We start from the raw sequence: 57,671 nt of genomic DNA, 5'->3' as shown, positions 1-57,671 counted from the left end.
CCCCGGGCGCCGCGCTGACCACGGAGTTCCTCCAGGCTTCGGACGAGGCCGGGGACGGCTGGCTGATCACCGCCACCTGTGTCGACCCCACCGAACTGCCCGCGGCCGCCGACTTCACCGCAGCCCATCGCAAACGGTTCGGCAGCGCCCCCGCCTACTTCGCGGCGGAGGCCTACGACGTCGTCAACCTGATCGCGGACGGCCTGCGCAAGGCCGGGAAGCGGCCCACGCGCGCCGAGCTGATCAAGTCGCTGCGCGCGACCGCCTATCAGGGCGTGACGAAGGCCTTCGCCTTCACCCCCGACACCGGGTCCTTCGTCACCCCCGCGAGCGGCGCGGTCTTCGGCTACCGGGTCGACGGCGGCAGGTTCCGTTTCCTGGGCCCGGCCTCCGTACCCTCCGCGTCGTCCTAGGGCTGCCGCACCGTGCCCGTCGCCGCCCTGCGCCCCGGGGACCCGCCCGTCATCGGCGGCCACCGGCTGCTGGGCCGGCTCGGCGCGGGCGGCATGGGCGTGGTGTACCTGGCCCGGACGCCGGGCGGGGCACTGGTCGCGCTCAAGGTGATCCGCGCCGAGTACGCCGCCGACCCCGCCTTCCGGGTGCGTTTCCGGCGCGAGGTGGAGGCGGTGGCCCGACTCGGCGACCGAAGCGAGACGGGGGTCCCCGCGGCCGAAGGCCGGGGGGAGGTCGCGGGGCGGCCCCGCGGACGCTGGCTGGTCCCGGTGACCACCGCCGACCCGGAGGCCCGCGAGCCCTGGCTGGCCACCGCGTACGTCCCCGGGCCGCCGCTCATCGACGCGGTCGCCCGGTACGGGCCGCTGCCGCCGGAGAGCGTACGGGTGCTCGGCGCCCGGCTGGCCGAGGCGCTGGCGGAGGTGCACGCGGCCGGACTGACCCACCGGGACGTCAAGCCCGGCAACGTCCTGCTGGCCCTCGACGGACCGCGCCTCATCGACTTCGGCATCGCCCGCTCGGCGGACGCGACCGCGCTCACCGCGAGCGATGTGGTGATCGGCTCCCCGGGCTATCTCTCGCCCGAGCAGGCCCAGGCGGGCGGTCGGGAGCGGGTCGGCCCGCCGAGCGACGTCTTCTCGCTGGCCTGTGTCCTTGCCTTCGCCGCCACCGGCCGCCGCCCCTTCGGCACCGGCACCCCGGCCGCCGTCATCTACCGCACGGTCCACGACACCCCCGACCTCGCCGGCGTACCGGACCCGCTGCTGCCGCTGCTGACCGCCTGCCTCGCGAAGGAACCCGGCGCCCGGCCGTCGGCGCGGGAGGTGCACGAGGCCCTCGACCCCGGCGGTACGGCCGAGGAGGGTTGGCTGCCCGTTCCCCTCCCGGGGCTGATCGCCGAACGGGCCGCGCGGGTACTGGAGTTGCCGGCTCGGCACCCGCCCGACCCGGACGACACCCAGGTGGACACCCGGCCCGCACGGAGGCGCCTCGTGATCCTCGGGGCGGCCCTGGGGGTGCTCGGCGCGGGCGGCGGCGTGGCCGCGTGGGTGTCCCGCGGCAGAGCCGGTGGGCCCACCGGCCGGGCGGGGGTCCCGCTCCCCCGGTACACGATCGGGCTGCACGCCGATCTGAGCGGCGGGCAGAAGAGCCTCGGGCAGGCCCAGGAGCGGGGCGCGCGGCTCGCCGTGGAGCACCACAACGCCCGTACGGACCGGGACTTCGACCTCGTGCTGCGGGTCAGGGACGACGGCGGGAAGCCGGACCGGGCGGTGCGGACCGCCGCCGCCTTCGTGGCCGACGACGCGGTGTACGCGGTGATCGGCCCCACGACCGACGCGACCGCCGTGGCCGCCAAGGAGACGTACGAGAAGGCCCTGCAGCCCGCGCTGATCGTGTCCGTCGGGGACGAGGAGCTGTCCGACAGCGCAGCCGAGGCGATCTACCAGCTCAGGCCCAGCGACAGCACCCTGACGGCACCGGTGCTGTGGTACCTCACCCACGTCGAACCCGTCCACCGGACCGCCGTCGTCGACGACCGGGCCGCCGGAGAGAGCGGCTGGAGGAAGGCCAGGTCGGTGAGCGAGTTCCCACCCTCCAACGGCACCACCACCCTCCATGCCGTCGCCGCCGACAGCGAGGACTTCCGCCCGGCCGTGGACGCGGCCCGCGCCGCCGGCGCCGAGGCCCTCGTCTACACCGGAGCCTCCGCCCACCGGGCCGCCCTGTGCGCCCGCGCGGTGCGTGAGGCGGGTTTCGTCGGGCCGTGCGCGGCCCTGGAGCCGGTGCTGGGGCCGGCCTTCCTGGCGGAGGCGGCCAAGGACGCCGAGGGTTGGGTGTTCGCCGCCGCCTATGTGGATCCGTCGGCTCTGACGACGGCGAAGGCCTTCGCGGCGGCCTACCGCAAGCGCTACGGCGTCGCCGAGGTGGGCGCCTACGCCGCCGAGGCCTACGACGCGCTCGGCCTGGCCGCAGAGGGGCTGCGGCTGCTCGGCCCGGACGGGGTCGAGCGGGGCGGCATGACCCGCAGGCTGCGCACGCTCACCTACCGGGGCGTGAGCAAGGAGCTGTCGTTCAACAGGACGACGCTGCAGATCCTTTCGGGACCCGCGCTCTTTCTGTACCGGGTGGAGGAGGGACGTGCCCGCTTCCTGGGTCGGTACGAGACGGTGAAGTGAACGCCCGGGGAGCGCCGGAGCGCTCCACGGGCTCAGCGCATGCGTCGTCGGTGGAGCCGGGGCAGACTGAAGTGGTGACTGGCATGTACACCAAGCGCCAGGCGGGAAGCACGTCCGCAGGGGGTGGTGCGCCTTCGCAGTCGGTGGCGCTCGCGGCCATGATGTTCGCGGTGGCGATGACGTTCATCGACCAGACCATCGTGGCGATCGCGACGCCGGACATCGTCGACGAACTCGGCCTCTCCGCCTCCGGCATGCAGTGGGTCGTCAACGCCTATCTGCTGGCGCTGGCCGCGTTCTTCGCCCTCGGCGGACGGCTGGCCGACCTCCTCGGTCCTCGGCGGATCGTGGTGACGGGCACCCTGGTGTTCGTGGTCTCGTCGGTCCTGTGCGGCTGCGTCCCCCGCGGCGACGCCGCCCTGACCTGGCTCATCGTCTTCCGGACCACTCAAGGGCTGGGCGCCGCGCTGCTCTTCCCCGCGGCGCTGGCGGTCGTCGTGGCGGTCTTCCCGGTGGAACGACGCGGACGCGCGCTGGCGCTGTTCTTCGGCGTCACCGGGGCGCTGACGGCCCTCGGGCCGCTGCTCGGCGGCTGGCTCACCGACTGGACCTGGCGGGCGATCTTCTGGGTCAACGTGCCTGTGGCGATCGTCGCGTTGATCCTGACGGCCATGGCGCATGTGTCCGATCGCCGCCGCGACGAGCCCTTGGACGTGCCGGGCGCCGCGCTGATCGCGGTCGGCATGGGCGTGAGCGTGCTCGGCTTCCAGCAGGCGTCGGCGTGGGGTTGGGACAGCGCGATCACGTGGGTGTGCATCGTCGGCGGCCTCGGGGTGCTGTACGTGTTCTGCCGCTACGAGCTGCGCACGGCCCATCCGTTGGTCAAGCTCGCGGTCTTCCGGGACCGTGCGTTCGTCGTCGACTCCTTCGTGCTGTTCTTCGCCATGCTGGCGTTCGTCCCGCTGTTCTACTTCGCCTCCGTCTACGCGCAGGTGTCCCTGAGCGCCTCGCCCAACCAGGCGGCCCTGTACCTGCTGTACTTCTTCGCGGGCTTCGCGCTCGCCTCCCAGTGGGGCGGGCGGATCCTGGACCAACGAGGCGCGCGGCCGGCCATGAAGCTCGGCTGCGCGGTCGGCGCGATCGGCTTCGCACTCTGGGCGGGCAAGCTGACCGATCTGTCGATGCACGACCAGTGGCCCTACGCGGCCCTCGCGGGGGCCGGAATCGGCTTCATCCTCGCGCCCGCCTCGACGGACGCCGTCAACCGGGCGATCGACGCCTCGTACGGCGAGGTCACCGGTGTCACCCAGACGATCCGCAACTACGCCGCCAGCGTCGGTCTGGCGCTCTTCGGCACGCTGTTGACCCACTCCATGACCGACAAGGTCACGGACACGCTCGAGTCGCGCGGGGTGCCGTCCGAAGCGGCGGGCGACGCGGCCAGGGGCGTCGCGGAGGCGGTCACCGGCAACGCCGACGACCAGCGGTTCAGCGGTGGCGGCGCGGTCGCGGACACCGTGCGGGAGTCGATGTCCGCGATCCGCATGGACTTCGCCGAGGCCAACCAGCGGGTGTTCTACGGCATGGCCGTCGCCCTGGGCATCGGTTTCCTGGGAGCGCTCCGGCATCCCGGCGGCACACAGCGGTCCGAGGAGACATCGGACGACTCGCGTGCCCGTCGTTGAGCCGGGGAAGCCGGACGGCCGCCCCGGCTCCCGTGCCTCAGCGGCTGCGCAGCGCGCTGGTGGTGAAGAATCCCATGGCTGCGGCGCTGACCAGGGCGCAGACGGCGAGGAGAGCGGTACGTCGCATCGAAGGGCCTTTCCGGTGATGAAGGATGGGTTCTGCAGGTTGGTTCTGAAAGTTGTTCTGCAGTTTGTTCTGCAGGTTGCTCTGCAGGTTCTGTTCAACGTCCGTCGGCCCCGCCCCGCTTCGCCCATGGACCGAACCCACCCGTACGGCTGCGGGCGTTCACCTGCCTGCCGGTACCGGCCGCCGCAGCAGATAGGCGGCCGCGGTCGAGACGAGGACGGCCATGCACGCGATGAACACCAGCCCGGCGCCCTCCAGACCCATGGGCTCCGCCAGTACGCCCACCCCGATCACCGGCACCGAGATGCCCGTGTAGGCCACCACGAAGAGCGTCGAGATCACCGCCGCGCGCCGGTCCGGCGGAGACGCCCCGGCCACCGCGGCGAGCGCCGCGCGAAACGCCAGCCCCTGCCCGGCCCCGCCGACGATCGCGCTGAGCACCACCAGCGTCAGCGAGTCCCAGCGCAGCGCGCCCGCGAGCAGCGCCAGCCCGGCCAGCAGCGCGGCGCAGCCCAGCGGCAGCGAACGCGCGACCCCGACCCGGCCGACGGCCAGTTGTCCGGCTGTCGAGGAGAAGAAGGCCAGCGCGACGACCAGACCGCTGACGGCGTGGTTGTGCACGTCCAGGGACTGGGCGAGGAACGCGGGGCTGACCGAGGTGAACACGCCGAACAACGCGAACCCCACGAACGAGGCGATCGCCGCCGGCCCGAACACCGGGCGCACCTGTGCGGGCAGGCCGGGTCGCTGCGGCCGGACCGTGCTCAGCGGTCTGAGGTCGTGCACGGTCTCCGGCAGCCGCAGCACGACGACGACCGAGCAGGCGACCAGGGCGAGATGCACGACGAACGGCAGATACAGCGGCCAGGGGGCGTACTGGGCGAGCACACCGGCGAGCAGCGGACCGCAGCCCAGCCCGCCCATGTTGGCGGCCGTCGCCACGAACGTGGCCCGCGAGGCGCCGCCGGGCGGGGCCAGGTCCATCACGTACGCCGTGGCGGCGCCGGTGAACAGACCGGCGGAGAGCCCCGACAGCAGCCGCCCCGCGTACAGCCAGCCCAGCCCGGTGGCGCACAGGAAGCAGACGGCGCTCGCCGCCGCGCAGCCCAGGCCCCACAGCAGCACGGAACGTCGGCCCACGGTGTCCGAGGCGTTGCCCGCCAGCAGCAGTACGCCGATGACCCCGAAGGCGTACACGGCGTACACGACGGTGACCGTCAGCTCGGAGAAGCCGAACTTCTCCTGATAGAGGCCGTAGAGGGGGGTCGGCAGCGTGGTGCCGACCATGCACACGGCGAACACGGCGCCGGCCAGCAGACAGGGCAGCCACCCTCGGCGATCACGGTCCATGCCGGCGACAGTAACGCCGTGCGCAGCCCTGGCCAGGTGCCCGTCCACCCGGCGAGTCGGGCCGCTTCCGCTCAGCCGGCGAAGACACGGTTTTTTGAATCACCCATCCATGCAAATGTTGACTTTCGGCTTGATGAGCCAGAGGATTCCGGAGGTGACGCACTCCGCCTCCGGGCCCGTCGGCCCGGCACTCCCCGCGGCCCTCGACGAGGCGGCCCACCGCTGCCTCGTCGCCGGCTTCGACGGCACGACGACCGTCCCCGACCCCCTGAAACGGCTCATCGACCGTGGACTGGGCGGGGTCATCCTGTTCACCCGCAACATCCGCGACGCCGACCAGGTCCGCGAACTCACCGGCACCCTGCGGACGTTGCGCCCGGACCTGCTCATCGCCATCGACAACGAGGGCGGCGGCATCGGTCACCTGGTGGCCGCGGGCGCCCCCGAGGTGCCCGGCTCCTGGGCGCTCGGCGTCGCCGACGATCCGGCGCTCACCGCCGCCTGCGCCGACGCCCTGGCCGGCCATCTCCTCTCGCTCGGCATCACCGCGTCCTACGCGCCGGTGGCCGACGTCCAGAGCCGGCCCGAGAACCCGATCGTGCGCACCCGCGCCTTCGGCGCCGACCCCGAGCTGGTCTCCCGGCATCTGCGGGCCTGGATCGCGGCCACCGAGGCGCGCGGGGTGGCCTCCTGCGCCAAGCACTTCCCCGGCCACGGCGGAACCGTCACCGACAGCCACCACGAGCTCGCGGTCGACCCACGGCCCTACGACCGGCTCGACCTCGCGCCGTTCCGGGCGGCCGTCGAGGCGGGCGTGCCGATGCTGATGAGCGCCCACGTCGTCTTCCCCGCCCTCGACCCGGACCGGCCCGCCACCCTCAGTCCGCGGATCCTCTCCGAGCTGCTGCGCGGCGAACTGGGCTTCGACGGCGTCCTGGTGAGCGACGCGCTGGAGATGAAGGCCATCGCCGACCGCTACGGCGAGGCGGCAGGCGCGCGGCTCGCGCTCGCGGCGGGAGCGGACCAGGTCATCGTCGCCGTACCGGACCTGGAGGTCACCCTCGCCTGCCGGGACGCCGTGCTCGACGCCCTGCGGTCCGGCGAGCTGGCCCCCGAGCGGGTGACCGAGGCCGCGGCGCGGGTACGGCGGCTCGCGCTGCGCTACGCGGTGCTGCCGTACCGCCCGGACGACGTGGCCGCGTGGGACGAGGAGGCCGGGCTGACGGCGGCGAGAGCGGCCGTGCGCAGCGCGGGATCCCGGCCCGAGCCGGTGCACGGCGCCCATGTCGTCGACTGCTTCCCGCCCCCGCACCCCGCCCTCAACTGGGGCGGCGAGGACCTCCTGACCGCACTGCGCGCCCTCGACCCGACGGCCACGGGGACGGCCGTCGCCGGGGAACCGGAGGACGCCGAGGACCTCGTACGGGAGGCGCTGCGGGTGGCGCAGGGGCGGCCGTTGGTCGTCGCCGTGTGCGACGCGGAGCTGCATCCGTGGCAGCGGCGGATGCGGGACGCGCTGCTGGCCGCACGGCCGGACACGGTGCTCGTCTCCACCGGGTTGCCCGAGCCGGGCGGCCGCGCGCTGTGCGCGTACGGGAGGGGGCGGGTGAACCTGCGGGCGCTCGCGGAGGTCCTGACCGGCACCGCGAGCTAGACCTTGAGCAGCTCCGTGATGCCCCGGGCCGCCAGGTGGGACGGGTCCTGTGCGCGTTCCGCCAGGACCACCGCCGGGCGGACGCCCTCCTGGCGCAGCCGCATCCAGGCCTCGAAGAACGCGCCGCCCGGACCGGAGACCGAGCGCGTGGACGGGGTGCAGTCCAGGACCAGGGCCGTGGTGCGCGGCGGCGCAGGGACGGGCGCGGCGCGAAGCTCGGCCACCGTGGCGGACAGGGCGTCCGCGATCGGCTTGGGGCGGCCCGTGGAGTCGAACAGGCCCAGCGTGTACTCCAGCTCCGGGAAGTCGGCCAGGGCGCGGTCGACGTCGTGCGAGCACCACCAGGTGACGCCCCACAGCCGCGCGCAGCCGGCCGCGTTGCGCAGCGTCGCGCGGGCGAAGTCGGGGGCGTCGGCCGCCGGGATGTGCGGCTCGGGCGCGCCCGTCTCCTGGACCCAGACCGGGCGCGCCGGATCGGTGGCGTAGGCGGCCGCCAGTTCCGTGCCGTACTCCGCGAGGTGGTGCACCTGCGGCGAGCGCGGGCCGTAGCGGCGGGCGCAGTCGGCGGAGAACACCCAGGGGTGGACGGTGGTCAGATCGCCCTTGCGGGCCGAGGCCTCCGGGGTGAACGGGTGGTCGTCGCCGTACCAGGCGGCGTCGTACGCGGAGTGCGTGACCAGGCCCGCGTCCGCGCCCAGCCCGTCCCGTGCGGCGGCCAGCAGGGTGTCCAGGTAGTGGTCCACCTCGGCCGGCGACACCGGGTTGTGCTCGACCAGGTTGTTGAGCTCGTTGCCGAGCTGAAGACCGATGAGGCGAGGATGGCCGGACAGGGCCCGGCCCAGCGTGCGCAGCAGCAGCGCCTGCGCCTCGACGGCCTCGGGGTCGGTGAACACGTTGCGGTGGTGCCAGCTGCGCGTCCACTCCGGGTAGAAGTCGAAGCTCGACAGATGGCCCTGGACGCCGTCCACGAGGACGTCGAGCCCGCATTCGCCCGCCAGGTCCACCAGGCGGACGAGCTGGTCCACGGCCGAGGCGCGCACCAGCGTGCGGTTGGGCTGGAGCAGCGGCCACAGGTGGAAGACCCGGACGTGGTCCAGGCCCAGCCCGGCGATCTGTGCCAGGTCCTCGCGCGCGAGCCCGGGGTCGAAGTCGTGCCAGGCGTGGAACCAGCCCCGGCGTGGGGTGTAGTTGACACCGAAGCGGAGCGCGGATGCGGGCGGGGGTGTGTCGATGGGGTCCTCCTCGCGAGACGGACTCTGACGGGCCCTTGCCGGCGGGCCTTGTCTGAGGCGAATGTATCAACCACCATGGGGAGCAATGAATAGTGATTTGAACCAGGCTTTGGTGGTCGGCCTCGACGCCGGCGGCACCCGTACCCGTGCCGTCCTGGCGGACCTGGGCGACGGCCGCGCGCTGGGCGAGGGCACGGCCGGACCCGGCAACGCGCTCACCGTGCCCGGCCCGGAGCTCGCCGACCACCTCACCGAGGCGCTCGCGGCCGCCGTGCCCGCACCCCTGCGCGGCCGGGTGGCGGCGGTGGCGGGCGGTTTCGCCGGCGCCGGCCATCAGGGCCAGGGCGCGGACGAGCCCGGCCGGGTGCGCGCCCACATCGCCCTGGCCACCGCACTCGCCCGGCTGGGCATCGCCGCCGGGGCCGAGGTCCACAGCGACATCGAGATCGCCTTCGCCGCCGCCCCGGGGCACCCCGCCGACGGGCTGCTGCTGGTGGCCGGCACCGGCGCGGTCGCGGCCCGGATGGTCACCCGGGCCCCGGCCGCGACCTCCGGCGGCGACGGCTGGCTCCTGGGCGACGACGGCAGCGGCTTCTGGATCGGCCGCAGGGCCGTGCGCTCGGCCCTGCGGGCGGCCGACGGCCGGGGCGCGCCCACCGTCCTCGTCCGCGCGGTGGGCCGGGAACTCGGGCTGCCGCCGGGAGTCCTGCCCCCGGAGGGCTACGGCGTCGCCGACGCCGTCCCCTGGAGCGCGACCCTGCGCACCGCCTACCGGGCGCACCTGCTGCCCGCGGTGATGGACCGCCCGCCGGTCCGGCTCGCCGACCACGCCCCGCTGGTCGTGGCGGCGGCCGAGGACAAGGACGCCGTGGCCGGGGAGATCCTGCGCGAGGCCGCCCGGCTGCTCGCCGAGACCGTGACGGCACTGGCGCCCCGTCCGGGCGAACCTCTGGTCGTCACCGGCGGTCTGCTCGCCCCCGACGGCCCCCTGCTGTCGCTCCTGGCCGAACACCTGGCCCCCTTCTCGCTCACCGTCACGCCGGTGTCCGACGGCGCGCCCGGAGCGGTGGCCCTGGCCCGCCTCGCCCACGGCACCGGAAGCTGACGCCGATGACCCCGTACCCGTATCTCGACCCGACCGCCCCCCTCGACACCCGCGTCGCCGATCTCCTCGCCCGGATGACGCCGCGCGAGAAGGTCGGCCAGCTCAACCAGCGGATGTACGGCTGGGACGCCTACCGCCGCACCCCGGACGGGGACTTCGAACTCACCGAGGCCCTGCACGCCGAGACCGAGCGGTTCGAAGGGCTCGGCGCCCTGTACGGGCTGATGCGCGCCGACGCCTGGTCCGGCGTCGACCACGGCCACGGCCCGGGCGCCGAGGACAGCGCCGATCTCGCCGACCTGGTCCAGCGCCATGTCCTGGAGCGCAGCCGGCTGCGGATCCCGGCCCTGTTCGTCGAGGAGGTGCCGCACGGCCACATGGCCCTCGACGGCACGGTCCTCCCCGTCAACCTGGCGGTCGGGGCCGCCTGGGACCCCGCCCTCTACCGGCGGGCCGCCGCCCACGCGGCCGCCGAACTCCGCGCCAGGGGCGGCCACGTCGCCCTGGTCTCCGCCCTGGACATCGCCCGCGACCCGCGCTGGGGCCGCACCGAGGAGTGCTACGGCGAGGACCCGCACCTCGCGGCCCGGCTGACGGAGGCGCTGGTGCACGGCATGCAGGGGGAACCGGCCGAGTACTTCGCCGCCGACAAGGCCGCGGTCGTCCTCAAGCACTTCGCCGGACAGGGCGCCACGGTCGGCGGCCGCAATTCCGCCGAGTCCGAGCTGGGCCCGCGTGAGCTGCACGAGATCCACCTGCCCGCCGCCCGGGCCGGCGTCCGCGCCGGGGCCGCCGCCCTGATGGCCGCCTACAACGAGGTCGACGGCCTGCCCTGCTCCGGCAACCGCGCCCTCCTCACCGGGCTCCTGCGCGAACGCTGGGGCTTCGAGGGACTGGTGATGGCCGACGGCCTCGCCGTGGACCGGCTGGCCCGGATCACCGGCGACACGGTCTCCGCGGGCGCGCTCGCGCTGAACTCCGGTGTGGATCTGAGCCTTTGGGACGAGGGCTTCACCCATCTGACGCAGGCGGTCGAGCGGGGCCTGGTGAGCGGGACGGCCCTCGACACCGCCGTCGCCCGCGTTCTGCGGCTGAAGTTCCGCCTCGGCCTCTTCGAGGACCCGTACACCCGACGGGCGCCGATGCCCGACGGCGGACGCGAACTGAGCACCGACCTCGCCCGGGCCTGTGTCACCCTCCTGCACAACCGCGAGCGCGTCCTCCCCGTCGGCCCGGCGGTACGCCGGATCGCCGTCCTCGGGCCGCACGCCGCCACCGCCGCCCACCAGCTCGGCGACTACACCGCGCCCCAGCGCCCGGGGACCGGCGCCAGTGTCCTCGACGGCCTGCGCAGGCTCGCCCCGCCCGGCGTCGAGGTCCGTCACGCACACGGCTGCGCCCTCACCGGCGACGACCGCACCGGCGTTCCCGAGGCGGTCGCCGCGGCCGCCGCCTGCGACCTGGCCGTGCTGGTACTCGGCGGCAGCAGCGCCCGGACGCCCGAGACCGAGTTCGACGCCAACGGCGCGGCCCTGACCGCCGTCTCCGAGATGACCTGCGGCGAGGGCGCCGACCTCGCCGGACTACGGCTCGGCGACGCGCAGTACGCGCTTCTCGACGCCGTCGTCGCGACGGGCACGCCCACGGCGGTCGTCCTGATCCAGGGCCGCCCGCACCTCGTGCCGGACACGGCCGCCGCGCTGCTCACCGCCTGGTACCCGGGCCCCTGGGGCGGCGAGGCGATCGCCGAGGTCCTGCTCGGGCTCACGGAACCCGCGGGCCGGCTGCCCGTCTCCGTGCCTCGCTCGGCGGCCCAGCTCCCCGTCCACTACAACCACAAGGACACCGAGTACGGCGGCTATGTGGACGAGAGCGCCGAGCCGCAGCACTCCTTCGGCCACGGGCTGTCGTACACGAGCTTCGCGTACGGCGAGCCGCGGCTGACGGGACGCACCGTCGAGGTGGAGGTCACCAACACCGGGGAGCGGCACGGGCGTTCGGTCGTGCAGGTGTATCTGAGGCGGTTGATCACGTCCTCGTGGCCGCGCACCCTCGAACTGTGCGCCTTCGACGGTGTCCGCCTCGCTCCCGGAGAGCGCCGTACCGTCGCCCTGACCCTCGACGACGGACAACTCGCCGGGGCCGACTCCGTCGAGATCCGTGTCGCGGAGTCGGCCCCGGCGGCACTGACGGCCGTGCCCGTAGTCCTGGATCTCAGAGCTTGACCGCTCCCGACGACACGCCCTTGTAGAACCACCGCTGCGTGATCACGAACAGCACCAGCACCGGGACGACCGAGATCACCGACCCGGCCATGACCACCCGCTGGTCGTAGCCGAACGACGAGCTCTGCAGCCGGGACAGACCCAGCGTCAGCGTCATGTGCTCCTCGGAGCGCAGCACGATCAGCGGCCACAGGAAGTCGTCCCAGGCGCTGATGAACGTGTTGATGACGACCACCAGGATCGCGCCCCACGCGGACGGCAGATACAGATACCGGAACCGCTGCCACTCGCCCGCTCCGTCGAGCATCGCCGAGTCCTCGATCTCGCGCGGCACCGCCAGGAACGCACCCCGCATCAGCAGGACGTTGATGGCGCCGACGAACCCGGGCAGCCATACGCCCGCCAGGTTGTCGACCAGTCCCAGGTCGCGGATGCTCAGGAACAGCGACACCATGATCGACTCGAAGGGGAACATCATCGAGGCGATCAGCACCACCCAGACCGCCCTGCGGCCCTTCCAGCTGGGCTTGGAGAGCATGTAACCGGCCGTGGTCGAGAACACCAGCTGGCTGGTGATCGACAGGACGACCACGATCATGCTGTTCCTGATGTACGTGGCCACCGGCACCTGTTCGAAGACCTGCCGGTAGGCGCGCAGGGTCGGATGGTGCGGCAGCAGGGAGGCGTTCGCCCCGAACACGTCCTCACTGGTGCTCTTCAGCGAGGCCAGCAGCTGCCAGACCAGGGGGCCGACGGTGAGGCCGAGGACGAACAGCAGCAGCAGATAGCGGACGACCAGCTCGCCGGGGCGGCCGTAGTCCCGCCAGCGCGGCAGCAGGCGCCGGGGCTTGTCCACCGCGGTCGTCATGACTCGTCCTCCTTCGTCAGACGCTGCGCCAGCAGGGTCAGACCCAGCGTCAGCACGAACAGCGCGACGCTGACCGCCGAGCCGTAGCCGGCGTTGCCGGTCAGCGGGTCCAGGCCGACGTCGCGGATGTAGAAGGGCAGGGTGCGGTCGGCGCCGCCGGGGCCGCCGGTGGAGCTGCCCAGCATGTAGATCTCGGTGAACACCCGCAGCGAGCCGATGCCGGTGAGCGTGCCGACCAGCATCATGGCCTGCCGTACGCCGGGCACGGTGATGTGCCAGAAGCGGCGGACCGCGCCGGCGCCGTCCATGGAGGCCGCCTCGTGCAGTTCCTTCGGCACGTTCCCCAGCGCGGCCAGGTAGAAGACCATGTACCAGCCGAGTCCCTTCCAGAGCGTGAGCCCCATCGCGGACAGCAGGATCAGCCAGGAGTCGGACAGGAACGGGATGGCGTCCTTGATCAGATGGGACTTCTCCAGCCAGGTGTTGATCAGGCCGTCGTCGGCCAGCAGCCACTGCCAGCTCAGACCCACGACCACGCTGGAGGCGAGCACCGGCGTGTAGAAGGCCGACCGGAAGAAGCCGATGCCGGGCAGGTTCTTCTCCACCAGAACGGCCAGCATCAGCGGCAGGAACACCATCAGCGGCACGACGATCACCGCGTACAGCACGCTGTTGCGGGTGGCGAGCCAGAAGTCGTCGTCGCCCAGCATCCGGCTGTAGTTGTCCAGGCCCACGAAGGACGCGGCGCCGCCGAGCGGCTTGGCGTCGGTGAACGACAGCAGCAGCGTGTTGAAGAAGGGGAAGACGCCGAACACCACCGCGCAGAACACCGCGGGGGCGGTCCACAGCCACGGCAGCCACCAACGGCGGTACAGGGCCGCTCCGTTGGCGCCGGGAGCGGGGCCGGGCAACAGCGCCCGGCCGAGGCGGCGTACACGGGACGGGGCCGGGCCCGCCACGGAGGCGGTGCGCTCCGCGGCGGGCCCGGACACCGGCTTCACGATCTGGGTCGCCACGATCAGCCTGCCTGCTTCAGCAGCTCGTTCGCCTTGTCCTGGGCGTCCTTGACGGCCTGTTCGGGGGTCTTCTTGCCCTGCATGGCCAGCTGCACCTGGGACACGATCGCGTTCTGCACGGCCGGGGAGAGGCTGGTCTGGTACGCGGTGGTGGTCTTCAGCTGCTCGGCGACCAGCTTGCGGGCCTGGGAGAACGGGTCGTTCCCGGTGACGTTCTGGAAGAACGGGTCGTTCAGGGAGGTCGTGGTCGTCGGGAAGATCACCACCTTCGGGTCCTTGCACCAGGCCGTCTGGTTCTCGGCGTTGGTGAGGAACTCCGCGAACGCGAGGGCGGCGGGGGCGTTCTTGCTGGTCGAGGCGACTCCGATGTACTGCGGGGCGGCGGTGACATGGCCGAGCTGGTCGTACGGCTGCTGGCCGACCCCGGTCTTGGCGTAGACCGACGGGCTGTTCTGCTGCACGAAGCGCACGAAGCTCGGGTTCGTCGAGCCGTAGGCGACCTTGCCCTGGCTGTACAGCGTGGAGGGGTCGTTGCTGGAGGACAGCGAGTCCTTCGGCATCGCGCCCTCCTTGTACAGCTTCGCCATCCAGGCGACCCACTCGACAGTCCTCGGATCATTCGCGAAGACCGCGGACTTGCCGTCGGCGGACAGCGTCTTGATGTCCATCTGGTCGAAGTCGGCCGGGATCCGCCAGATCGGGTTGGCCATCGTGGCGTAGTACTTGCCGTTGGCCGCCTTGGCGATCTTCTCGTAGTCGGCGAACAGACCGAACACGGTCGTCGGCGGCTTCGCCGGGTCGACGCCGGCCTTCTTCAGCAGCTCGGTGTTGTACGTCAGCAGGATGCCGCCGGTGTACCAGGGGAACACGGTGTGCGCCGACGCGCCCGAGGCGTCCTTGAAGGTGCTGGAGTTCCAGAACGCCGGCACGAACGGCTTCGCCGCGTCGGGGTCCTTCATGCCCAGGTTGAGCAGATAGCCCGCCTTGGTGAGGGAGGTCGCCGTCTCGGCGTTGAGGTTGAGCACGTCCGGCAGGGTGCAGGCCTGGGCGTCGGCGACGGTGCGCGAGGTGAACGTGTTGTCGCCGGGGTCGTCGATCCACTTGACCGAGGCGTCGGGGTGGGCCTTCTCGAACGCCTTGATCACTCCGTTGAAGAAGTCCCCGAAGTCTTTCTTCAGATTGGTCGTCTGGAAGGTGATCTGGCCCTTGACGTCCCCCGTGAGCTTCCCGGAACCGACGTTGCCCTGGTCGACCTTGCAGCCGCCGGCTGTGGAGTCCCCGCTGTCGGAGCCGCCGCCCGACAGGCCGCAGCCGGCGGCGGTGAGGGTCAGGGCTATGACGCCCGCCACGGTTCCGGTCAGTCTGCTCGCGCGCATGGTGCCTCCTGTTGCTGGTTCAAATCACCAACTTGGACTCCGATTGATGAAAAGGTGGACCAGAATTCATCGGAGGTCAATGCTTGCCGTGTTGCTTTTCGGTTCCGGGCGGTTACCGGCGCGTCAGCGGCCGCCACCGCCACGGCGTCAGTGCCGGTGCTCGTGGTCGGGGTGGGACGGGTCGCCCGGGTGCTCGTGCCCGGGCGCGTACGCCACCTCGGCCCGGGCCCGGTCCAGCCACCCGAAGAAGGCCTGCCGGCCCATCGCCCGCCGCAGCTCCCGCACCACCTCCTCGCGGACGTCCTCGTACGGCAGGACGTCGGCGGGCCCCAGCTCGCCGTAGGGGTCGGCGCCGAGCCGCAGCGCCTCCCGGGTGAGGAAACGGTCGCGATTGCGGACGTAGTAGTCCCGCACGGCCTGTTCCGGCACCTGCTGCTCGGCCTCCAGCGCCACCAGCAGGGCACGCGCGGCGGGGGAGTGGGCCAGCGCCACCGCGACGATGCTGCCCAGGTCGGCGACATCGGTCCCGGACACGGCGAGGACCCGCGCCGGGGACACCTCGGCCGGCGGTGCCAGACCGCGCTGCGCGCAGGCCCGGCGGGCGAGTTCGTCCGTGACCACGACCTGCGTGGCCCAGCGTCTGCGCTGCCGCTCGGCGCGCGCCAGGGCCTCCGGCCGGGTCTCGCGGTCCCGGGCCGGGACGGCCGCCAGCAGGGCGTCCACCCGTGCCGCCGGCACCTCGTCCCCTCTCACCACCGCCGCCACCGCAGGCCCGCCCGCACCGTGGCCGTCGGCCCGGTCGTGCGCGTGCGGGCCGGGCGCCAGGGGCTCCGGAGGGGTGCCCCGGTGCTCCGGGGGTACGGCCCTGCCGTCGGCCGTGGTCGATCTGCTCATGACGTCGCCTCCGCTGCGGCCGTGTACCTGTGCGTGCGCGGTCGGGTGCCGTGCTCCGGTTCCGGCGCGGGGACCGCGAGGGTGCGTCGGTCAGGAGTGGGCGGCCCGGTCGGCCGGGTTCCCCGGTGGGCCGGCGTCCGGTCGCCGGTCGGCCTCGGTCCGTTCATGACGTCACCTCCAGGACGACCGCCTCCGAGTAGGCCACGCAGCCGTGCCAACCGGCCTTCGTCATCAGCCAGTACGACCCCGGCGGCAGCGCCGAGCCGTCCACCTCCACCTCGCACACCGTGCTGTCCCCGGCGGCCACGACGAACCCCTGGCAGCCCGGTCCGACCCCGGCCCACGTGCCCCAGGACGACAGCGCCCACAGGGTGCCGCTCACCGGCCCCCGGGTGGTGTTGCGCAGGCTCACCGGCACCCGCACCCGCTCACCCCGGCGCACCCGGACCCGGTCGACGCCCAGCTCCATCACCAGACTCGGCCCGGTCCGCCCGTCGGGGCCGCCCTCCTCGGCCTCGCCGGGCACGTCCAGGGCCACGACGTCCTCGTAGGTCTGGCCGCCGTACACCAGCCGCGCCGCCAGCCGATGGCGGCCGGGCACGGCGTCCGGCGGCGGGGTGACGGTGACCTCGGTGAGCGTGAAGCCGCCCGGGCCGAGCGCGTACGGCAGCTCGGCGGGCTCGACGCCCCAGCCGTCCGGCACGTCCACGGTCACCGTGCCCGACACCGGCGCGTCGGTCAGTTCGGAGGAGACCCGGACGGTCGCGGTGACCGGGCCGTCGGCGGTGAGCACGCCCGGCGACAGATAGACGGCCAAGGGCAGGTTCCCCCTCGGCGCGGGGCCGGAGTTGTGCAGCCAGTAGCGGGTGTGCACCGGCTGGGCCGGCTCGTGCGCGGCCACCCCGGCGCCCTCGACCGGCCGTCCGTCGAGCGGTGCGGCCAGCACGGTGGCCACCTCGAAGCCCGTCAGGTCCACCTCCAGCGCGCCGTCCCCGTCGGGGGCCAGCGGCTCACCGGGCCGTTCCAGCACGTCCGCCCGAACTCCCTCGGCCCACGCGGTCGGGCCGGTCAGCCGCGCCCGCACCGGCCGGCCGTCCACCTCGTGCGCCCGTACGGCCACCCCGCGTGCGGGGTCCGCCGGCGTGGTGCCGCCCCGGGCCAGCGGCGATCCGGCCGGCTTCAGCGCGTCCAGCAGGACCCGGCCCTCGGGCCGCAGCGTCAGCAGGGCCGTGGACCTCGGCAGGCCGGCCGGTGTGTCGCCGGGCTCCCGCAGCCGTGCGGTGAACGGATGGTTGAAGGCATGCCCGGCGCGCGGCCAGCCCAGGTCGCGCCAGTCGCCCTCGCCCGCGACGACCGCGTACTCGAAGGTGTGCGACCAGCGCTGCAGCTGGAACGCGGAGCCGTCCGGGGCGGTGCGCCGGGGCGGGTCGACCCAGATGCCGGAGGGCCAGCCGGTGCACGAGCGCATCAACGACATGTAGAGGTCGCCGGAGGAGGTGACCACACAGCCCGGCGTGCCCCGGTTGAGGACCGCGAAGCCCCGGCCGTCCCAGGAGTCGCCCGGCGGCAGCGCCTCGCCGCCGCCGGCCGCCGTGGCCCGTACGGTCGCGTCGTCCAGGTCGGCGATCAGCGCGTCGACGGCCTTCACGTCGTCCTGCGCGCCCGCGCCCGCCACCACGAGCAGCGGCAGCCGCTCCAGATCGCGCAGGTCGGCACCGGGCACCCACTCCTCGCGCAGGGAAGCGCGGGGCGCCACCCACACGGCGGCGAGGCCGTCCGCGGCCAGTTGGCGGCGCAGCTCGCGCGCGGCCGCCGGGTCCCACCCGAGGGCCTCGGCGACCACCGGGTTGCGCTCCGGGCCGCCGACGGCGATCCGGATGTCGGGCAGGTTGGAGTCGACCTCCAGATCGCCGTAGCGCGGGCCGCCCGCGATCGTCGAGGTCGCCGTGACGCCCGTCCGTACCAGGGCCGCGGCGAGTGACGTGCCCAGTTCGCCGGCGGTGTCCCAGTCGGCGAACACCAGCTCGGCGACGCCGATCGAGCGGTGCCCGAGCAGCGCGCCGGCGCCGTCGTGGACGGCGACCCGGGCCGTGGAGCCCAGCCCGAACCAGGTGTTGGCCGGGTTGTCCAGCGTCCATGGGAACTGTTCGCTGTCCACCTCCACGAACCCGAAGCCGCGCCCGATCACCGCGTCCGCGACCTCGTGCACCGGCAGACCGCCGCGCACGTCCGAGGGCCAGCGCACCCGGATCAGCCGGTCCGCGCCGTCGTAGCCGTCGACGGTCGTCGTGACGTCCAGCCGGTCGACGCCCGCCCACAGGGTGAGCCGCTGGGTGTAGCGGAACAGGCCCAGGTCGGCGCGGACGGTGATGCGGGAGCCGGCCGGGGAGTGCTCGACATCGATGTCAGCGCTGACGTCCCGGCTACGGGCGGCGGTGGTGCCGGTCGGGGTGAGGTGCCAGGGGCCCTCGCCGAACCGCGGGTGCCTCGGGTACTCCTCCTGCACGACCAGCTCGTTGCCGATGTCCCCGGGGCGCAGCAGTTCCCGGCCGCCCGCGTCCTGGTCCTCGGCGAGCGCGCGCAGGCTGCTCACGCCGCCGCCGCGCGCGGGGTCGACCGTCACCTCGTAGAACTCGTTGCGGATGGTGGTTCCCTCGCCCGCGGTCCAGCCGGGCACGTGGCCCTCGGCGAGGGAGAGCGCCTGGAGGCCCATGCCGGGCACGTCGGGTACGACGACCCGCAGCTCGCCGTCCTCGCGCACCGCGGGCAGCGGCAGGCCGGTGACGTCCAGCGGGACCAGGCCCGGGTCGTCGACGCTCAGCACGTCCCGGCGTCGCCAGGTCGCGGAGTTGAAGACGACCAGGTCGGGCGCGCCGCCGGGCAGTTCGACCACCTGGCGGGCCAACGCGTCGGTCGCGTCGGCGTGCACGGCCTCGGCCAGGTCGTACAGCTCCCGCCAGCCGGTGAGCAGGTCGATGTAGACCTGGTCCGACTCGGAGCCGGTGATGGCGTCGTGGTGGGCGCCGTAGATCAGCTGCCGCCAGGCCTTGTCGAGGGCCGCGTCGGGATAGGGGCGTCCGGTGACGAGGGAGGCGAGGGTCGCCCAGGCCTCGGCGTCGGCGAGCAGCGTCTCGCCGTGCCGCTGGGCCTGCTTGGTGTCGATGTAGGAGACGTCCTTGCCGGTGTACACGGGGTTCATGTCCCGGGTCTGCGGGGACGCCGTGCGTCCCTCCCGCTCCAGTTCGTCCCGGACGGCGGCGAAGAAGTCCCGGGGGATGCCGCTGACGAACCGCGGCCACACGTACCGCTCGTTCCAGTCGCGGTGGATGCCCATCACCCAGCGGCACGGCGGGGCGTAGTCGCCGCCGACCGGCAGTAGGACGTTGCGGGTCAGCGCGACCTTCTTCAGTCCCTGGAAGAGCTTGAGCGCGGCGGCCTCCGCCTCGGCCAGCGTGGGCGCGTTGTCGATGGCCCAGCCCGCGCCGTAGTGGTTGACCATGTAGGCGGTGAGCAGCCCGCGCCCGGAGGGGGCGATCCAGCTGAACTCGGCCGGGAACTGCATGCGTCGAGGATCGCGGGGCTCCTCGCCGAACACCGACAGGGTCGGCCCCCACTGGTGGAAGGGTCCGCGCGCCCAGGAGCTGGAGGTGACCCCGGCGTCCGCCATCAGCCCCGGGAACTGCGGGTCGTGCCCGAACGCGTCCAGCTGCCAGGCGGTCTCCGGCGCGGCCCCGATGATCCCGCGCTGGAAGCCGTCGCCGTACAGCGCGTTGCGGACGGTGGCCTCGGCGCCGGTGAGGTTGGTGTTGGGCTCGTTGTAGGTGCCGCCCATGATCTCCACCCGGCCGGTGCGGATCAGCTGGCGCAGGAAGGACCGCTCCTCGGGGAAGGCGTCCCAGTAGGGCTTGAGATAGTCGACCTCGGCGAGCACGAACGTGTAGGCCGGGTCGCGCCGGGCCAGGTCGCAGTGGGCCCGGACCAGGCTCATGCCGCTCTGGCCGCGCGAGTCGAAGGTGCGGGCGGCCAGGCCCGTGCGGGCGGGGTCGTCGGCGACGTCCCAGGTCTCGGTGTAGGCGGCCTGGGTGTTCCACCAGACGGGGTCGTAGTGGAAGTGGCTGACCATGAACATGGTCCAGCCGGGTTCGGCGACCGTGAACTCGGCGGTGTGCCGGGCCAGTAGAGCGCCGTCCTCGGCGGTGACCGTGATCTCGCGGCGCTCGCCCGGGGCGAGGCCGTCGGCGGCCACGGCTATCTCCGCGCGCACGGTGCCGTCCTCGCCGACGGTGACGACGGTCTCCCCGACGCTGTGCACGCCCGGGCCCGCCACGCTCAGCCGGACCGGTCGGCCGGGGTCGTGCTCGACGTCGACGGCGACCACCTGGCACGGCTGGTCCTCCGTGCCGGTGAAGAGCTCGGTCGACTCGACAGAGATGACACGCATGGGGCTCCTAGGAGTGCGCGGGGGAGCCCCATCCTGGCATCGCGGGGTGGTTCAATCAACCATCTCTTGCTATGTCGGTTGGCTCATCCATGCATGCCGGGTGTGTGCCGGTCGGCTCAGCGGGTCCGCCGGGACTTCACCGCGTGCGCCCCGGCGATGTGGTCCGTCAGCGCCAGGGAGGCGCTCGCCCGCTGGTAGGAGAGCTGGCCGACCCGCACGTAGAGGCAGTCGATGAGCATCAGCGCGGAGTGCCGGGCGCCGATGCTGCCGGTGCGGAAGCTGGTCTCCGAGGAGGAGGAGATGAGCCGCACGTCGGCGGCGCGGGCCAGCGGTGAGCGCGAGTCGGCGGTGAGGGCGATGGTGGTGGCGCCGCGCTCCTTGGCCAGCTCGAACGGCTCGATCGTCTCCCGGGTGGCCCCCGAGTGGGAGATGCCGATCGCCACGTCGGCCGGGGTGAGCAGGGCGGCGGAGGTGGTGGCCCCGTGCACCTCGGTCCAGCCGCGCACCGCGCAGCCGATGCGGAAGAGCCGGGTCTCCGTCTCCTGGGCGACCGCCCCGCTGCCGCCGACCCCGTAGACGTCTATGCGCCGGGCGCGGGCCACGGCCTGGGCCGCGCGTTCGATCGCGTCCAGGTCGATGCGGTCGATGGTCTGCTGGATGGCCCGCAGATCGGCGGTGCCCACCACCTGGACGACCCGCTCCAGGCTGTCGTCGGGGGAGATGTCCGGGCCGATCTCGGCGCTGCCCCAGTCGGAGGACTCGCCGCGGCCGCGCTCCTGGGCCAGTTCGATCAGCAGATGCTGGTAGGAGTCGAGGCCGATGGCCCGGCAGAACCGGGTCACGGTGGCCTGGGAGGTGCCGGTGCGGCGGCCCAGCTCGGCCGCCGAGCAGTGGGTGACGGCGGCCGGATCCTCCAGGATCAGCTCGCCGACCTTCCGCAGCGAGCCGGCCAGCCGGGGCAGCTCGGTGCGGATGAGAGTGGTGACATCGGTCGAGGGCATGCAGAGAAGGTATCAGCCACCCGTTAGAGGCACGCCTGAATACCACGACCGGAAATCGCCCGCTCCGCCCGGGGGCGAACTGGGCCATTGCCCGCGCTGCCGCGCCTATGATTTATTGATTCACCGGTAGGTGCGTACGGGGTGGTTCAATCCACCAGTGGGGAGTTCCAGGTGTCTGTCGAGAACGCTGACGAATCCGTGACCGAGCCGGTGAGCGAGACGGTGACCGAGCCGGTGAACGCCGACCGCTTCGCCCGCGAGAGCCTGGCCGTGCTGAACGACCTCACCGAGTCCGCGCGCGCCGACGTGAGAGCCGCCGCCGCGCTGGTCGCCGACTGCATCCGTCAGGACGGCGTCCTGCACGCCTTCGGCACCGGTCACTCCCAGGCCATGGTCCTCGAACTCGCCGGCCGTGCGGGCGGACTGGTGCCCACCAACCGCCTCCAGATGGCCGACCTCGTCCTCTTCGGCGGCGATCACCCCAGCGGCCTCGACAATCCGCTCCTGGAACGCGAGCCCGGCATCGCGCTGCGCCTCTACGAGCTCGCCGAGCCCCGCCCGCAGGACCTCTTCGTCGTCATCTCCAACTCGGGCGTCAACAACGTCATCGTCGAGATGGCCCTGCACGCCAAGGAGCGCGGTCACCGGCTGCTGGCGATCACCTCGCTGGCCCACACCCGGTCCGTGCCGGCCACCCACCCCAGCGGGAAGAAGCTCGCCGACCTCGCCGACGTCGTCCTCGACAACAAGGCCCCCCGCGGCGACGCCCTCCTCGAACTCCCCGGCGGGGGCGCGGTCTGCGCCCTGTCCACGCTGACCGGGGTGCTGCTGGTCCAGATGACGGTCGCGGAGACGGCCGCGCAGTTGCTCGCCTCCGGCGACCGTCCGCCGGTCTATGTCTCCGCCAACGTGCCCGGCGGCTTCGAGGGGAACCTGGAACTGGAGCGGCGGTACGCCGGACGGATCCGGCGCACCGCGAGTTAGCGTCCGCTGGTCGGCACTGTGATCGACCTGCGGGCCGGTGGGGGCTGGTCGCGCAGTTCCCCGCGCCCCTCAGGGGCGTGTACCCAACCCGTCACTCCACAGGTACCGGGGTCAGCGCGACGGCGAGCGGATAGGCCCCGGTCGGCAGCGGGGTCCCGGCGGTGCCGGACGCCGTGTCGACCGGTACCAGCCTGTTGCCGTCCGCCGTGGTGACGTAGACCGTGGCGCCGTTCCAGTCCGGGGCCACGTCGAAGGCCGACCGGCCCACCGTGACCGGTGTCCCCGGGGCGCCGGTCACGGTGTCGACCGGGGTGACGGTGTCCCCCGTGCTGGGGCTGACCCACAGGGTCCGGCCGTCCGGGGAGAGCGCGAGGCCGTAGGCCTGGCCGGCGACGAGGAACGTCGGATGGGTGTCGTTGGTGGCCGTGTCGATCGGGGTCACCGTCGAACCGCCGGAGTTCGACACGTACACGGTGCTCCCGTCGGGCGACGCGACCACGTTGAACGGGGACGGACCCACGGGGATCGCCGCCCCGGCCGTGCGGGTCGCGAGGTCGACCGGGGTGACCGTGGCGTCGTGGATGTTCGCCACGTACAGGGTGTCCCCGTCGGGCGTGATCGCCATGTTCTCCGGACCCGAGCCGACGGCGACGGGCGCACCCGCCGTCAGCGTGCCGGTGTCGACGGGCTGTACGGCGCCGTCCGTGTAGTTCGCCACCCACAGTGTGCCGCCGTCAGGGGTGAGGGCGAGGCCGGCGGGGACCCGGCCCACCGCGACCGTGCCGGTGACCGTCCCGCTCGGCACGTCGATCACACTGACCGTGTTCGACCCCTGGTTCGCCGCGTACGCGGTGCGCCCGTCGGCGCTCACGACGACCTCGCCCGGGTTGGCGCCCACCTTGATCTGGGTGCTCGTGCCGGCGGCGAGGTCGATCGAACTGACCGACGCGCCGCTGAAATCGGCGGTCAGCGCCCGTGGGCTTCCCGCGCCGTCGGTCACCCGGACGGGCAGCGCCCGGGTGAGCACCCCCGAGCCGCCCGAGACCACGACGGAGCGGACGCCGGCCGAGGCGTCCGAGGCGGCCGTGAACGTGACGGTGGCGGAGGCGCTGCCGCCCGCCGGGACGGTGACCGTGCCGCCGGCCGGGGACGCCGTGACGCCGGCGGGCACGGTGAGCCTCCACTCGACGGACCGGGCGGCGGTGGACCGGTGGTCGGCGAGAGTGAGGGTGACCGTCGCGCTCGCGCCGGGCTTCACGGACAGCGAGCCGGGGGAGAAGGACGGGTCCACGCCGGGGTCGGGGGCGTTCTGGATCATCGCCGTGTAGAGGAACTGGTCCATCACGCCCGGCGACACCTGTTGCGGTATCGCGTCCAGCGTCTTGCGCTCGCTGCGCAGCCGGTTCCAGTACGTCGACACGGCCTCGGCGTCGCCCCGCTTGTCCGCGAGGAGCAGATCCACGGCCGTCAGCCCGGCCGTTCCGTAGGAGCCCAGCTTGTCCAGCCAGGCCGAGGTCTCGCTCAGGAAGCCGGGGTTGCCGAGACGGGCGCGCAACTGCGCGGGCGTGGCGGCCATGTCGGTGAAGTAGGACCGCAGCGCGGCCGCCGCCCGGTCGAGGCCGCGGCCTTGTTCGTACGCCGTGCGGAAGGCGGCGATGAGCCCGGTCAGCGTCGGGGACTCGGTGGCGTCCAGGAGGGAGGAGTAGTTGTTCTCGGCGAAGATCCGCAGCCATTTCGCGGTCTTCGCCGTTCCGGCGAGGTCGTCGACCGAGGCGAGGAAGGCTGCCCGCGGGTCGTAGCCGTCCGGATTCCACAGGTAGGCCGCCGAGGTGAACAGCGCCAGCCTGCTCGCCTCGCCCTGGACCATCGGGTTGGCGGTGACGCCGACGGCCTCCCGTGCCACGTCCGCCTCCCTGCCGGTGTACGGGCCGAGCAGCAGACGGCTGGTGACGTAGTCGTTGACCGGGTAGTTGTCCCAGAGCAGGATCGGATGCCCGTAGACCGTGCGGGCCTGCCGCAGCTGCGCGGCGGTGACGGTGGGCGCGATCACGCCGACGCCCGTCCATTCGACGACGACGTCGGGGTCCAACTGCTCGCGGAGCGCCTTCTTGTAGGGGGTGTCGGCGAGGTCGGAGTACTCGGTGGGGACCATTTCCAGCGGCTGGAGACCGGTGCGGCCGGCCGAGAAGTCGCGCCACACCCGGTTGAGCAGCTCGGCCTGCGCGGCTCCGGCCGCCCCGCCCCCGCTGCCGAACCTCTCCTCGTCGGCGGGGCAGTTCCACTTGGTGTAGCTGATGTCGTCCAGCGGGATCGCGAAGGAGCGCACGCCGATGTCGTACAGCGAGGCGAACTTGCGGACCAGCGCGGCGACGTCGGCGTCCGAGGAGTAGCAGACCGACAGGCCGGGGGAGAGCGCGTAGGTGAAGCGGACGTGGTTCGCGGCCGCCCGGTCGACGAGTTCGCGCAACCGGCCCAGCTCGGCGGTGGGGTACTCGTCGCGCCACCGCTCGCGCAGGTAGGCGTCGTCCTTGGGGGAGTAGACGTACACGTTCTGCTTGGTGCGGCCGTAGAAGTCGAGTTGGCCGAGCCGCTCGGCGTGTGTCCAGGGCGTGCCGTAGAAGCCCTCGACGACCCCGCGCAGCCGGGCCGTGGGCCAGTCGCGGACCGTGACCTCGGGCAGGCGTGGGCCGGTGAGGAATTGGCGGAGGGTCTGGGCGGCGTAGAAGGTGCCGGTGGCGTCGACGCCGGAGAGGGCGAGCAGGGCGCGTCCGGCGGACCGGCCGGAGGCGAGGACGTATCCCTCGGACGGCAGCCCGGCGGGCGACTCGACGCCCAGTTCCTTCAACGCCCGTGCGGTGGCCGGGTTTTCGCCCGGGCCGCCGACGAAGACGGTGAGCCCGGCCGCGGGCGGGCGTGCGCCGGAGGGGACGGTCACGATCCGGTCGGCCCCGGCGGCCCGCAGCGCGGCCTCGACGACCCGGCGGGCGGCGGGGTCGGTGTCCGGTCCGACGACCTCGACCACCCGGTCGGGGACGGTGAGTCGACGGCCGTCGGCCTCGATGTGCCGGGGCGTCGGCCACACCTGGGGAACGGCTGCGGCGGCCGGCTCGACCGATGCGGCGGCGGCCGACGGCAGCGAGGGCAGCGTCAGACCGAGGGCCAGGAGCAGGGCCCGGTACAAGTGCCGGGGTCTGCGCGGAGGTTCGGGGCGGCGGGAGAACGCTTGGGTGAATGAAGTCACCAGAAGAGGCTAGGGATGCTGAATAGAGCATTCAAGAGGGTGGCGTCGGCGCGACGGCACGTTCCTGCGGAAAACGGGGCGTCCCGGGCGGGATGTGACCTTCTCCATTGCACAGACGCCACAGGAGCCGCGAACCTCTCCTCGCACAACTTTCCGAAGAACTGTTATCCGGTGCTCCCGCGGAGATCCCCGAAGTGACGGACAGCATCGTTCGGCGTCGAGGACAGGGAAGCAGCAATGACTGAACGGCACACGGTGGAGGCGGCGGCGCTGGTGACCGCCGCCCGAGCGGGCGACCACGCGGCACAGGACGCGCTCGTCAGCGCGTACCTTCCGCTGGTCTACAACATCGTGGGCCGGGCGCTGAACGGCTCGGTGGACGTGGACGACGTCGTCCAGGACACCATGCTGCGCGCCCTCGACTCGCTGGGCTCGCTCCGGGAGCCCGAGAGCTTCCGCTCCTGGCTGGTGGCCATCGCCATGAACCAGGTCCGCGCGCACTGGAACCGCCGACAGCCCGCCCAGGGCGCGGTGGAGGAGGCCGACGCGGTGGCCGATCCGGGCGCCGACTTCGTGGACCTGACCATCGTGCAGCTCCAACTGTCCGGCCAGCGGCAGGAGACCGCGCGCGCCACCCGCTGGCTGGAGCCCGACGACCGGGGGCTGCTGTCCCTGTGGTGGCTGGAGTGCGCCGGCGAACTCACCCGGGCCGAGATCGCCGCCGCCCTGACGCTGTCCCCGGAGCACACCGCGGTACGCGTGCAGCGGATGAAGGCGCAACTGGAGGCGGCCCGCGTGGTCGTGCGGGCACTGGACGCGCAGCCGCCGTGCCAGGAACTGCGCGGCGCTTTTGCGGGCTGGGACGGCCGGCCCTCGGCGCTGTGGCGCAAGCGCATAGCCCGGCACGCGCGCGGTTGCGCCCGCTGCTCGGGCCTGTGGAGCGGACTGGTGCCCGCGGAAGGCCTCCTGGCCGGTCTGGCCCTGGTCTCGGCGTCCTCCGCGCTCCTGGCGAACACGCGCTCGGCCGCCGACACCGTCGCCCTGGCCGCCGCGGAGTCCCCGGTCGCCGGGGACGGGGACCTCGGGGTGTCCGTGCGGTCGGGGCGGCGCGGCTCCGCGGGCGAACGGACCGCCTCCCGTACCGCGGCCCGTCGCAGGCGCCGCACCCGCCGCCGCGCGGTCGGCGGCGCGGTCGTGGCGGCCTGTGTGGCCGGCGGCGGCTTCTACTACTTCGGCATGCAGCCCGAGGGCGGGACCGGGGACAGCGCCGCCGTGCAGCCCGCGAGCGACGAGACCGTCTCCGACAGCCCCACACCGGACGCCGGCCGGGAGAGCTCGCTCTCGCCCTCGCCTTCCCCGACGGCGTCCGCGTCGGCGTCGAAGTCGCCGAGTGCGAGCCCCTCGCCGAGCGCCGGCAAGAGCAGGACCGTTTCCGCGTCGGCGCCGGCGAAGACCTCCGCGCCGAAGCCGTCCGCCTCGAAGACATCGTTCGCGCAGTCGGGTTCGTCCGACCTCGAGAGTCAGGTGATCGCCCTGGTCAACAAGGAGCGGGCGACGGCGGGCTGTGGCGCCCTCACGGGAGACGCCCTGCTGCGCAAGGCGGCCCAGGGGCACTCCGACGACATGGCCGCCCGTGACTTCTTCGACCACACCAACCCCGACGGCGCCGACCCCGGCCAGCGCATCACGGCCGCCGGCTACCGCTGGTCCACGTACGGCGAGAACATCGCCAAGGGGCAGCAGACGGCCGAGTCGGTGATGACCTCCTGGATGAACAGCGAGGGCCACCGCGCCAACATCCTCAACTGCGACTTCAAGAACATCGGCGTGGGGATCCACGACGGGTCCGGCGGCCCGTGGTGGACCCAGAACTTCGGCACCAAGCTGTGACCCGAGGGGCCCACTCGGGCAGACCGATTGGGTAGGCGAACCTGACTTCGGCCACCGTCTGCGGACACCCTCCGGCTGACCCACGGGTGTCGTTCCGTCAGGCACCCGCTGTCAGCCGGCCGTCCGGGTCCCGCAGGCGTCCCGGGTTCGCCGCGTCGGCCAGCAGACGGCGCACCACGGGGGCGGGCATGCGGATGACGACGGGCTCCGGCAGGGTGACGTCCTGCACGGCCGTCGATCCCCGCCCCGACACGCGGTCGGCCACCTGCGCCACCACCCGCACGTCGAGCGTGAACTGCACCAGCACCGACTCGAACTTGGGCTTGTGCAGCGGCATCGAGCCGGCGGCGTTCGCGGCCGTGTCGGTGGCGCTGCCGCTGCCGTCCATGACGCCGAGGAGCTGGTTCATCCGGAACTCGTCGGCGTTGAGCGTGCCCGCGCCGAACAGTCCGCGCGCCGACTTGCCGTGCTCGTTGGCCTGCTGCCCGTCGCCGCCGGTCGGGCGGGGCGCGTCCAGCCCGCTCTGTGCGACGGTCTCGAAGGTCATCTTGTCGCCCACGTCCAGCACCCGGCCGCCGCGCAGCCGGGCGTGCAGCGAGGTGTGCAGGTCCTGGCCGGTCGCGCCGGTCGCGTGCACCGGCGGGAGGTCGACGCCCGCCGCGGTCAGCAGCGGCAGCGCCGCGATCAGCCACTCCGTGGAGACGGCCTCGCGCAGCAGATGGAAGGCCGCCTCACCGCTCGTGCGGAACCGCGCGTTCCCGCCCGCCCGCTGCACCGCGTCGTCCACGGCCTGCCGCACCCTGGGCGTCCCCCGGAACCCGTTGACCTGGGCCTCCATGGGCAGCCGCACCCCGGTGTCGCGCCACGGGCCGAGCCGGTCGGCGTCGGCCTCCGTCACGGCGACGGCATGCGCGCCGACCTGCTGGGGCGGCACGGGCGCGAGCCGCGACAGAGCGCGCAGGTCCGCGGCCAGGACGCGGTGGGTCAGGCTGAGGCCGTCCCGCCGGTCGAGCGCGATCCGGCGGTTGCCCGCGAAGACCTCCAGCCGCGCCTCGATCGGCACGTTCATCCGGGCCGACGGCGCGGCCGACGCCTCCGCGACGGTCTTCACGCCCGACTGGGCCCGCCCGACGCTCACGGAGCGGCGCGAGTCGCTCGACGACACGCCGAGACCCGCGGCCGCGCCCGCGCTCTTCAGCTGCCCGGCGCCGCCGTCGGGCTTCCCGGAACCGGCGACGACGGCCTCGACGCCCCGTGTGTCGCTCTCGTCGTGGGCGCCGGCCCGCTGCGCCGCTGCGGAGGTGATGTACTCCATGTCCCGGCCGTCGGAGGCCGTGTCGAGGTAGGTGCCCCGCCCGGTCCTGCGGATGCTGAACACCGCCCGGTACGGCCGCTTGCGCCCGTCGAACAGCTCGACGCCCACACCGCCGTCCATCGCGCTCGACAGCAGACCCGCGGAGCCGTCCCGGTCGAGCACCCGCAGCAGCCGCTGCACGTTGTCGTTGCGGTCCTTCAGATGCGTGCGCGGCAACAGCTCGTCCGCGAGCGGGTCGCCGAGCCTGCCGCGGATCCCCGCCAGCAGGGGCACGAAGTCGGGCAGCTCCTCGATCATGCCGAAGCCCAGCGGGAGGCTCTGGGCCAGGCCGGGGGCCGGCGGCGCGTCCGTCGGGGCGTTGCCGGAGCTCTCCGCGACCTCCCCTTCGGCCGCGCGTGTCCTCGTGGTCCGCGCGGTCCCGCCGTCGCCCTTGGCCGCCTCGGCGCCCGAGCCGGAGGCCGCGTCCTTGCGCTGCTCCTCGCCGGGCACCGGCAGCCCGGCCGCCCGTAGCTGGGGCGCCGTCAGCCACACGGAGACGGCGGCCGGGACCGTACGGCCGCCGCGTGCCACGTACGGGCCGCCGCCCGTCACGGCGACCTCGGCGACCATCCGGACCACCAGGTCGCACTGGACCAGGTAGAGCGGGTTCTTGCGCGAGGTGTGCGCGTTGCGCTCGACCGTGCCGACGAGCGTGGACGCCGTGGTGTCGCCGCTGCCGAGCGTGCGGCCGGCCGAGACGCCCTCGGCGATCCGCCACTCGGTGCCGTTCTCCGCGCCCGTCAGACCGCCCTGCACGGTGGTGCTGTTGCTCTTGCCCTCCTGGCCGGTCGCCTGGTGCCCGCCCAGGACGAAGGTCTCGGTGCCCGCACCGGTGCCCTGGTGCACGACCCTCGGAGCGGTCAGCGCGAACCGGGTGCCCACCGCCCCGTTCAGCTCGGCGAGCCGACGCGCGTACCGCAGGTTCTGCACCACCCAGCCCGCGGAGACCGCCTGCCGCAGCGCCGCCGTCACGGCCTGCGGACTGAACCGCTCCTCCACCGCGAGCCGCGGCGCGAGCCCCTCCGTCTCCAGCGCCCGGTCCCTGCGCGGCCGCTGCCCGGCCTCCACCTGGTTGCGGGCGGCGGCCCGCGACAGCAGATCGAACGCCAGATCCCGCACCGGCTGCCCGTCGCCGACGGTCTCCACCAGCGTCCAGTCGCGCACGCCCCCGCCGCCCAGCGCCTCGGGGGCCAGACCGGCCAGGTCGCCGATGCCCGCCGCCCCGAACCGGGCGCGCGCGTCGAGGTGTTGTGCCTTGCGCGAGGTGGTTGCGGTGTCCAGCCGCTGCTTCGCGGCGGCGTCCATGGTGAACGCCGTGGGAGTGAGCAACCGCACGTCCTGGGCGTCGAACGGGAGCGTCGCGATGTCCTCGGGCGTGGGCACGTCCCGGCCCATCGAACCCGGCGTGAGGGAACGGGTGACCTTGCGCTCCCGGCTCGTCATGGTGACGCCGACGCCGAGGCTCAACGCCCCGCCGAACACGCTCGCGGTCTCGGAGCCGTTGGTGAGGACGTCGGTGCGCAGGGTCGGCCCGGCCTGCCCGCGCCGGGTCGTCGTACGGCCCTTCTCGGCCCGCACCGACGCGGTCAGGGCGCCGGGGATCAGCCGGAACTGACCGAGCGCCATCCCGCTGACGGTCCGTGAACTGGCCCGCCCGCTCTGGACGTTGCTGGTGACACCGGCATGGCTGCGCACGAGCCAGTCGCCGGTGTCACCGAGGTAGCCGGTCTCCCGCAGTGAGCCGGTGACCTTCACCTGTACATCGTGTGTGTGGAAGCGGGACTTGCGGCGCATCCGCACCCGGATGCCGGTGGACAGCAACTGGTCCTTGTTGACCCGCAGGTTGGTCTCGGACAGGGCGGCGACCAGCTCGCGGTAGTTGCGCCGCTGGACCTCGGCGTCCTCCGCGCTCGGCTCGTGCGGCCGGTCCTCGTCGCCGAAGGCGGGCAGATACCCGACGAGCCGTGCGTCGGTGGCGAACAACTGCTGCACGGCCCGCATCATCGGCGCGGTGTCCAGCCGACTGATCGCCACGCTGGACCCCATGGCCCCGAACGGCAGATGCCGGACGACGTGCTCGGGCGGCGCATCCCCGGCGGCCGTGCTCCCCTCGGCCCGCTCGCCGCTCTCCAGCTCGTCCTGATCGGCGGCCCTGGCCCTCCCCTTGCCCTTCGCGTCCCGCTTCTCCTGCTTCTCCTTCTCCTCGCGCTCGGCCTCCGTCAGGGGGCGCAGCGGCTTCTCGACGAACGCCCCGGCCGTGACGCCCTCCGGCAACGGCAGCCCCAGCTCCTGCGCCTCGTCGGCCCGCAGGGTGATCCAGACCCGCATCGAGTGCTGCGCCGTACGGCCGCCGCCCCGCGCCCGGGTCAGGGGCGAGGTCGGGCCGCTGCCCTCGACGGTGAACAGGACCGTGCCCAGATAGAGCACCTTGTCGCCGCGCACCTCCGCGCCCTGCCGACTGGACACCGTCTGCTCGGCCATGGTGAACCGCGCCTGGCGCGCGCCGACCACCGGCATGACGGTGCCGCGGACGGCCGCCGCGTTGCCGAGGACGCCGACCCCCAGGGCCGGGCCGACGCCGAAGGCGCCGCCGCGGCCCTTGCCCGCGGTGTCCGTCACCCCGTTCTGGGTCTGCTGGTGCGTGCGCAACTGCGTCTTGCCGGTGGCCCAGCCGGGGGCCAGCTCGGTGACCGCGGCCCGCATCCGGTAGGTGCCCGTGGTGCTGCCGTCCCGGCTGGTGAGATCCTCGCCCACCACCCCGTCGCGCAGCAGCCGGGGCAGGTCCTCCAGGACCGTCGCGGTGGCGGTGGCCTCGTACAGCCGGGCCCGGCCGGGGGCTCCGGGCCAGGTGAGGGACGGGTGCAGGGCGGCGGCGACCGCGTCGAACAGCCCGCCGCCGCCCTGATGGGGAGCGGCGCCGTCCGCGACGGCGAGCGGCGCCATGGAGTCGGCCAGCGACACCGCCCGGGCGGTCTCGGCCGACACCGCAACCGGCGCCGGCGGGGCGTCGGCGGCGATCGGCACCAGATGCTCCACCGGCACCCGCATGGTGAGCGAACCGGTCCCGCTGAACCGCTGGGCGGAGCGTGCGCCGTCCTTCTTGACGCGCACGCCGTAGCGCACCCTGCGCGGTACCTCGACGGACCCCTTGTCGCTGCGCAGGACGCGCGGCTCCGCCGTACTGCGCTGGGCGCGCGAGTCCCGGGACGACTGGAAGGGCTGGGCGTTGACGGTGGCCGCCGCCCCCGCCCAGACGGCCGGCGCCACCGGGGCCAGCCCGAACGCGGTGAACGACACGCCCTTCGACGCGGACGAGCCCACACTGTGCGCGACGGCGGTCGAGGAGTTGTGCTGCACGTCCACCTTGGTCGCGGCGCCCTCGGCGTCGGGGCCCGCGGCGGAGAACACGGGGGGCTGGTCGTCGGCGGCGGGGGAGAGGGTCACCGTGACGTCGTAGCGGTCCGTGCCCCGCGGCCCAGTGACCGCGAAGGCCCGGCCGCGCCCGTAGAACGACTCGGGCCGCCCGGCCAGTTCCGCCCCGATCTCGGCGACGACGTCGTCGCGGCGGCCGATCTGCTCGGCCAGGGTGGCCGTGACGAACTCATGGCCGGTGAGCGCGTAGGCCGTCGACAGCCCTCCCGCCTCCATGGACCGCAGATACGGCGGGAGTTCCAGGGCGTCGTCCGCCACCTCCTCGACGGCGTCCAGCATCGGTGCCTTCCGACGGCGGGCGGTGGAAGGCCCCGCCCCGTTCAGCGCCGCGACGGTCGCCGCGTTGCCCGCGCTCTGCTGAAGCCCCAGCAGGGGGTTCGGCCCACTGCTGGGACCTGCCGCCCAGGGCGCACGCGTCGCCAGCGGGGACCGCTCACGGGCACTGCTGTGACGGTCGTCGCCCGCCTGCCGAAGATCTCGCACGCGCGTCAGCGTAAGGAGCGTCGAACGGGCCGGCGGGCGTCGCGCGAAGTGTTCAACTCGCGTATGCCTGCAGGTCGTCGACCGCGAGGAACGACTCCCCCGGCGGGGGTGGCCGTCCCTGACAGACGGCCACCCCCACGTGCGGGGAGACGGGTGTGGTGCGGGGCCCAGGGAGGCCCGGGGGGCTTCGGTCAGTAGGTGTGCAGAGTGAGTCCGTAGCGGTTGAGGATCTCGTTCACCGGCTGGAACCATGTCTCGCCGCCGCCGGTGCAGTTGCCCCAGCCGCCGGAGGTGACGCCCTGTGCCTGGTCGCCGCTGATGAACGAGCCGCCGGAGTCGCCGCCTTCGGCGCAGACGCTCGTCTTCGTCATCTGGTGCACCGCGCCCTGGCTGTAGTTGACGGTCTCGTTCTTCGCGAGGACCGTGCCGCAGTGCCAGTGCGTGGTCGACCCGGACCGGCAGACGGACGAGCCGACGGGCGCCTCGGCCGAGCCGCGCACCAGCCGGTCGGGGATCGTCCCCCAGCCGAGCACGACCGGCACCGTCCACCAGCCGCTGCCCACGTTGACCCAGGCGTAGTCGTTGTCGGGGAACGAGGAGCCCTGGAAGTTGCCGATGTACGAGCCGTCCCAGCCCCGCACACCCGCGCCCGCCTGACCGCAGTGACCGGCGGTCACGAACCCGCCGTGCACCGAGAAGCCGATGGAGCAGCGGACGTTGCCCGTGTAGTAGGGATCGCCGCCGACCGTGCCCGCCGCGAAGGTGCGCGGGGCGGCGGCGACCGTCTCGACGGTGACGGGACCGGCGGCGCGGGCCTGCGCCAGGAACCGCTGGACATCGTTGTCCGAGCGTCGGTCGCGGACGACGGTGACCACGACGGTGTTCGCCACCGGGTCGACGTGCCAACTCCCCACGGCGGAGGGCGCGGAGAGCCGGTCGATGCGCGCCTTCGCCGCGTCCAGCGCCCGTGCGCTGTGCTCGACGATCCGGACATCGGCGTCGTCGGCGCGGAGCGCCGCGCGCGTGGCCTGCGACGCCTGCGAGGTGACGGCCACGGTCAGCCGGTTCTCGGCGGCGTCGAACCAGGACCCCGCGTACGCGGCCCCGGCCGTGCGGCGCGCCTTCGGTTCGAGCGCGGTGGCGGCCTGTTCGGCCTCGAGACGGGCGACCGCCTGGTCCTCGGTGAGCCCGAACTCCTGCCGCATGGCTTGGAGCAGCCCCGGGGAGGCGGGGACGGCGGCGGGGGCGGTCTCGGCGGTCGATCCGGCCGCCGCCGCGGGGAGCGTGTTCGTGCCGCCGAGTGCGGCGAGCGTCAGCAGCGCGGCCAGGCAGACGTGCTTGAGGCGTGTGCGTCTCATGGGAGTTGCCCTTCGTCGTTCCAGGAGGTGGGGGTGGAACAGCGGATCCGTGAGAGCGCTCTCAGGTATGGCGCGGCAGAGCCTAGCCCGTCCCTGGTGTCAGGTCTATGCCAATGCTGGGCCGGGTTTCCGCGCCGGGACGGCGCTGCTGTTCAGGGCCTGACGAAGCCGGGCTCCGCACCCCCGTACCCTGTTGCGGGTGTCGTCCTCCCGCCTCCGACGTGTCGCCGTCCTCGTGCTCGAAGGAGCGAAGCCGCTCGATGTCGGCATCCCCGCGCAGGTCTTCACGACCCGCGCGAGCATGCCGTACGAGGTGCGGGTGTGCGGGGCCGCGCCCGGCCTGGTGACCGGCGGCGACGGTCTGTCGTACCACGTCGCCCACGGCCCCGAGGCGCTCGAGTGGGCCGAGGTCGTCTTCATCCCCGGCTACCGCTTCCCCGACCGTGAGGACCCGCCGCAGGTGGTCGTCGACGCCCTGCTCGCCGCCCATGCCCGCGGCGCCCGGCTCGCCGCCATCTCGACCGGGGCCTTCGCGCTCGCCGCCACCGGACTGCTCGACGGCAGACGCGCCACGACCCACTGGCACTACACCCGGGCGCTGGCGGCGAAACACCCGCTCGTCCAGGTCGACGAGAACGTCCTGTTCGTCGACGAGGGCAGCGTGCTGACGTCGGCCGGCGCCGCCTCCGGCATCGACCTGTGCCTGCACATCCTGCGCCGCGACCTCGGCGTGGCCGCCTCCAACCACGCGGCCCGCCGTCTGGTCGCGGCCCCCTACCGCAGCGGCGGTCAGGCGCAGTACGTGCCCCGCAGCGTGCCGGAGCCGCTCGGCGAAAGGTTCGCCGCCACCCGGGAGTGGGCCCTGCACCGGCTCGGCGAACCCCTCACCCTGGAGGCGCTCGCCCGGCACGCGGCGGTCTCCGAGCGCACGTTCTCGCGCCGCTTCGTCGAGGACACCGGATACACGCCGATGCAGTGGGTCATGCGCGCCCGCCTCGACGCGGCCCGTGAGCTGCTCGAACGTTCCGAACGCGGCGTCGAGCAGATCGCGGGCGACGTCGGGCTCGGCACCGGGGCGAACCTGCGGATGCACTTCCAGCAGATCCTCGGCACCACGCCGAGCGAGTACCGGCGCACCTTCACCCAGGGCGAGTAGCCGGGACGCCCACGGGGCTGGCGAGATCCTTGCGAACCATGGCGCTCACGCCCTGGCCACGCGAGCGGGCCGCGCGCGAGGCTGGTGGCGAACCGAAGGGACACCATTCATGACTCGCATCGCCGTCAACGGATTCGGCCGCATCGGACGCAACGTGCTGCGCGCACTCCTCGAACGCGACAGCGACCTCGAGATCGTCGCCGTCAACGACCTCACCGAGCCCACCGCCCTCGCGCAGCTGCTCGCCTTCGACTCCACGTCCGGCCGGCTGGGCCGCCCGGTCAGTGTCGAGGACGGCGACACCCTCGTCGTCGACGGCCGTCGCATCAAGGTGCTCGCCGAGCGCGAGCCGGCGCAGCTGCCGTGGGCCGAGCTCGGCGTCGACATCGTGCTGGAGGCGACCGGCCGGTTCACCTCCGCCAAGGCGGCCCGCGCCCACCTCGACGCGGGCGCGAAGAAGGTACTCGTCAGCGCGCCCTCGGACGGCGCCGACGTCACGCTCGCCTACGGGGTCAACACCGACGCCTACGACGCCGAGCTGCACACGATCGTCTCGAACGCCTCGTGCACCACGAACGCGCTCGCGCCGCTGGCCGCCGTCCTCGACGACCTCGCCGGCATCGAGCACGGGTTCATGACGACCGTGCACGCCTACACGCAGGAGCAGAACCTCCAGGACGGTCCGCACCGCGACCCGCGCCGCGCCCGCGCCGCCGGCGTCAACATCGTGCCGACCACGACGGGCGCCGCCAAGGCGATCGGCCTCGTGCTGCCGAACCTCGAGGGCAAGCTGTCCGGCGACTCGATCCGGGTGCCCGTCCCGGTGGGCTCGATCGTCGAGCTGAACACCACCGTCGCCCGCGACGTGACCCGTGAGGACGTGCTCGCCGCGTACCGCACCGCCGCCGAGGGCCCGCTCGCGGGCGTCCTCGAGTACTCGGAGGACCCGCTCGTGTCCTCCGACATCACCGGCAACCCGGCCTCGTCGATCTTCGACTCGGCCCTCACCCGCGTCGAAGGCCGCCACATCAAGGTCGTCGCCTGGTACGACAACGAGTGGGGCTTCTCGAACCGGGTGATCGACACCCTCGAGCTGCTCGCCGGTCACTGACCGGAGCGCGCCGCGGGCGGGCCTGTCCGGTGGCCGGTGCCGGCCCGCAGGTCCGCCGTGAGCGCGTCGAGCCACACCTCGATGTCGCTCAGGAGCGACAGGACCGGCGGCGGCGCCCGGGACGTGAGGGACGGCGGCGGCGTCAGCCGGACCCGCAGGCCGTCCGGGGGGAAGTCCGCCGCCCGGACGGCGGCCGCCTCCACCGCCTCGCCGACGTCCCGGAGCCACGTACGGGCGGCGGCGGGCAACTCGTGCGCATGAGCAGTCCGGGGCAGCCAGTGGGCGCCCAGCTGGACGCGGGCGCCGAAGTTCAGCACGGCGAGATAGTCGGATTCGGTCCCGGGGGCGGACGGAGCGGGCTCGGTGCGGTACTGCGCGTACGAGCCCTCCGCCATGCGCAGCCGGTGCCGGGCCAGCCGCAGGGCCCGATCCGCGGGGCCGCCGCCTCCGGTGGGTGCGTCACCGGTCACGGCCCTGGTGGTGGCCCGGATCAGGGGCGCGGAGTCCCGGAGCAGCGCCGCCATGCTGCGCCGCGTCTCGGCGCGGGCCCCGAAGGGCCAGGCCAGCACACCGCACAGCAGCCCGACCGCGCTCCCGGTCAGCACATCGACGACCCGCAGCTCCGCGAGCCGCCAGGTCACGGGCTCGATCTGGGCGAACGCCACGGACACGACCAGGGTGAACAGCCCCTGAGCCCAGGCGGGTCCCTCCAGGGGCCCCACGGTGAACGCGAGCAGCATCATCGGGACGAGCAGGGCCGCGTAGACCTCGGTGGCGTCGCCCGCCCCGATGAGGAGCAGGCCGGCGGCCAGCGCGCCGGCGAGGGTGCCCACGACGGCCGCGCGGACGGCGGACCACGTGGCGAGCGCCGTGGTGCGCCCCAGGGTCAGCACGGTCAGCAGCACCCAGAAACCGTGCGAGAGGTCCAGCGAGCCCGCCACCAGACGGGCCAGCGCGAGACCGAGCGCGGTGCGCAGCGCGTTCTGGAAGACGACCGAGCGCCGCGTGAGGTTACCGGCGAGGCGGATGCCGAAGAGACGGACCGTCGGGGTCCGGGCGTACCAGAACTGCTCTTCGGGCAGACCGTGCACCGGCTGACGGCCGCCGAACGCCAGCGTGACCGCCGTGCGCACGATCACCGCCGACACCGCGACGGTCAGCACCGTCGACTGCCGCAGCAGCACCTCGTGCGGACGATCCACACGCCCCGTCCCCGCCACTGTCTCCGCCACCGTCCCTGTCGCCGTCTGTGACGTCGGCGCGTCGCGCGCGGCCAGGAACTCGGCGATCATCTCCTCGAGCAGCCCAGGCCCTGCCCCGGGGCGGGCCCGGCGCAGCGCGCCGGCCGCTTCGGCGCATGCCGCCGCCGTGCCGCGCAGGAGGGTCTGCGAGGCCAGGTCCGACGGCGCGGCGGGCAGCGCGGTCAGGGCGGCCAGCTGGTCCACGAGACGCCGGGTCGCGGAACCCGCCTCGGCCAGCGCCCGGTCCCTCCTCCCTGCGCCGGTCGGACGTGCACCGGGAGGCTGCTGCGAGAACCGCAGGCCCCGGCCCGCCGCCCTCAGCCGTTCGGCCGGACCGGGCTCGGGGACCCCGGCGCGCATCAGGGACCCGGCCGCCCGGGCCGCGAGATCCAGCGTGTCGGCGAGCCGGTCGCGGTACGCCGGATCCGGGAGGTCCGCGGCCACCGCCAGCTCGCACAGGACGAGCGCCGCCCCGCCGATCGCGACCCCGGTCAACCGCTCGGGCAGCGTCTCGGGGGCGAAGGGCGGGAAGCACGCCAGGATGTAGAACAGCAGCAGCCCGGGCACGGTGCCGGACAGCCGCGGCCCGCACACCGCGCCGAACCGCAGCCCGAACCCGACGAGCAGCATCCCCGCCACGGCCGGCCAGGTCCCCACGGCGAGGGCAGTGCCCAGGGCGGTGAGGACGGCGGCGGCCGGCAGGGCATTGAGCACCGTCGCGGCGCGCCGGCGCCCGGATCCGGGCACGGGCGAGAGGACACCGAACGCGATGGGCGTGAACAGGGCGTAGACCGCGGTCACCGGCTGATCGAGCACGTACGCCGCCGGATAGAACCCCGCCGCGGCGGCGACCGTGACCCGAGCACCACGCTGCCCCGCCCCGACGGATTCGGCGAGCGACGGCCGCTTGGGCATCAGGGCTCCTCTCCGTGCGCGCCCCGAGGATCGTCCGCAACTTCAGTGTCGCGCGGGTCGGGTGATCACGCAGTCGGGCGGCCCTGACGCGAGCGCCCGGTCACCGACGCCGACAACGGTGACGCAACGTCACATACCGTTCCCTCGGAACGACGTGACCGGCTGCCAGAGCCGGTCGACGGACGTGTCCGACCCGCCCGCACCGGCTACGGGTCGACGCCGCCCGCCGGATCGGCGGCGAGGCCGTGCTCCTCGCCTACGACGGCGCCGGCCACGGCGACCGGCCCCGCCGTCCGGCCGACCACGCCCACCGCCCCGCGCGACTCGCCGACCGGCGGCCTCGTCGGCCCCCTGCGTCCGGCTCCTACGATGGCCCGGTGACGAAGGCCCCGAAAGCCCAGAGCTCCGCCGGTGTCGATGTCTTCGACGTTCCCCGGCTTCGGCTGGTGGAGGCCGCGCCGCCGCGTCTGTCGCCCGCGGACGAGGCGGCCCGGGACCATGCCTGGCAGCGGGCGGTCGAGGCCAACCCCGACCTGTTCGACGGCCCCGTGGCAGCGTGCGCGGGGGTGGCCTGGGAAGGGCCGCATCGTCTCGTTCTGTCCTGGACGCGGGTGACCTACCGGCACTACGCGCTGCGCCGGGTGCCGGGCAACCGGGCCTGGCTGCCGTCGCTGTTCGTGTACGTCGTGCAGCCCACGGACGACGGCAGGATGCTGATTGCGCGGATGTCGTCGTCGACGTCCACCCCGGGACGATGGCAGCTGCCGGGCGGCTCGGTCGAGCCTCCGCAGGACGGCGCGGAACTCGACGAGGAGGCCTTGCGCGCCCATGCCGCGCGGGAGCTGGTCGAGGAGACCGGCGTCGACCTCCCGGCTCGGCAGCTGGCGCTGTGGGCGGTCACCCGCGGCGCGCACCGGAGCATCGGCCTCGCCCATCTCGCCCCACCGCGTCCGGCGAAGGAGCTGCGCGAGGCCTTCGAGGCCATGACGGCCGCCGAACGGACCGCGGGGCGCGCCCCGGAACTGGACCGCATTACCCTGGTGAGCTGCCCGGCCGAGCTGGCCGGACTGGCGGGTCCACACGTGGACTACCTGGAGCCCATCGTCCGCCGCTACACGAACACGGCCAGGTGAGAGAGGCGGCGGGGGAGTTGCGCGAAGGAGGAGCCGTCGAGGCGGCCGGAACCGCGCTGGTGGTGCGGCACACACCGGTGGGGCCGCCGGGCGCCGCGGTCGTGGTCCTGCACGGCGGCCGCGAACACGGTCGGCAGCCGTCGCGGGCCTGGCATGCGCCCGCGCTGCGCATGCGTCCCGTCCTGCGGGCGGCCGTCGCCGCGACGGACCGTCAGGACGTGCTCGTCGCCGAGGTGCGGTACCGCTATCGCGGCTGGAACGCGACCGCCGACCCGGTGCACGACACCGCACGGGCGCTCGACGAGCTGCGAGGGCTGGCGGGCGAGGTGCCCGTGACCCTGGTCGGGCACTCCATGGGCGGCCGAGCCGCACTGCGGGCGGCGGCCGACCCCGCCGTGCACGGAGTGCTCGCGCTCGCCCCGTGGTGCCCGCCCGACGAACCCGTGGCCCACCTCGGCGGGACGCGGATCGTCGTCCTGCACGGAGACCGTGACCGGGTCACCGATCCCGGGGACTCCGCGGACTACGTCCGACGGGCGCGGGGGACCGCGGCGCAGGCCGGCCTCGTCCTCGTCCGCCGGGGCGATCACGCGATGCTCCGGCGCGGCGGCGACTGGCACCGCGCCACCGGCGCGATCGTCGCCCAACTGCTGTGCCCTGAACCGGTCCGCGAGGGACTCGCCGGCGAGGCCTGCGCGGCGGACGGCCCCCTGCCGTGGTAGGGCCCGGCACGGTCCGCGCCGGCCTCCCTCGCGCTCCCCTGAGCCCCCTGGTCACCCGCACCATGCCGCATCAGGGACAATACGATGGTGCCGTCGCCGACGGTTGAGCTGTCGAATCGTCAGGCGACGTCGCGGAAGCGCCGATTCGTCCCGTCGGATCGTCGGCCGTGTCCGAAGCAAGTCCTGCCGTGTCGGCCAGCCCGACCGTCCACGAAAGCAGAGCCTCCTCGGTGACCCCCGTCTTCGACGACACCCCGATCTACCACCGTCTCATCACCGAACGCGGTGACATCCCCGCCCAGGTGCGCGGCGAGGCCGAGCGGATCAAGCGAGACCTGGACCGCGTCATGAGCGCCCCGTCCTCCTTCACTCCCGGCCTGCCCGCGCCGCGGGGGTTCTTCGGCTGAGCACGCCCGGATCCGAGGAGATTCGTGAACGAAGGCGAAGTCGGCACCGTGCCCCGGCCGTTGACGCTGCCCGACGGCCGGCCCGCGCTGTCGGCCTGGACGCTCGACCCCCGGATGCGGCACCTCAACCACGGCTCGTTCGGCGCGGTCCCCCGGGTCGCGCAGGAGCGGCAGAACGCACTGCGGGCCGAGATGGAACGCGCCCCCGTGGCGTGGTTCCCGTCGCTGCCCGGGCGGCTGGCCGCGGCCCGCGCGGCCGTCGCCGGCCACCTGCGGACCGACGGCCGGGACCTGGCCCTCGTGCCGAACGCCAGCGCCGGGGTCGGCATCGTCCACGCCGCCCTGGCCGCCCGCCCCGGCGGGGACATCGTGGTCACCGACCACGGCTACGGCGCCGTCACCATGAGCGCCCAGCGGCTGGCCGACCGCTGGGGAACGCGGGTGCGCACCGCCCGCGTCCCGCTGGCGGCCGACGCCGAGCAGGCGTACGAAGCGGTGCTGGCGGAGGTCGACGACGACGTCGCGCTCATCGTCCTGGACCAGATCACCTCCGCCACGGCACGCCGGATGCCGGTCGAACGCGTCGGCGCCGAAGCCGCCCGGCGCGGGGTCGCCCTGCTCGTCGACGGCGCGCACGCCCCCGGTCTGCTCGCCGCGCCACTGGACGGCCTGGTCTGCGACGCCTGGGTCGGCAACCTCCACAAGTGGGGGTGTGCCCCGCGCGGCACGGCGGCCCTCGTCGCGCGCGGCCCGCTGCGTGCGGACCTGCACCCGCTGATCGACTCCTGGGGCGCGGCCGAACCCTTCCCGGACCGCTTCGACCATCAGGGCACGATCGACGCCACCGGCTGTCTGGCCGCGCCCACGGCCATGGAGTTCATCGACGACACCTGGGGCTGGGACACCGCCCGCCGCTACATGGACGAACTGGCGGAGCACGGCGCCCGTGTCGTCGCGGAGGCCTTCGGCCGGAGCGGGAACCCGGCGGACCCCGTCGACGTCGGGATGCCCGTGCCCGGCATGCGTCTGGTCCGCCTGCCCGACGGCCTGGGAGGCAGCCGGATCGCGGCCGACGCCCTGCGCGACCGGGCGACCGTCGAACTGGGCGTGGAGGCCGCGTTCACCAGCTTCGACGGGCTCGGCTACCTCCGGCTGTCCGCCCACGTCTACAACACCCCCGAGGACTACGAGCACTTCGCCGAGGCCTGTGTGCCCGTCGTCGAGAAGTGGGCCCGCGGGCTCTGAGGCCCGTTGTCAGTGCCGTGCTGAAGGATGCGCGGGTGAGATCAACTTCGCCACAGGCACTCGACGTTCTGCGCATCGTCTCCGATTCGCGCACACCCGTGTTCGTCACCGAGTACGCCAGTGGACGGCGGGTGTACGGCTACTGGCGGCCGTTGGACGCCGTCGGCGGCCGGGGAGGCTGCTACGTGGCGCTGTCCACCGCCGAGTGCGACGAGCTGTACCGGACCGGACGGATCACCCTGGGCGAGCCGGTCACGGACCCGACGAAGACGACCTATCGGGTCCGCCGCCCTGAGCCTTCGATTGCACGACAACTCTCCGTGGCTTGATGGGCTTTGAAAGGTGGTCAGGTCTCACAGCAGGTCTTCAGGTAATTCCTGCTTCTTTCATTGACAGCAGAAAATAAGGGCCATAGGTTCCCGGCCATGCCCTCGCTCTCCCGTTCGCACCCCGCCGAGAGGTTCCCCGCCGGCACGCCGGCCGCTTCGCAGATCTTCACCACCGCGCTGTCCCAGGGGCCGCTCACCCGGCTCGAACTGGCCCGCCGGGCCGGGCTGTCCGCGGCGGCCGTCACGAAGGCGGTCCGGCCGCTGATCGAGTCGGGATACCTGGTGGAGGACGCGGACCCGGACGCGCCTCCGGCGCTCGGGCGGCCCGCGAACCTGGTGCGGGTCGACGGCGGCCGCGCCCTGTTCCTCGGGCTCAAGCTCACCGGCGACGAGATCATCGGAGTGCTCACGGACCTGCGCTGCCGGATCCTGCTGGCCCGGCGTGTGCCGCTCACCGACCGCGCTCCGAAAGCCGTCCTGACCTCGGTCGCGGAGATCGTGCGGGAACTGCTGACGGAGGCGGACGGCTACGGCGTACACGTCATGGGACTCGGCATCGCAGTATCCGGTGACGTCGACCGCGGGGAGGGCGTGGTGCGCTACTCGCCGTTCCTCGAGTGGCGCGAGGTCCCGCTCGCCGAACTCGCCTCCACCGTCACCGGCCTGCCGGTCACCGTCGACAACGACGTACGGGCCCTCACCGTGGCCGAGCAGTGGTTCGGCGCCGGCGTGGGCCTGTCGGACTTCGCCGTGGTGACCGTGGGCGCGGGCATCGGCTGCGGCCTGGTGGTCCACGGCCGGGTGGTCGCCGGGGCGCACGGCGTGGCCGGCGAGATCGGCCATGTCACCGTCGACCCGAACGGGCCGCCCTGCCACTGCGGCAACCGCGGCTGCGTCGAGGCCGTGGCCGCGGACCCGGCGATCCTCGCCCGGATCCGCGAGCGGACCGGCGTCGAGGTCACCGGCACCGCCGAAGCCGTCGAACTCGCCCGCCGGGGCGACCCCGAGGCGCGCGAGGCGTACGCGAGGGCGGGGGAGGCGATCGGCCGCGCCATCGCCACCGTGGCCAACCTCCTCGGCCCGGAGCGGGTGGTCATCTCCGGCGAGGGCCTCGCCGCCCACGACCTGTTCGCCGAGCAGATCCGCAGCGCCTTCGCGGCGGCCGCGTTCGGCTCGGCCGCGCAGTGCGACGTCCAGACCCGTCCGCTGCCCTTCGAGGAGTGGGCGCGGGGCGCCGCGGCCACCGCCATCCAGTCCTTCATCACCGACCCGAACTGACCGATCCCGCACCCGCACCCGCACCCCACCGTCACCCCCACCCCCAGGAGGTACGACCCATGCGGTCACCCTCGCACTCAGTCCTGCCCGCACGCGCCCTGAGCGCCGTCAGAGCCGTCCGGGCCGTGGTCGTCCTGGCGCTCGCCGCCGGCACCGCGACCGTCGCCCCCGCCGCCCATGCCGAGACCCTCGCGCCCACCGCGCCCGGGATCGCCGCGAAGCCCTACATGGGCTGGTCGAGCTGGAGCATGCAGTCCTCCAAGTACCCGGGCCTGAACCCCGACGGCGACTACAGCTACCTCACCGAGGCGAACGTGCTGAAGCAGGCCGACGCCCTCGCCGGGAAGCTGAAGAAGTACGGCTACGAGTACGTCAACATCGACGCCGGCTGGTGGCGCGACAAGGCCTGGAAGCCGGGGTTCGACCAGTACGCCCGCCAGCAGGCCGACCCGCAGCGCTTCCCCCGGGGCATGAAGGCGGTCGCCGACCACGTGCACGCCAAGGGCCTCAAGGCCGGCATCTACCTGCCCGTCGGCCTGGAGAAGGAGGCGTACGCCGACGGCAAGGCCCCGATCTGGAACGCCGACGGCTGCACCACCGCCGACATCGTGCACTCCGACCTGCGCACCACCAACGGCTGGGACAGCGCCTACAAGATCGACTTCTCCGACCCCTGCGCGCAGAAGTACATCGACTCCCAGGCCCGGATGTTCGCCGACTGGGGCTACGACTTCCTCAAGCTCGACGGCGTCGGACCCGGCTCGTTCAAGAGCGGCGACAACTACGACAACATCGCCGACGTGGCCGCCTGGCAGAAGGCGATCGCCGCCACCGGCCGCCCGATCCATCTGGAGGTGTCCTGGTCCCTCGACATCGGACACGCCGCCGACTGGAAGAAGTACAGCAACGGCTGGCGCGTCGACACCGACGTCGAGTGCTACTGCAACACCCTGGTCTCCTGGGAGAACTCCGTCGACGACCGCTTCGACGACACCCCGGCCTGGACCCGGCACGCCGGCCCCGGCGGCTGGAACGACCTCGACTCGCTCGACGTCGGCAACGGCGCGATGGACGGCCTGACCAAGGCCGAGCGGCAGACCTACGCCACTCTCTGGGCCATCGCCAAGTCCCCGCTCTACACCGGTGACGACCTCACCCGCCTGGACTCCTACGGTCTGTCCCTGCTCACCAACCGTGAGGTCATCGCCGTCAACCAGGGCGACACGCCGCCCGCGCACCCGGTCACCCCGTCCGACCCCCAGCAGGTCTGGGCCGCGAAGAACCCCGACGGCACCTACACCGTCGCCCTGTTCAACCTGGCCGACGCGCCGGCCTCGGTGAGCGCCGACTGGGCGACGCTCGGCTTCACCGGCAAGGCGGCCGTCCGCGACCTGTGGAACCACGAGAACCTCGGCACGTACAAGAACGGGATCACCCAGGCGCTGCCCGCCCACGGCTCCCGCCTGTTCACCGTCACCCCGCGCGGCGCCACGCTGACGTACACCGGCCATGAAGCCGAGGCCGCGGCGAACACCCTCGCCGGGAACGCCTCCGTCGCCGACTGCTCGGCCTGCTCCGACGGCAAGAAGGTCGGCAACCTCTACCTCGGCGGCAAGCTCACCGTGAACGACGTCGTGGTCGGCAAGACCGGTGTCTACCAGGTCAAGGTCGCCTACGTCAGCGGCGACGCCCGCTCGCTGGAGGTCTCGGCGAACGGCGGCGGCGCCACCCGGCACAAGTTCCCGTCCACCGGCGACTGGGGGACCGTGTCGGTCGTCCATGTGCCCGTGACGCTCAAGGCCGGCGTCAACACGATCACCTTCGACAGCGGTTCGGGCTACGCACCGGACATCGACCGGATCGACGTACCGAAGTCCTCCTGAACACTCCGGGGCCCCGCGCCGTCCGCGGGGCCCCTTCTCAGACTTCTGGAGCCGTCATGAACCCCCGCCCCAGCAGAAGAACCCTGCTCTCCCTCGCCGCGACGACCGGAGCCCTTGCCACGCTCCCGACCTTCACCGCCACCGCAGCGCCCCGACGGCCGCCCGCCTCGACGGTGTCGGAGAGCCACCCGCGCCACCAGCTGTGGTGGCAGGCCCCCGCCGACGACCACTCCATGATCGAACAGGGCCTGCCCGTCGGCAACGGCCGCCTCGGCGCCCTCGCGAGCAACGATCCGGGCCGCGAGCTCCTGCTGGTCACCGACGCCACCATGTGGACCGGCGGCCTCAACGACACACTGGACGCCGACGGCCAGTTCCCCTACGGCCGCGCCGACTTCGGATCCTTCACCCTGCTCGCCCGGCTGACCGTGGAGATCCCCGACCACGACCTGTCCGGCGTCAACGGCTACCGTCGCACCCTCGACCTCGCGCAGGCCGTGCTCACGACGACGTACGTCCGCTCCGGGGTGACCTACCGGCGGCAGATCTTCGCCAGCCGCCCCGACGACGTGATCGTCCTGCACTTCACCCAGAGCGGCGGCGGCCGCTACACCGGATCGGTGACCCTGGACGGCACCCACGGCGAGACCGGAACGGGAGCGGAGTCGTTCGGCGCGTCCCTCCCGAACGGCCTGCGCTACGGCGCCGCCGTCACCGCGCACGGCAGCGGCGGCCGGGTCCGGGTGAACGGGACCCGGATCGACTTCACGGGCTGCACCGACCTCACGGTGGTCGTCAGCGGCGGCACCAACTACGCACCCGACGCCGAGGCGGAGTACCGCGACCCGTCGCTCGACCCGCAGAAGCTGTCCCGGACGAAGGTGCGCGCGGCCGCCGCCCACCCCGTCGGCACGCTGCTGCGCACCCATGTCGCCGACTACCGAGCCCTCTACGGCCGACTCGACCTCTCGCTCGGCGAGTCGACCGCCGAGCAGCGCTCCCTGGACACCTGGCAACGCCTCGCGGCACGCGCCCGCGACACGGTGCCGGACCCCGAACTCGAAGCCTCCTACCTTCAGTTCGGCCGCTATCTGATGATCTCCGGATCCCGGGGAAGCCTCCCGCTCAACCTCCAGGGACTGTGGCTCGACGGCAACGACCCGGACTGGATGGGCGACTACCACACCGACATCAACCTTCAGATGAACTACTGGATGGCCGACCGCACGGGCCTGTCCCCGTGCTTCGACGCCCTCACCGACTACTGCCTCGCCCAACTGCCCTCCTGGACCGCACTCACGCGCTCCCTGTTCGACGATCCCCGCAACCGCTATCGCAACTCCACCGGCAAGAACGCCGGTTGGACCGTCGCGATCTCCACCAACCCGCACGGCGGCATGGGCTGGTGGTGGCACCCCGCAGGCAACGCCTGGCTGGCCAACACCCTCTGGGAGCACTACGAGTTCACCCGCTCACGCGCCCATCTGGCCAGGATCTACCCGCTGTTGAAGGGCGCCTGCGAGTTCTGGGAGGCACGGCTGCTGCCGACGACCCTCCCCGGCTCCGCACGAGAGGTCCTCGTCGCCGACAGCGACTGGTCGCCCGAACACGGCCCGCTCGACGCCCAGGGCATCACCTACGCCCAGGAACTGGTGTGGGAGCTGTTCGGCCACTACGGCACCGCCGCCGCGGAGTTGGGGGAGGACGCCGACTACGCCGACACCATCGCCGGCCTGCGCAAGCGGCTGTACCTGCCCGAGGTGAGCCCCAGGACCGGCTGGCTGCAGGAATGGATGTCCCCGGACAACCTCGGCGAGACCACCCACCGCCATCTCTCCCCACTGGTCGGCCTCTTCCCCGGCGACCGGATCCGCCCCGACGGATCCACACCGAAGGAGATCGTCGACGGCGCCACCGCCCTCCTCACCGCGCGCGGCATGAACAGCTTCGGCTGGGCGAACGCCTGGCGAGCCCTGTGCTGGGCCCGCCTGAAGAACGCGGAGAACGCCTACGAACTCGTTGTGACCAACCTGCGCCCGTCGACGGGCGGCGGCAACGGCACCGCCTTCAACCTGTTCGACGTCTACGAGGTCGAACAGGGCCGGGGCATCTTCCAGATCGACGCCAACTTCGGCACGCCCGCCGCGATGAGCGAGATGCTCCTGTACTCCCGCCCCGGACACCTGGAACTCCTGCCCGCCCTGCCCGCCGCCTGGGCCGCCGCCGGACATGTCACCGGCCTGCCCGCCCGTGGCGGTTTCGTCGCCGACCTGCGCTGGCGCGACGGCACACCCACCTCGCTGCGGCTGCGCAGCGTCGGCGGCCGGACCACGACGGTGACGTACGCGGGGACCTCCCGGACCGTGGACCTGCGGCCGGGGGAGTCCGTCACGCTGAAGGGTTTCACCCGATGACGGCCCGTCGCTCGCCGGCCCGTCGTTCCCGGGCGCGCCTGCTCGTCGCCGTCCTGTCGGCCGTCGCCCTGCTTCAGGCCGTCCCGGCGGCCCATGCGGCCGAACCCCGGCACGACGTCATCACCTGGGGCGCGTCCGCCGACCGGGTGGGGGAGGGCGTCGCCGACCGCGGCTACCGGCTCGTCGTGCGCACCAGCGTCGGCGGCAGCGACCTGCGGATCCGGCTGACCAACGCCTTCGGCGACCGTCCGGTGACCTTCGACAGCGTCTACGCGGGGGTGCGGCAGCAGGGCGCGGCACTGGTGCCCGGCAGCAACCGGCGGCTGAGCTTCGGCGGCGCGGACTCCGTCACGATCCCCGCCGGCGGCACGGCGCTGAGCGACGCGCTGCCCGGCAGCCTGCCCGCCGCGACCGACCTGGCGGTCAGCCTGCACTCACCGGACGCGGCGGGCCCGGCGAGCGGCCACGGGATGGCCATGCAGACGTCGTACATCGCCCAGGGCGACCACAGCGCCGAGGAGAGCGCCGAACGGTGGACCGGGGCGATCGGCTCGTGGTTCTACCTCGACGCCGTCTCCGTGCGCGCGAACGCGTCGACGGGCGCGGTGGTCGCGCTCGGCGACTCCATCACGGACGGCTGGCAGTCCACCTCCGACCTCGACCGCCGCTGGCCCGACTACCTCGCCCGTCGGCTGCAACAGGCGAAATCCCCGATCAAGGGGGTGGCGAACGAGGGGATCTCCGGCAACAAGGTCCTCGCGGACGGAGCCGGCCAGAGCGCGCTGAACCGGCTCCAGCGGGACGTGCTGTCCCACCCGGGCGTGCGCACGGTGTTCCTCTTCGAGGGCGTGAACGACATCAAGGCCCACACCGGAGTGACGGCCCAGGACCTGATCGCCGGCTACCGGGAGATCGTCCGCCGGGTGCACGCGGCGGGCAAGTGCGTCGTCGGCGCCACCGTGGCCCCCTTCAAGGGCTGGTCGGAGTGGGACCCGGCCGCCGAGTCCGTACGCCAGGAAGTCAACGCGTTCATCCGCACCGGCGGGGAGTTCGACGCCGTCACCGACTTCGACCGCATCCTGCGCAGCCCCTACGACCCCGAGCGGATCCTGCCCTTCTTCGACGGCGGCGACCATCTGCACCCCAACGACAAGGGGATGCAGGCGATGGCCGACGCGGTGGACCTCACGGCACTCGACTGCCCTTGATGGCGCACCCGGGCGGCGCGTACCCGGGCAGCGCGCGCCCAGGCTGAGGGGGCGGCGAAAGCGAGGCATGGTGGAGTCATGATCGTGCTCGCCGTGCTCTTCGCCGTCCTGGGCGCCGCCAGCAACGCGGTGGGCACGGTCTTCCAGCGCAAGGCCGCCGCCACGGTGGCGCGGGGCGGCGGGGTGCGGCTGCTGCTCGCCCTCGCGCGGCGGCCCGCCTGGGCGATCGGCATCGCGGGCGTGACGGGGGCCGCGCTGTTCCAGGCCCTGGCCCTGATCAACGGTCCCATGGCCCTGGTCCAGCCCGTGTTCATCCTCGAACTTCCGTTCGCCCTGCTGGTGGCGGTGCCCCTGCTGCACCGTCGGCTGTCGGCAGCCGCCTGGTGGGCGGTCGGGGCAGTGGTGGCCGGACTCGCCCTGCTCCTGGCCTCGGCGGCCCCCTCCGGCAACCGGCGGCAGGCCGGCATGGACCGTTGGATCCCGGTACTGGTCGTCGCCGTGGCAGTGATGGCCGTCGCGGTCCTCCTGGCCCGCTCCGCGTCCTCGCCGTTGTTCCGGGCAGCCGCGCTGGCGTCGGCCGCGGCGGTGGGCAACGCCCTGACGGCAGCTCTCCTGAAGTCGGCGACAGGCCGTCTGACCGACGACGGCCTGCCCGCCTTCCTCACCGCCTGGCAGACCTACGGCTTCGCGGTCACCGGAGTGGCGGCACTCCTGCTGCTGGAGAACGCGCTGCAAGCCGGCCCCCTGGCCGCCTCCCAGCCCGCGCTGACCATCGGTGACGCCGCGGTGAGTCTCCTGCTGGGCGTCGTGCTCTTCGAGGAGCAGATCCGCACGGGCTGGTGGCTGCTGCCCGAGGCGATCGGCGTGCTCGTCATCCTCTGGGGCGTACTACGGCTGACCCGCGTGGTGCCGCACCTCGCCGACGTCGTCCATTGAAGCCGGGCGGTCAGCGGCCGCCGCGTCCGTGGGTGAGGCGGTTGAGCACCGCACCCGCCATGGCTTCCTCCCCCTTGGCGTTGGGGTGCGCGGGAGCGGCCGGCGAGGCGGGCTGCAGCGGCTCGATCCAGCGCACCGCCGGGGACTTGCACATGTCGTGGCCGATGGTCGGACCGTAGGTGTCGACATACTCCGCGTGGTTCCAGCGGGCCACCAGACGGAGCATCAGGTTGAGCCGCTTTTCGGTGTCCCGGAGGTAGGGGAAGTCCCGCGTGGCGAACGGCACCGACGGTGCGCAGCCGCTGCCGTCGTCGGGCAGCAGGTCCGGATAGCCGACGAGGAGCACCCGGGCGTGCGGGGCCCGGTCGTGCACGGCCTCCAGCACCCTCGCGATCTTCGGGGCGGTCTTGGCGATCGTGACGCTGAGCTCGTCGACGCCGGAGGCGCCGTAGTGGCGTTGGCACGGATTGCCGGTCGGGTCCGTCGGGGCCAGCTGCACGCAGGTGCCGATGATGGTGCCGAAGCCGATGTCGTTGCCGCCGATCTGCACGGTGACGATGTCGCTGTTGCGGCCCACCGCGTCGAGCTGCGGGCCGTTGGTGCCCTGCGGCTTCCACATGTGCTCGGTCGTCGCCCCGCCGCAGCTGACGTCCTTGAACTGACTCACCCGCAGCTGCCCGGACACGATCGACGGGTAGTTGTGGTCGGAGCGCGCACAGTTGGCGTCCACCTGCCGGGGGATGAAGGGGCCGGAGGTGTAGGAGTCGCCGAGCGCGACGTACTGGCTGTCACGGCCCCCGCCGTGCGCCGCGGCGGGCATCGCGGAAGCGGCGACGAGCGCGCAACCCCCCAGCGCTGCCAGGAGGCTGACGCCCTTTCGGCGGCGGCTGATCCGGCTCGCCGTGCCCACGTTGCTCTGCATCGCGTTCCTCCCCCTTGAACCGACGCCTGACCGACGACGCCGTCACGTACGGCCGTTGTACCGTTCGACGGGGCTTGTATACCGCCGGGTAGGTCGCCGGGGCCAGAGCCGGGAGCGTACGCGTTCGCCGAGGGCTCGAAAACGTCGATGACTTGGCCGACTCGTGGAACGGAACCGAGATGCCTGACGGATGGCAGTGGGACCGCACCCTGTTCCAGGGCAGCGCGGCCTATTACGAGCGCGGTCGGCTCCCCTACGCCCCGCGCTTCGCCGAGACACTGGCGACGGCCCTCGGACTGGACGGCCGGGGCAGACTCCTCGACGTCGGCTGCGGCCCGGGCATCGTGCTGCTCCCGATGGCGCGGTTCGTCACCGAGGCGGTCGGCCTCGACCCGGACGAGGACATGCTCACCGAGGCCCAGCGACAGGCCGGACGACGCGGGGTGACCAACGCACGGTGGGTGGTCGCCCGCGCCGAGGACCTGCCGGCGGGGCTGGGCGAGTTCAGGGCCGTGGTGTTCGCCCAGTCCTTCCACTGGACGGATCGCGATCGCGTCGCGGCCACCGTGCTGGAGATGCTGGAGCCGGGCGGCGCGTTCGTCCACATCAGCGACCTCAAGGACCCGCCCGCCGACCCGGGGCCGCTGCCCTCACCGGAACCCCCGTACGACCGGATCCGCGATCTGGTGCGCGGTTACCTGGGGCCGGTGCGCCGGGCGGGGCAGGGCGCACTCGTGCACGGCACGCCGGACCGGGAGGACCTCGTCATCGCCCGGGCGGGATTCGGGCCCGTCGAGCGACACGTCGTGCCGGCCGGGGACGTCGTCGACCGCAGTGCGGACGACATCGTCGCGTGGACGTTCTCCCGATCCGACTCCGCGCCGCACCTGTTCGGCGACAGGCTCGCGGACTTCGAGCGGGAGCTGCGCGCGCTGCTGCGGCAGGCGGCAGCACCCGAGAGCGGCTTCGCGGAGCGACTTCCGGCGACCGAGATCAGGATCTGGCGCAAACCACAAGGCCGAGCCTGACGAAACCTGTCGACCCCGACCATCACGGTGATCTGCGTCACGCTGGCTGTCTTCGCTGTGATGATCTTCAGGCCCGGAGCGCTGTATGCGGAGGGGGCCCGCGTGACGGGTGTGCCCCCGCGTGCCTTGTCTTCTGGGGCCTTGTCGGTCGTCTTTGGGGGTTTTCGTCGTGAGTCGTCGTTCGTCGCATGCGTACAGACCGTTGAGCCTGAAACGGCGCGCGTGGCTGACGCTGGGCGCGGTGCTCCTGGGCGGTGGCGGTGTGGTGACCTACGCGGTCGCCAGCCCCTCCGGCCATTCCGAGGCACCGGGCCGGTCCAAGCGGCCGGTGAAGGTCTACGACGTGGGGCTGAAGAGCGCCGCGGGCGACCGCCGGGAGCTGGCGCGCACGGGCACCGCACAGTTCTCGATGCTCGGCGTCTCCTGGACCGGGGCCGCGAAGCGACTCGACGGCACGGCGCAGGTGCGCACCCGCAGCCTGACGAGCGGCGAATGGAGCGCCTGGCACGACCTGGACGTGGACGTCGACCCGCTGGACCGTCCGGAGCCCGGGGTGCGCGGCGCATCCGAGCCCCTGTGGGTCGGCCCCTCGGACGGCGTACAGGTACAGGTCGTCCGCAAGAACGGCACCACGAGCACTTCGCTGCCCAAGGGCATGGAGGTCAACCTCGTCGACCCGGGCGTGGTGACCGCCGCCGAGACCAAGGCCGGCGCCGACGCCACGGAGCCGGCCGCGTTCGTCGCCGACGAGACCCCCGACCCCACGGACACCGCTTCCACCGAGCCCACCGAGTCCACCGACTCGGCCTCTCCGACCGACAGCGCCACCTCGACCCCGACGGACAGCCAGACCACCGCGTCCGCGGATCCGACCGACACCACGACCTCGGCCACGCCGACGGACTCGGGTTCCCCGTCCGCCACGCCGAGCACGACCCCGAGCCCGACGGCCACCGTGCCCACCGCGCCGCCGTCCACCGTGCCCGAACCGCCGATCACCTCACGGGCCGGCTGGGGCGCGGACGAGTCGATCAGCCCCGAGGCGCCGGAGTACAACGCGGACGTCAAGGCCGTCTTCGTCCATCACACCGACGGGGCCAACGACTACTCCTGCGCCGCCGACTCGGCGTCGATCGTGCGCGCCATCTACGCCTACCACGTGCAGGTCAGCGGCTGGAAGGACATGGGCTACAACTTCCTGGTCGACAAGTGCGGCACGATCTTCGAAGGCCGTAAGGGCGGCGTCGACCTGCCGGTGTTCGGCGCCCACACCTACGGCTGGAACCGGGAGGCCGCGGGCGTCGCGGTGCTCGGCGACTACACCACCGCCGGCCCCTCCAGCGCCGCCCTCGCCTCGGTCGCCCGCCTGGCGGCCTGGAAGCTGGGCCAGTACGGCGCCGACCCGGCCGGGACCGTCCAGCTCACCGCGGGCGCCACCCAGAAGAACTTCTCCGGCACCGCCTTCACCGCGGGCACCAAGTACACCTTCCAGCGCATCTCCGGGCACCGGGACGGCTACAACACCCTGTGCCCCGGCGGTCTGCTCTACGACCAGCTGCCGACCATCCGCGCCTGGGCCGCCGGCCCGGTGCAGGGGTTGAAGGTCGCCTCGGTGAGCGGCGCGACCCTGTCCGGGTCGACGTACTACACCAAGGGCGCGATCACGGTGCACTGGTCGACGACCACGCCCGGCACGCTCATCTCCAGGACCGAACTGCTGGTCGACGGCAAGACCGCGGCCACCGCCGCAGGCACCGCCACCTCCACGAGCGCGACCCTGGCCGCGGGCAGCCACACCGTCGCCGTACGGGCCGTCCACCAGTCCGGCAGGACGACGACCACCACCGCGCTCACGGTCGTGGCCGACACCGCCGCCCCGACCTTCACCACCGCCCCGAAGCTCTCCCTGCGCACCGGCGTCGTCACCGCCACCGCCGTCCCGGTCACCCTCGGCTGGAAGGCCGTCGACGACAAGGCCCTGCGGGAGGTGAGGCTGCTGGCCCCCACCACGGCCACGTTCGGCCCGACCGTCACCTCCTCCAGCCGCACCGCCAAGCCCGGCGCCGCCGCGACCTGGTCGATGCAGGCCTACGACTACGCGGGCAACTACCGTGCCTCCTCGGCCTCCTACACCCCGGCGATCCTTCAGGAGACCTCCGCGACCAAGTCCGGTGCCTGGACCGCCCGTTCCTCGACCAACTACCTCGGCGGCAAGTCGTACTCCAGCGCCGCCAAGGGCGCGAGCCTCACCTGGACCTTCACGGGCCGCTCGGCTGCCTGGGTGGTCTCCCGTGCCGCCACCTCGGGCCAGGCGTACGTCTACGTCGACGGCGCCAAGGTCGCGACCGTCGACCTGAAGTTCGCCACCACCCTCTACCGGCAGGCGCTCTGGACGAAGACCTGGTCCGCCGCCGCCAAGCACACGGTCAAGATCGTCGTGGTGGGCACTGCGGGCCGCCCGACCGTCACCACCGACGGGCTCGTCTACATCAAGTAGGCACACGACGGGTGCCGTCCACTTCAGGGCGTGGGCGGCACCCGTCTTCGCGATTGTCGAACGCCGCCGGCAGCGCGCCTGCCAACATCGCCGTGTAGAGGCACGGCCGGAACGGAAGGCGGCGTGGAACATGATCGAGTGGGTGTCCCTGAGGCCAGGTACCAGGCCCGTGCCCCAGCCCGTCGCCACCCCGCTGGTGTGGGCCACGGCCTTCGGCGGTGCACTGATCCTGGTGGCGCTGCACAACATGCTGCTGGGCACGGACCGGCCGGGGCTCGCGCTGGCGGCGCTGTCCGCGCTGGCGGCCCTACTGGGGCTGTGCGCCCGTTTCACCGCGGCCCCCGGCACGGCCGTCCTGTGCTGGCTGATGCTCAACGGGTTCGCCGTCCCGCCCGCCGGCACTCTCACCTGGGCCGGCGACCGGGACGCGTTCTGGCTGAGCTGCCTGTGCGCCGCGGCCCTCGTCGGCACGGCGTTGGCCCGGATCCTCGACGCCCGCGCCGCCTATCGCCGTATCGCGGCGACGGCGGCCGCTCCGGTGACGGACCCGGAGGACGGAACGGCGGACCGAACGGCGGACGGACGGACCTGACCGCCGACTCGGCGATGCACACGGCGACATGGCCCGAGCGGAGGCGTGACGGCGAGGGTCTCGCGGGGCGATCCGACCATGTTCCCCAACACGACTATCCGGCCGAGGGATCGGGATCGGTGGTCGTCGCCATCGCGTCCTGAGGCCGCAGTGCCTGGCGGACGGACCAGACCACGGCCACGAAGGGCACGGCCACGACCGCTCCGATCACGCCGGCCGCGACCGCTCCGCCGGTGACCGACAGGGCGACCACCACCGGATGCAGCCGGACGGCCCAGCTCATCACGATCGGGTGCAGCAGATGGCCCTCGATCTGACCGATGATCACGATCAGCGCCACGACCACCGCGGCGGTGAGCGCCCCTTTCGACGCGAGTGCGACGACGGCCGCGACGGAGAGGGCGATGGGCGAGCCGATCAGGGGGATGAACGCGGCGGTGAATTCCAGGAGCGCCAGCGGCACGGCGAGCGGAACGCCCAGCAGGGACAGGGCGATGCCGACGAGGACCGCGTTGATGGCGGCGACCAGCAGGATGCCATGGGTGTAGCCGGTGAAGGTCCGCCAGGCGGTCCGGCCCGCGAGCGCCACCCGGCCCTGCGCCGGCGGCGGCAGCTGGTCGCAGAACCAGCGCCACTGCCGGTCGCCCGAGTGGGTGAAGAAGACCGAGCAGAACAAGGCGAGGGCGAGGACGGTCAGCACCTCGAGAAGTCGGCCGGCGCCGCTCAGCGCGGTGCTGATGACGGTGGAGCGGTGGCTGGAGAGCAGCCTGCCGATACGGGACTGGACGTCGTCCAGTGCTCCTGGCTCCAGCCGGAAGGGCGGCTCCTCCAGCCGGTGCTCGATCCGGTCGAAGCCCGAGACGAACTCCCGCTCGAGTCCGGTCCGCTGTCCGGCGACGGTTTCGCCCACCAGAGCCAGGCCGCCGAGGACGAGGACGATCCCCGCGACGACCGCGACCGCGACCGCGAGCGGCCGGGGCAGGACACGGGAGAGCAGGTCGGCCAGGGGCTTCAGCACGGCCGTGATGACAAGACCGAGAAAGACCGCGACGGCGATGCGATGGAACTGTCCCAGCACGGAGAACGCGGCCTGGACGACGACGCCGACCACCAGGATGCGCCAGGCGTACGCGGCGGCGCTCCGCAGCGTACGCGGCACACGGGTCTGCGTACCGCCGGTCCGGCCGGGCGGCGACGCGGGCGGGTCGGAGTGGGGGGACATGCCCCTCTTCGTTCCACCCGCGGCCCGGCGGCCCACACGGACGGCCGCGGATTCCCCCGAAGGCCTGGCGGAGCCCGTCCTCGGTCCGGCTCCTCAGACGAGCTGGTAGCCGCGCAGATTGGTGAGCAGGAGGTAGCAGTCCTGCAGGGACCCGGAGGTGTCGCCGAGGGAGCGGTAGATGCCCCACTTCGGGCGCACCCGGTCGGCGAGGAAGGTGTCGACGCCGGTCTTCGAGGCGTCGACGACGGTGGTCGAGCCGCTCTTGAGGATCCAGCGCACCGAGCCGGCCGAGCCGTTGCCGACCTTGATCTGGAAGTCGACGTCGGTCCATTTGTCGTGCAGGGGAGCGAGGTCGGTGCGGCCCACGAGGATGTCCTGCTCGAACAGCTTGAGCTCGATGGTCTGCACCCCGTTCACCCGGCGCAGCGACTGCACGACGATCGGCGAGGTGCCGGTGCCCGGCTGCTTCATCTGCATGATGTGCGTGAAGGTGGTGGTCGCCTTCAGGGAGCTGGGGATGTACATCGAGTAGGTGACCCGCCAGGTCTGACCCGAGGTCCACTTGAGGTAGTCGCTGCCGCTGCCGTTGCGCAGCCCGGTGACCTCCTGGCGCTGACGGTCGGTGGAGGTGTCCCGGTCGGCCATGTGCATGTTGAAGCGCCAGTTGTTGCCGGTGGCGAAGATGTGCGGCTGACCCGATGTGTGGGAGTCGGCGCGGTCGTCCTCGACGGTCTCGAAGGCGCCGAGGCCGGCGCTGCTCGCCGACGGCGCCCATTTCTGCTGCCAGGAGGCGGCGTAGGCGGTGCCGGGCAGGCCGCCGACCGTGGCCGCCGCCGCGCCGCCGAGTGCCGCGCCGAGCAAGGTCCTGCGGGACGCGTTGCGGGATGTGCTCATGATGGACTCACCTCGTTCTCGTTCATATACATGGACTGAGTTCATGCATCAGATTGAGGGGCGTGGAACAGAGTCCCGGTCGGACCGAGCACGGTCAATGGTCCGGACCGATGAGGCCGGATCGGTTTCCGGCCAATCTCCGCGGCGCTGGAAGCTTCGCCCGCGAAACCCGCCGGGCTCAGGCGCCGGGCA

General features: G+C 73.1%; 39 protein-coding genes (2 of these 39 only partly in view). 23 read left to right on the top strand and 16 right to left on the bottom strand.

Annotation, left to right across the window (positions count from 1 at the left end; translation table 11 throughout):
- From ABZ725_RS25340 to ABZ725_RS25330, 3 genes are all read left to right on the top strand, one after another.
- Positions 1-413, top strand: partial view of a bifunctional serine/threonine-protein kinase/ABC transporter substrate-binding protein gene (locus tag ABZ725_RS25340; RefSeq protein WP_358804857.1) — the end only. It extends 1,795 nt beyond the left edge of the window; only the last 413 of its 2,208 coding nucleotides appear in the window; its start codon lies beyond the left edge, outside the window; the stop codon is at positions 411-413.
- 12 nt (positions 414-425) lie between these two features.
- Positions 426-2,630 carry a bifunctional serine/threonine-protein kinase/ABC transporter substrate-binding protein gene (locus ABZ725_RS25335; protein WP_358804856.1) on the top strand — a complete coding sequence of 735 codons (2,205 nt, stop codon included), beginning with the start codon at positions 426-428 and terminating at the stop codon, positions 2,628-2,630.
- A gap of 83 nt (positions 2,631-2,713) precedes the next feature.
- Positions 2,714-4,315: an MFS transporter gene (locus ABZ725_RS25330; protein WP_358804855.1), complete on the top strand. Its 1,602-nt coding sequence runs from the start codon at positions 2,714-2,716 to the stop codon at positions 4,313-4,315.
- Positions 4,316-4,601: 286 nt separating this feature from the next.
- Here the strand turns inward: ABZ725_RS25330 and ABZ725_RS25325 are convergent, their stop codons facing one another.
- Positions 4,602-5,792 carry an MFS transporter gene (locus ABZ725_RS25325; protein ID WP_358804854.1) on the bottom strand — a complete coding sequence of 397 codons (1,191 nt, stop codon included), beginning with the start codon at positions 5,790-5,792 and terminating at the stop codon, positions 4,602-4,604.
- Positions 5,793-5,925: 133 nt separating this feature from the next.
- Here ABZ725_RS25325 and ABZ725_RS25320 point away from each other — a divergent pair, with 133 nt between their 5' ends.
- Positions 5,926-7,446 (top strand): glycoside hydrolase family 3 N-terminal domain-containing protein, encoded by a 1,521-nt coding sequence (locus tag ABZ725_RS25320; protein WP_358804853.1) that lies wholly within the window; start codon positions 5,926-5,928, stop codon positions 7,444-7,446.
- On the opposite strand, the gene ABZ725_RS25315 is transcribed toward ABZ725_RS25320, so the two are convergent.
- Positions 7,443-8,678 (bottom strand): glycosyl hydrolase, encoded by a 1,236-nt coding sequence (locus tag ABZ725_RS25315; RefSeq protein ID WP_358804970.1) that lies wholly within the window; start codon positions 8,676-8,678, stop codon positions 7,443-7,445. The two genes, ABZ725_RS25320 and ABZ725_RS25315, sit on opposite strands and share 4 nt — an antisense overlap.
- A gap of 85 nt (positions 8,679-8,763) precedes the next feature.
- Between ABZ725_RS25315 and ABZ725_RS25310 the strand changes: the two genes are divergently transcribed.
- Both ABZ725_RS25310 and ABZ725_RS25305 read left to right on the top strand, forming a co-directional pair.
- A complete protein-coding gene (locus ABZ725_RS25310; protein WP_358804852.1) occupies positions 8,764-9,783 on the top strand; it encodes a BadF/BadG/BcrA/BcrD ATPase family protein in 1,020 nt (339 codons plus the stop codon).
- Positions 9,784-9,788: 5 nt separating this feature from the next.
- The gene (locus ABZ725_RS25305) at positions 9,789-12,008 is read left to right on the top strand and encodes a glycoside hydrolase family 3 N-terminal domain-containing protein (protein WP_358804851.1); all 2,220 of its coding nucleotides are present in this window, start codon (positions 9,789-9,791) and stop codon (positions 12,006-12,008) included.
- Here ABZ725_RS25305 and ABZ725_RS25300 read toward each other — a convergent pair.
- From ABZ725_RS25300 to ABZ725_RS25275, 6 genes are all read right to left on the bottom strand, one after another.
- Entirely contained in the window at positions 11,998-12,876 is an 879-nt protein-coding gene (locus ABZ725_RS25300) for a carbohydrate ABC transporter permease (protein ID WP_358804850.1), read from the bottom strand. The genes ABZ725_RS25305 and ABZ725_RS25300 overlap by 11 nt on opposite strands.
- Entirely contained in the window at positions 12,873-13,868 is a 996-nt protein-coding gene (locus tag ABZ725_RS25295) for a sugar ABC transporter permease (protein ID WP_358804969.1), read from the bottom strand. The genes ABZ725_RS25300 and ABZ725_RS25295 overlap by 4 nt, the downstream gene beginning before the upstream one ends.
- Before the next feature lie 26 nt (positions 13,869-13,894).
- On the bottom strand, positions 13,895-15,268 hold the full coding sequence (locus ABZ725_RS25290) for an extracellular solute-binding protein (RefSeq protein ID WP_358804849.1): 1,374 nt from the start codon (positions 15,266-15,268) through the stop codon (positions 13,895-13,897).
- A 147-nt stretch (positions 15,269-15,415) separates the two neighbouring features.
- Positions 15,416-16,162: a peptidyl-prolyl cis-trans isomerase gene (locus tag ABZ725_RS25285; protein WP_358804848.1), complete on the bottom strand. Its 747-nt coding sequence runs from the start codon at positions 16,160-16,162 to the stop codon at positions 15,416-15,418.
- A 163-nt stretch (positions 16,163-16,325) separates the two neighbouring features.
- Positions 16,326-20,603, bottom strand: a complete 4,278-nt coding sequence (locus ABZ725_RS25280) for an NEW3 domain-containing protein (RefSeq protein ID WP_358804847.1) — start codon at positions 20,601-20,603, stop codon at positions 16,326-16,328.
- 116 nt (positions 20,604-20,719) lie between these two features.
- On the bottom strand, positions 20,720-21,604 hold the full coding sequence (locus ABZ725_RS25275) for a MurR/RpiR family transcriptional regulator (RefSeq protein WP_358804846.1): 885 nt from the start codon (positions 21,602-21,604) through the stop codon (positions 20,720-20,722).
- Positions 21,605-21,775: 171 nt separating this feature from the next.
- Between ABZ725_RS25275 and ABZ725_RS25270 the strand changes: the two genes are divergently transcribed.
- A complete protein-coding gene (locus ABZ725_RS25270) occupies positions 21,776-22,588 on the top strand; it encodes an SIS domain-containing protein (RefSeq protein ID WP_358804845.1) in 813 nt (270 codons plus the stop codon).
- A 91-nt stretch (positions 22,589-22,679) separates the two neighbouring features.
- On the opposite strand, the gene ABZ725_RS25265 is transcribed toward ABZ725_RS25270, so the two are convergent.
- Positions 22,680-25,769, bottom strand: a complete 3,090-nt coding sequence (locus tag ABZ725_RS25265; protein WP_358804968.1) for a beta-N-acetylglucosaminidase domain-containing protein — start codon at positions 25,767-25,769, stop codon at positions 22,680-22,682.
- Between the two features lie 297 nt (positions 25,770-26,066).
- On the opposite strand from ABZ725_RS25265, the gene ABZ725_RS25260 reads away from it, so the two are divergent.
- A complete protein-coding gene (locus ABZ725_RS25260) occupies positions 26,067-27,719 on the top strand; it encodes a sigma-70 family RNA polymerase sigma factor (RefSeq protein WP_358804844.1) in 1,653 nt (550 codons plus the stop codon).
- 97 nt (positions 27,720-27,816) lie between these two features.
- Here ABZ725_RS25260 and ABZ725_RS25255 read toward each other — a convergent pair whose 3' ends face one another.
- Together ABZ725_RS25255 and ABZ725_RS25250 are read right to left on the bottom strand one after the other, a co-directional pair.
- Complete coding sequence (locus ABZ725_RS25255; RefSeq protein WP_358804843.1) at positions 27,817-32,988, bottom strand: hypothetical protein; 5,172 nt, start codon at positions 32,986-32,988, stop codon at positions 27,817-27,819.
- Positions 32,989-33,179: 191 nt separating this feature from the next.
- Complete coding sequence (locus ABZ725_RS25250; protein WP_358804842.1) at positions 33,180-34,346, bottom strand: alpha-lytic protease prodomain-containing protein; 1,167 nt, start codon at positions 34,344-34,346, stop codon at positions 33,180-33,182.
- 199 nt (positions 34,347-34,545) lie between these two features.
- On the opposite strand from ABZ725_RS25250, the gene ABZ725_RS25245 reads away from it, so the two are divergent.
- Together ABZ725_RS25245 and gap are read left to right on the top strand one after the other, a co-directional pair.
- Entirely contained in the window at positions 34,546-35,502 is a 957-nt protein-coding gene (locus ABZ725_RS25245; protein ID WP_351907348.1) for a helix-turn-helix domain-containing protein, read from the top strand.
- 109 nt (positions 35,503-35,611) lie between these two features.
- Entirely contained in the window at positions 35,612-36,613 is a 1,002-nt protein-coding gene (gene gap / locus ABZ725_RS25240) for a type I glyceraldehyde-3-phosphate dehydrogenase (protein WP_358804841.1), read from the top strand.
- Here gap and ABZ725_RS25235 read toward each other — a convergent pair.
- The gene (locus ABZ725_RS25235) at positions 36,607-38,769 is read right to left on the bottom strand and encodes an FUSC family protein (protein ID WP_358804840.1); all 2,163 of its coding nucleotides are present in this window, start codon (positions 38,767-38,769) and stop codon (positions 36,607-36,609) included. The two genes, gap and ABZ725_RS25235, sit on opposite strands and share 7 nt — an antisense overlap.
- A gap of 377 nt (positions 38,770-39,146) precedes the next feature.
- Here ABZ725_RS25235 and ABZ725_RS25230 point away from each other — a divergent pair, with 377 nt between their 5' ends.
- The 10 genes from ABZ725_RS25230 to ABZ725_RS25185 all read left to right on the top strand — a co-directional run bounded on the left by ABZ725_RS25230 (position 39,147) and on the right by ABZ725_RS25185 (position 50,324).
- The gene (locus ABZ725_RS25230; RefSeq protein WP_358804839.1) at positions 39,147-39,902 is read left to right on the top strand and encodes an NUDIX domain-containing protein; all 756 of its coding nucleotides are present in this window, start codon (positions 39,147-39,149) and stop codon (positions 39,900-39,902) included.
- Between the two features lie 56 nt (positions 39,903-39,958).
- On the top strand, positions 39,959-40,624 hold the full coding sequence (locus tag ABZ725_RS25225; protein WP_358804967.1) for an alpha/beta fold hydrolase: 666 nt from the start codon (positions 39,959-39,961) through the stop codon (positions 40,622-40,624).
- A 188-nt stretch (positions 40,625-40,812) separates the two neighbouring features.
- Complete coding sequence (locus tag ABZ725_RS25220; RefSeq protein WP_351907356.1) at positions 40,813-41,031, top strand: hypothetical protein; 219 nt, start codon at positions 40,813-40,815, stop codon at positions 41,029-41,031.
- 24 nt (positions 41,032-41,055) lie between these two features.
- The gene (locus ABZ725_RS25215) at positions 41,056-42,276 is read left to right on the top strand and encodes an aminotransferase class V-fold PLP-dependent enzyme (protein WP_358804838.1); all 1,221 of its coding nucleotides are present in this window, start codon (positions 41,056-41,058) and stop codon (positions 42,274-42,276) included.
- Between the two features lie 17 nt (positions 42,277-42,293).
- Positions 42,294-42,605, top strand: coding sequence for a hypothetical protein (locus ABZ725_RS25210; RefSeq protein WP_358804837.1), 312 nt, complete (start codon positions 42,294-42,296; stop codon positions 42,603-42,605).
- Positions 42,606-42,701: 96 nt separating this feature from the next.
- The gene (locus ABZ725_RS25205; RefSeq protein WP_358804836.1) at positions 42,702-43,883 is read left to right on the top strand and encodes an ROK family transcriptional regulator; all 1,182 of its coding nucleotides are present in this window, start codon (positions 42,702-42,704) and stop codon (positions 43,881-43,883) included.
- A 59-nt stretch (positions 43,884-43,942) separates the two neighbouring features.
- Entirely contained in the window at positions 43,943-45,766 is a 1,824-nt protein-coding gene (locus ABZ725_RS25200; RefSeq protein ID WP_358804835.1) for a carbohydrate-binding protein, read from the top strand.
- A gap of 56 nt (positions 45,767-45,822) precedes the next feature.
- On the top strand, positions 45,823-48,180 hold the full coding sequence (locus ABZ725_RS25195) for a glycoside hydrolase N-terminal domain-containing protein (RefSeq protein WP_358804834.1): 2,358 nt from the start codon (positions 45,823-45,825) through the stop codon (positions 48,178-48,180).
- Complete coding sequence (locus ABZ725_RS25190) at positions 48,177-49,388, top strand: SGNH/GDSL hydrolase family protein (RefSeq protein ID WP_358804833.1); 1,212 nt, start codon at positions 48,177-48,179, stop codon at positions 49,386-49,388. Before ABZ725_RS25195 ends, ABZ725_RS25190 begins: the two co-directional genes overlap by 4 nt.
- 78 nt (positions 49,389-49,466) lie before the next feature.
- Complete coding sequence (locus ABZ725_RS25185) at positions 49,467-50,324, top strand: DMT family transporter (RefSeq protein ID WP_358804832.1); 858 nt, start codon at positions 49,467-49,469, stop codon at positions 50,322-50,324.
- 10 nt (positions 50,325-50,334) lie between these two features.
- On the opposite strand, the gene ABZ725_RS25180 is transcribed toward ABZ725_RS25185, so the two are convergent.
- Positions 50,335-51,246 carry an SGNH/GDSL hydrolase family protein gene (locus ABZ725_RS25180; RefSeq protein ID WP_358804831.1) on the bottom strand — a complete coding sequence of 304 codons (912 nt, stop codon included), beginning with the start codon at positions 51,244-51,246 and terminating at the stop codon, positions 50,335-50,337.
- Positions 51,247-51,425: 179 nt separating this feature from the next.
- On the opposite strand from ABZ725_RS25180, the gene ABZ725_RS25175 reads away from it, so the two are divergent.
- The 3 genes from ABZ725_RS25175 (at position 51,426) to ABZ725_RS25165 (ending at position 55,363) form a co-directional block, all read left to right on the top strand.
- Entirely contained in the window at positions 51,426-52,274 is an 849-nt protein-coding gene (locus ABZ725_RS25175; RefSeq protein WP_358804830.1) for a class I SAM-dependent methyltransferase, read from the top strand.
- 208 nt (positions 52,275-52,482) lie between these two features.
- Complete coding sequence (locus tag ABZ725_RS25170) at positions 52,483-54,771, top strand: N-acetylmuramoyl-L-alanine amidase (RefSeq protein ID WP_358804966.1); 2,289 nt, start codon at positions 52,483-52,485, stop codon at positions 54,769-54,771.
- A gap of 130 nt (positions 54,772-54,901) precedes the next feature.
- Positions 54,902-55,363 (top strand): hypothetical protein, encoded by a 462-nt coding sequence (locus tag ABZ725_RS25165; RefSeq protein ID WP_358804829.1) that lies wholly within the window; start codon positions 54,902-54,904, stop codon positions 55,361-55,363.
- Between the two features lie 94 nt (positions 55,364-55,457).
- On the opposite strand, the gene ABZ725_RS25160 is transcribed toward ABZ725_RS25165, so the two are convergent.
- The 3 genes from ABZ725_RS25160 to ABZ725_RS25150 all read right to left on the bottom strand — a co-directional run.
- Positions 55,458-56,585 carry an AI-2E family transporter gene (locus tag ABZ725_RS25160; RefSeq protein ID WP_358804828.1) on the bottom strand — a complete coding sequence of 376 codons (1,128 nt, stop codon included), beginning with the start codon at positions 56,583-56,585 and terminating at the stop codon, positions 55,458-55,460.
- A gap of 93 nt (positions 56,586-56,678) precedes the next feature.
- Positions 56,679-57,479 (bottom strand): Tat pathway signal sequence domain protein, encoded by an 801-nt coding sequence (locus ABZ725_RS25155; protein WP_358804827.1) that lies wholly within the window; start codon positions 57,477-57,479, stop codon positions 56,679-56,681.
- Positions 57,480-57,657: 178 nt separating this feature from the next.
- Positions 57,658-57,671: the 3' end of a glycoside hydrolase family 95-like protein gene (locus ABZ725_RS25150; protein ID WP_358804826.1), read on the bottom strand. 2,335 nt of this gene lie beyond the right edge of the window; the window shows 14 of its 2,349 coding nt (coding positions 2,336-2,349); the start codon falls outside the window, past its right edge; the stop codon is at positions 57,658-57,660.

Source organism: Streptomyces sp. NPDC006872, from assembly GCF_040635845.1.
GTDB lineage: Bacteria > Actinomycetota > Actinomycetes > Streptomycetales > Streptomycetaceae > Streptomyces.
Note: the sequence above shows the minus strand (reverse complement) of the source record. Positions and strands in the feature narration are given on the sequence as shown.

Bases quoted from the DNA above. Each gene is read 5' to 3' on its own strand.
- ABZ725_RS25305 (WP_358804851.1), top strand. From the start codon at position 9,789: ATGACCCCGTACCCGTATCTCGACCCGACCGCCCCCCTCGACACCCGC.
- ABZ725_RS25160 (WP_358804828.1), bottom strand. From the start codon at position 56,585: ATGTCCCCCCACTCCGACCCGCCCGCGTCGCCGCCCGGCCGGACCGGC.
- ABZ725_RS25235 (WP_358804840.1), bottom strand. From the start codon at position 38,769: ATGCCCAAGCGGCCGTCGCTCGCCGAATCCGTCGGGGCGGGGCAGCGT.
- ABZ725_RS25260 (WP_358804844.1), top strand. From the start codon at position 26,067: ATGACTGAACGGCACACGGTGGAGGCGGCGGCGCTGGTGACCGCCGCC.
- ABZ725_RS25180 (WP_358804831.1), bottom strand. From the start codon at position 51,246: ATGCAGAGCAACGTGGGCACGGCGAGCCGGATCAGCCGCCGCCGAAAG.
- ABZ725_RS25185 (WP_358804832.1), top strand. From the start codon at position 49,467: ATGATCGTGCTCGCCGTGCTCTTCGCCGTCCTGGGCGCCGCCAGCAAC.
- ABZ725_RS25190 (WP_358804833.1), top strand. From the start codon at position 48,177: ATGACGGCCCGTCGCTCGCCGGCCCGTCGTTCCCGGGCGCGCCTGCTC.
- ABZ725_RS25290 (WP_358804849.1), bottom strand. From the start codon at position 15,268: ATGCGCGCGAGCAGACTGACCGGAACCGTGGCGGGCGTCATAGCCCTG.
- ABZ725_RS25200 (WP_358804835.1), top strand. From the start codon at position 43,943: ATGCGGTCACCCTCGCACTCAGTCCTGCCCGCACGCGCCCTGAGCGCC.
- ABZ725_RS25165 (WP_358804829.1), top strand. From the start codon at position 54,902: ATGATCGAGTGGGTGTCCCTGAGGCCAGGTACCAGGCCCGTGCCCCAG.
- ABZ725_RS25205 (WP_358804836.1), top strand. From the start codon at position 42,702: ATGCCCTCGCTCTCCCGTTCGCACCCCGCCGAGAGGTTCCCCGCCGGC.
- ABZ725_RS25155 (WP_358804827.1), bottom strand. From the start codon at position 57,479: ATGAGCACATCCCGCAACGCGTCCCGCAGGACCTTGCTCGGCGCGGCA.
- ABZ725_RS25280 (WP_358804847.1), bottom strand. From the start codon at position 20,603: ATGCGTGTCATCTCTGTCGAGTCGACCGAGCTCTTCACCGGCACGGAG.
- ABZ725_RS25330 (WP_358804855.1), top strand. From the start codon at position 2,714: ATGTACACCAAGCGCCAGGCGGGAAGCACGTCCGCAGGGGGTGGTGCG.
- ABZ725_RS25320 (WP_358804853.1), top strand. From the start codon at position 5,926: ATGAGCCAGAGGATTCCGGAGGTGACGCACTCCGCCTCCGGGCCCGTC.
- ABZ725_RS25175 (WP_358804830.1), top strand. From the start codon at position 51,426: ATGCCTGACGGATGGCAGTGGGACCGCACCCTGTTCCAGGGCAGCGCG.
- ABZ725_RS25285 (WP_358804848.1), bottom strand. From the start codon at position 16,162: ATGAGCAGATCGACCACGGCCGACGGCAGGGCCGTACCCCCGGAGCAC.
- ABZ725_RS25325 (WP_358804854.1), bottom strand. From the start codon at position 5,792: ATGGACCGTGATCGCCGAGGGTGGCTGCCCTGTCTGCTGGCCGGCGCC.
- ABZ725_RS25195 (WP_358804834.1), top strand. From the start codon at position 45,823: ATGAACCCCCGCCCCAGCAGAAGAACCCTGCTCTCCCTCGCCGCGACG.
- gap (WP_358804841.1), top strand. From the start codon at position 35,612: ATGACTCGCATCGCCGTCAACGGATTCGGCCGCATCGGACGCAACGTG.
- ABZ725_RS25310 (WP_358804852.1), top strand. From the start codon at position 8,764: ATGAATAGTGATTTGAACCAGGCTTTGGTGGTCGGCCTCGACGCCGGC.
- ABZ725_RS25250 (WP_358804842.1), bottom strand. From the start codon at position 34,346: ATGAGACGCACACGCCTCAAGCACGTCTGCCTGGCCGCGCTGCTGACG.
- ABZ725_RS25275 (WP_358804846.1), bottom strand. From the start codon at position 21,604: ATGCCCTCGACCGATGTCACCACTCTCATCCGCACCGAGCTGCCCCGG.
- ABZ725_RS25300 (WP_358804850.1), bottom strand. From the start codon at position 12,876: ATGACGACCGCGGTGGACAAGCCCCGGCGCCTGCTGCCGCGCTGGCGG.